This window comes from Ruminococcus flavefaciens ND2009, assembly GCF_000621785.1.
GTDB lineage: Bacteria > Bacillota > Clostridia > Oscillospirales > Ruminococcaceae > Ruminococcus > Ruminococcus flavefaciens_C.
Genome location: NZ_JHXI01000007.1, coordinates 288358 through 345562 on the forward strand (window position 1 = coordinate 288358; position 57205 = coordinate 345562).

Annotated in this window: 58 protein-coding genes, 1 pseudogene and 1 riboswitch (2 of these 60 running past the window's edge); of the genes and pseudogenes, 25 read left to right on the plus strand and 34 right to left on the minus strand. The window is 48.4% G+C overall.

What is annotated here, in order from left to right:
* Positions 1-1326: the 3' portion of a diguanylate cyclase gene (locus tag T488_RS0101360; protein WP_028519241.1), read on the plus strand. It extends 585 nt beyond the left edge of the window; 1326 of the gene's 1911 nt are visible here — the last part of the coding sequence; the start codon falls outside the window, past its left edge; it ends in the stop codon at positions 1324-1326.
* 189 nt (positions 1327-1515) lie between these two features.
* Here the strand turns inward: T488_RS0101360 and T488_RS0101365 are convergent, their stop codons facing one another.
* The 7 genes from T488_RS0101365 to asd form a co-directional block, all read right to left on the minus strand.
* Complete coding sequence (locus tag T488_RS0101365) at positions 1516-1917, minus strand: PaaI family thioesterase (protein WP_028519242.1); 402 nt, start codon at positions 1915-1917, stop codon at positions 1516-1518.
* 5 nt (positions 1918-1922) lie between these two features.
* On the minus strand, positions 1923-2486 hold the full coding sequence (locus tag T488_RS0101370) for a GNAT family N-acetyltransferase (protein WP_028519243.1): 564 nt from the start codon (positions 2484-2486) through the stop codon (positions 1923-1925).
* Between the two features lie 117 nt (positions 2487-2603).
* Positions 2604-3092: a hypothetical protein gene (locus tag T488_RS0101375; protein ID WP_028519244.1), complete on the minus strand. Its 489-nt coding sequence runs from the start codon at positions 3090-3092 to the stop codon at positions 2604-2606.
* A gap of 83 nt (positions 3093-3175) precedes the next feature.
* Positions 3176-3925: a 4-hydroxy-tetrahydrodipicolinate reductase gene (gene dapB / locus T488_RS0101380; protein WP_028519245.1), complete on the minus strand. Its 750-nt coding sequence runs from the start codon at positions 3923-3925 to the stop codon at positions 3176-3178.
* Between the two features lie 27 nt (positions 3926-3952).
* Positions 3953-4843 (minus strand): 4-hydroxy-tetrahydrodipicolinate synthase, encoded by an 891-nt coding sequence (dapA, locus tag T488_RS0101385; RefSeq protein WP_028519246.1) that lies wholly within the window; start codon positions 4841-4843, stop codon positions 3953-3955.
* A gap of 54 nt (positions 4844-4897) precedes the next feature.
* Positions 4898-5248 (minus strand): four helix bundle protein, encoded by a 351-nt coding sequence (locus T488_RS0101390; RefSeq protein ID WP_028519247.1) that lies wholly within the window; start codon positions 5246-5248, stop codon positions 4898-4900.
* Between the two features lie 53 nt (positions 5249-5301).
* Positions 5302-6381 carry an aspartate-semialdehyde dehydrogenase gene (gene asd, locus T488_RS0101395; RefSeq protein ID WP_028519248.1) on the minus strand — a complete coding sequence of 360 codons (1080 nt, stop codon included), beginning with the start codon at positions 6379-6381 and terminating at the stop codon, positions 5302-5304.
* Positions 6382-6482: 101 nt separating this feature from the next.
* Positions 6483-6653, minus strand: a riboswitch (Lysine riboswitch).
* 82 nt (positions 6654-6735) lie between these two features.
* Here asd and T488_RS0101400 point away from each other — a divergent pair.
* From T488_RS0101400 to T488_RS20285, 11 genes are all read left to right on the plus strand, one after another.
* On the plus strand, positions 6736-7431 hold the full coding sequence (locus T488_RS0101400; RefSeq protein ID WP_037296659.1) for a DNA alkylation repair protein: 696 nt from the start codon (positions 6736-6738) through the stop codon (positions 7429-7431).
* Positions 7428-8465 carry a tRNA preQ1(34) S-adenosylmethionine ribosyltransferase-isomerase QueA gene (gene queA / locus T488_RS0101405; RefSeq protein WP_196243249.1) on the plus strand — a complete coding sequence of 346 codons (1038 nt, stop codon included), beginning with the start codon at positions 7428-7430 and terminating at the stop codon, positions 8463-8465. The genes T488_RS0101400 and queA overlap by 4 nt, the downstream gene beginning before the upstream one ends.
* A gap of 30 nt (positions 8466-8495) precedes the next feature.
* Complete coding sequence (locus T488_RS0101410; protein ID WP_028519251.1) at positions 8496-8879, plus strand: PAS domain-containing protein; 384 nt, start codon at positions 8496-8498, stop codon at positions 8877-8879.
* Positions 8880-8894: 15 nt separating this feature from the next.
* Complete coding sequence (locus tag T488_RS0101415; RefSeq protein WP_028519252.1) at positions 8895-9272, plus strand: PAS domain-containing protein; 378 nt, start codon at positions 8895-8897, stop codon at positions 9270-9272.
* A 62-nt stretch (positions 9273-9334) separates the two neighbouring features.
* Positions 9335-10465: a tRNA guanosine(34) transglycosylase Tgt gene (tgt, locus tag T488_RS0101420; protein ID WP_028519253.1), complete on the plus strand. Its 1131-nt coding sequence runs from the start codon at positions 9335-9337 to the stop codon at positions 10463-10465.
* A gap of 60 nt (positions 10466-10525) precedes the next feature.
* Positions 10526-12868, plus strand: a complete 2343-nt coding sequence (locus T488_RS0101425; RefSeq protein WP_242838277.1) for a hypothetical protein — start codon at positions 10526-10528, stop codon at positions 12866-12868.
* A gap of 54 nt (positions 12869-12922) precedes the next feature.
* Positions 12923-13231, plus strand: a complete 309-nt coding sequence (locus T488_RS16670; RefSeq protein ID WP_037296662.1) for a GIY-YIG nuclease family protein — start codon at positions 12923-12925, stop codon at positions 13229-13231.
* 12 nt (positions 13232-13243) lie between these two features.
* Entirely contained in the window at positions 13244-14491 is a 1248-nt protein-coding gene (hflX, locus tag T488_RS0101435) for a GTPase HflX (RefSeq protein WP_028519255.1), read from the plus strand.
* Positions 14492-14932: 441 nt separating this feature from the next.
* Positions 14933-16213: an aminotransferase class I/II-fold pyridoxal phosphate-dependent enzyme gene (locus T488_RS0101440; protein ID WP_028519256.1), complete on the plus strand. Its 1281-nt coding sequence runs from the start codon at positions 14933-14935 to the stop codon at positions 16211-16213.
* A gap of 33 nt (positions 16214-16246) precedes the next feature.
* A complete protein-coding gene (locus tag T488_RS0101445) occupies positions 16247-16588 on the plus strand; it encodes a phenylpyruvate tautomerase MIF-related protein (RefSeq protein ID WP_028519257.1) in 342 nt (113 codons plus the stop codon).
* A gap of 10 nt (positions 16589-16598) precedes the next feature.
* A complete protein-coding gene (locus T488_RS20285) occupies positions 16599-18407 on the plus strand; it encodes a dockerin type I repeat-containing protein (protein ID WP_028519258.1) in 1809 nt (602 codons plus the stop codon).
* 312 nt (positions 18408-18719) lie between these two features.
* On the opposite strand, the gene ispF is transcribed toward T488_RS20285, so the two are convergent.
* Positions 18720-19196, minus strand: coding sequence for a 2-C-methyl-D-erythritol 2,4-cyclodiphosphate synthase (gene ispF, locus T488_RS0101455; protein ID WP_028519259.1), 477 nt, complete (start codon positions 19194-19196; stop codon positions 18720-18722).
* Positions 19197-19220: 24 nt separating this feature from the next.
* On the minus strand, positions 19221-20429 hold the full coding sequence (locus T488_RS0101460; RefSeq protein ID WP_028519260.1) for a cation:proton antiporter: 1209 nt from the start codon (positions 20427-20429) through the stop codon (positions 19221-19223).
* A 366-nt stretch (positions 20430-20795) separates the two neighbouring features.
* Here T488_RS0101460 and T488_RS0101465 point away from each other — a divergent pair, with 366 nt between their 5' ends.
* The 4 genes from T488_RS0101465 to rpsR all read left to right on the plus strand — a co-directional run bounded on the left by T488_RS0101465 (position 20796) and on the right by rpsR (position 22808).
* A complete protein-coding gene (locus T488_RS0101465; protein ID WP_028519261.1) occupies positions 20796-21485 on the plus strand; it encodes a hypothetical protein in 690 nt (229 codons plus the stop codon).
* A gap of 196 nt (positions 21486-21681) precedes the next feature.
* Positions 21682-21978, plus strand: a complete 297-nt coding sequence (rpsF, locus tag T488_RS0101470) for a 30S ribosomal protein S6 (RefSeq protein ID WP_028519262.1) — start codon at positions 21682-21684, stop codon at positions 21976-21978.
* A 29-nt stretch (positions 21979-22007) separates the two neighbouring features.
* Entirely contained in the window at positions 22008-22526 is a 519-nt protein-coding gene (locus T488_RS0101475; RefSeq protein WP_028519263.1) for a single-stranded DNA-binding protein, read from the plus strand.
* 39 nt (positions 22527-22565) lie between these two features.
* On the plus strand, positions 22566-22808 hold the full coding sequence (rpsR, locus tag T488_RS0101480) for a 30S ribosomal protein S18 (protein ID WP_028519264.1): 243 nt from the start codon (positions 22566-22568) through the stop codon (positions 22806-22808).
* 92 nt (positions 22809-22900) lie between these two features.
* On the opposite strand, the gene T488_RS0101485 is transcribed toward rpsR, so the two are convergent.
* Positions 22901-23119, minus strand: coding sequence for a DUF378 domain-containing protein (locus T488_RS0101485; RefSeq protein ID WP_028519265.1), 219 nt, complete (start codon positions 23117-23119; stop codon positions 22901-22903).
* 122 nt (positions 23120-23241) lie between these two features.
* Here T488_RS0101485 and T488_RS0101490 point away from each other — a divergent pair, with 122 nt between their 5' ends.
* Together T488_RS0101490 and T488_RS16675 are read left to right on the plus strand one after the other, a co-directional pair.
* Entirely contained in the window at positions 23242-23889 is a 648-nt protein-coding gene (locus tag T488_RS0101490; RefSeq protein ID WP_028519266.1) for a nuclease-related domain-containing protein, read from the plus strand.
* Between the two features lie 16 nt (positions 23890-23905).
* The gene (locus T488_RS16675) at positions 23906-25513 is read left to right on the plus strand and encodes a glycosyl hydrolase 53 family protein (protein ID WP_082320398.1); all 1608 of its coding nucleotides are present in this window, start codon (positions 23906-23908) and stop codon (positions 25511-25513) included.
* Between the two features lie 239 nt (positions 25514-25752).
* On the opposite strand, the gene T488_RS0101500 is transcribed toward T488_RS16675, so the two are convergent.
* The 12 genes from T488_RS0101500 to T488_RS0101555 form a co-directional block, all read right to left on the minus strand.
* Positions 25753-26397, minus strand: a complete 645-nt coding sequence (locus T488_RS0101500) for an HAD family hydrolase (protein WP_028519267.1) — start codon at positions 26395-26397, stop codon at positions 25753-25755.
* A gap of 9 nt (positions 26398-26406) precedes the next feature.
* A complete protein-coding gene (gene hslO, locus T488_RS0101505) occupies positions 26407-27279 on the minus strand; it encodes an Hsp33 family molecular chaperone HslO (RefSeq protein WP_028519268.1) in 873 nt (290 codons plus the stop codon).
* A 13-nt stretch (positions 27280-27292) separates the two neighbouring features.
* Positions 27293-28060 carry a class I SAM-dependent DNA methyltransferase gene (locus tag T488_RS0101510; protein WP_028519269.1) on the minus strand — a complete coding sequence of 256 codons (768 nt, stop codon included), beginning with the start codon at positions 28058-28060 and terminating at the stop codon, positions 27293-27295.
* 38 nt (positions 28061-28098) lie between these two features.
* Positions 28099-29322 (minus strand): hypothetical protein, encoded by a 1224-nt coding sequence (locus tag T488_RS0101515; RefSeq protein ID WP_155267136.1) that lies wholly within the window; start codon positions 29320-29322, stop codon positions 28099-28101.
* Positions 29323-29344: 22 nt separating this feature from the next.
* A complete protein-coding gene (locus tag T488_RS0101520) occupies positions 29345-30595 on the minus strand; it encodes an XAC2610-related protein (protein WP_028519271.1) in 1251 nt (416 codons plus the stop codon).
* A gap of 100 nt (positions 30596-30695) precedes the next feature.
* Complete coding sequence (locus T488_RS0101525; protein ID WP_028519272.1) at positions 30696-31664, minus strand: XAC2610-related protein; 969 nt, start codon at positions 31662-31664, stop codon at positions 30696-30698.
* 103 nt (positions 31665-31767) lie between these two features.
* Positions 31768-34530, minus strand: coding sequence for a preprotein translocase subunit SecA (gene secA, locus T488_RS0101530; RefSeq protein ID WP_028519273.1), 2763 nt, complete (start codon positions 34528-34530; stop codon positions 31768-31770).
* 181 nt (positions 34531-34711) lie between these two features.
* A complete protein-coding gene (locus T488_RS0101535) occupies positions 34712-35662 on the minus strand; it encodes a PstS family phosphate ABC transporter substrate-binding protein (RefSeq protein ID WP_028519274.1) in 951 nt (316 codons plus the stop codon).
* A 4-nt stretch (positions 35663-35666) separates the two neighbouring features.
* Positions 35667-35804, minus strand: a complete 138-nt coding sequence (locus T488_RS19495; protein WP_155267137.1) for a hypothetical protein — start codon at positions 35802-35804, stop codon at positions 35667-35669.
* A gap of 10 nt (positions 35805-35814) precedes the next feature.
* The gene (locus T488_RS0101545; RefSeq protein WP_028519275.1) at positions 35815-36057 is read right to left on the minus strand and encodes a hypothetical protein; all 243 of its coding nucleotides are present in this window, start codon (positions 36055-36057) and stop codon (positions 35815-35817) included.
* A gap of 33 nt (positions 36058-36090) precedes the next feature.
* On the minus strand, positions 36091-36600 hold the full coding sequence (locus T488_RS0101550) for a DUF3592 domain-containing protein (protein ID WP_028519276.1): 510 nt from the start codon (positions 36598-36600) through the stop codon (positions 36091-36093).
* Positions 36601-36673: 73 nt separating this feature from the next.
* Positions 36674-36889 carry a hypothetical protein gene (locus T488_RS0101555; protein ID WP_028519277.1) on the minus strand — a complete coding sequence of 72 codons (216 nt, stop codon included), beginning with the start codon at positions 36887-36889 and terminating at the stop codon, positions 36674-36676.
* A 137-nt stretch (positions 36890-37026) separates the two neighbouring features.
* On the opposite strand from T488_RS0101555, the gene T488_RS0101560 reads away from it, so the two are divergent.
* Complete coding sequence (locus tag T488_RS0101560; protein ID WP_242838278.1) at positions 37027-37578, plus strand: 4'-phosphopantetheinyl transferase family protein; 552 nt, start codon at positions 37027-37029, stop codon at positions 37576-37578.
* Positions 37579-37783: 205 nt separating this feature from the next.
* Positions 37784-38029, plus strand: a complete 246-nt coding sequence (locus T488_RS0101565; RefSeq protein WP_028519279.1) for an IreB family regulatory phosphoprotein — start codon at positions 37784-37786, stop codon at positions 38027-38029.
* Between the two features lie 264 nt (positions 38030-38293).
* On the opposite strand, the gene T488_RS0101570 is transcribed toward T488_RS0101565, so the two are convergent.
* A complete protein-coding gene (locus T488_RS0101570; RefSeq protein WP_028519280.1) occupies positions 38294-39247 on the minus strand; it encodes a glycoside hydrolase family 25 protein in 954 nt (317 codons plus the stop codon).
* 221 nt (positions 39248-39468) lie between these two features.
* Between T488_RS0101570 and T488_RS0101575 the strand changes: the two genes are divergently transcribed.
* The 3 genes from T488_RS0101575 (at position 39469) to T488_RS0101585 (ending at position 40707) form a co-directional block, all read left to right on the plus strand.
* Positions 39469-39729: a TIGR03905 family TSCPD domain-containing protein gene (locus T488_RS0101575; protein ID WP_028519281.1), complete on the plus strand. Its 261-nt coding sequence runs from the start codon at positions 39469-39471 to the stop codon at positions 39727-39729.
* An 8-nt stretch (positions 39730-39737) separates the two neighbouring features.
* Positions 39738-40166 (plus strand): MarR family winged helix-turn-helix transcriptional regulator, encoded by a 429-nt coding sequence (locus T488_RS0101580; protein ID WP_028519282.1) that lies wholly within the window; start codon positions 39738-39740, stop codon positions 40164-40166.
* A gap of 301 nt (positions 40167-40467) precedes the next feature.
* Positions 40468-40707, plus strand: a complete 240-nt coding sequence (locus T488_RS0101585) for a hypothetical protein (protein ID WP_028519283.1) — start codon at positions 40468-40470, stop codon at positions 40705-40707.
* A 24-nt stretch (positions 40708-40731) separates the two neighbouring features.
* Here T488_RS0101585 and T488_RS0101590 read toward each other — a convergent pair whose 3' ends face one another.
* The gene (locus tag T488_RS0101590) at positions 40732-42648 is read right to left on the minus strand and encodes a fructose-bisphosphatase class III (protein ID WP_028519284.1); all 1917 of its coding nucleotides are present in this window, start codon (positions 42646-42648) and stop codon (positions 40732-40734) included.
* A 657-nt stretch (positions 42649-43305) separates the two neighbouring features.
* Between T488_RS0101590 and T488_RS0101595 the strand changes: the two genes are divergently transcribed.
* Both T488_RS0101595 and T488_RS0101600 read left to right on the plus strand, forming a co-directional pair.
* Positions 43306-43866 (plus strand): RNA polymerase sigma factor, encoded by a 561-nt coding sequence (locus T488_RS0101595; protein ID WP_028519285.1) that lies wholly within the window; start codon positions 43306-43308, stop codon positions 43864-43866.
* Positions 43859-46405, plus strand: coding sequence for a dockerin type I domain-containing protein (locus T488_RS0101600; protein WP_028519286.1), 2547 nt, complete (start codon positions 43859-43861; stop codon positions 46403-46405). Before T488_RS0101595 ends, T488_RS0101600 begins: the two co-directional genes overlap by 8 nt.
* Before the next feature lie 224 nt (positions 46406-46629).
* Here T488_RS0101600 and T488_RS0101605 read toward each other — a convergent pair whose 3' ends face one another.
* From T488_RS0101605 to T488_RS0101660, 10 genes and pseudogenes are all read right to left on the minus strand, one after another.
* A complete protein-coding gene (locus T488_RS0101605; protein WP_028519287.1) occupies positions 46630-47370 on the minus strand; it encodes an alpha/beta hydrolase in 741 nt (246 codons plus the stop codon).
* A gap of 75 nt (positions 47371-47445) precedes the next feature.
* Positions 47446-49299 (minus strand): aldo/keto reductase, encoded by a 1854-nt coding sequence (locus T488_RS20050; protein ID WP_242838279.1) that lies wholly within the window; start codon positions 49297-49299, stop codon positions 47446-47448.
* Positions 49300-49574: 275 nt separating this feature from the next.
* The gene (locus T488_RS0101620; protein WP_028519288.1) at positions 49575-49976 is read right to left on the minus strand and encodes an HIT domain-containing protein; all 402 of its coding nucleotides are present in this window, start codon (positions 49974-49976) and stop codon (positions 49575-49577) included.
* A gap of 160 nt (positions 49977-50136) precedes the next feature.
* Positions 50137-50703: pseudogene (locus T488_RS16685) on the minus strand (N-acetylmuramoyl-L-alanine amidase); the annotation flags it as partial.
* A gap of 130 nt (positions 50704-50833) precedes the next feature.
* Positions 50834-51913, minus strand: a complete 1080-nt coding sequence (locus tag T488_RS16690) for a hypothetical protein (protein WP_051536118.1) — start codon at positions 51911-51913, stop codon at positions 50834-50836.
* 123 nt (positions 51914-52036) lie between these two features.
* A complete protein-coding gene (locus T488_RS0101635) occupies positions 52037-53608 on the minus strand; it encodes a recombinase family protein (protein WP_028519289.1) in 1572 nt (523 codons plus the stop codon).
* Positions 53609-53876: 268 nt separating this feature from the next.
* Positions 53877-54809, minus strand: a complete 933-nt coding sequence (locus T488_RS0101645; RefSeq protein ID WP_196243250.1) for a hypothetical protein — start codon at positions 54807-54809, stop codon at positions 53877-53879.
* 491 nt (positions 54810-55300) lie between these two features.
* Positions 55301-56230, minus strand: a complete 930-nt coding sequence (locus tag T488_RS0101650; RefSeq protein ID WP_347496272.1) for a class II glutamine amidotransferase — start codon at positions 56228-56230, stop codon at positions 55301-55303.
* Between the two features lie 75 nt (positions 56231-56305).
* Positions 56306-56497 carry a hypothetical protein gene (locus T488_RS0101655; RefSeq protein ID WP_155267139.1) on the minus strand — a complete coding sequence of 64 codons (192 nt, stop codon included), beginning with the start codon at positions 56495-56497 and terminating at the stop codon, positions 56306-56308.
* Positions 56494-57205 carry the 3' portion of an amidoligase family protein gene (locus T488_RS0101660; protein WP_028519293.1) on the minus strand. The gene runs 389 nt beyond the window's last position, so the window shows 712 of its 1101 coding nt (coding positions 390-1101); the start codon falls outside the window, past its right edge; its stop codon occupies positions 56494-56496. The genes T488_RS0101655 and T488_RS0101660 overlap by 4 nt, the downstream gene beginning before the upstream one ends.

The window sequence follows — 57205 nt, forward strand, 5'->3', positions numbered from 1 at the left end:
GAACTCCCCGACGCATTCATCTGCGCAAATGACAGTATGGCTCTTACGGTATTGTCCTCCCTTGAAAAGCTGGGCTACAAGGTCCCCGACGACGTTATGGTCACAGGCTTCGACAATACATTCGGCGCAAGGAATTGCAGTCCCGCCATCACCTCGGTGAAGCGTCCTCTGTACAAGGCAGGATACAAGGCTGCGGAGGTGCTGCTCAACGTCATAAACGGCACAGAACAGCCCCATAGCATATCTCTGGAGGCTACTCCCATTTTCAGTGAGAGCTGCGGATGCAGAAACGAGGAACATGACGATCTCATCGCATATAAGAAAGTCACATACAGAAAAACCGAGGTGACCAACAGCAATATACTCATGCTCAACCGCCTGACAGCAGGTCTGGCTGAGACCGAGACCGCTTCCGAGTGCTTCGATGTTATCGAAAGGCTTATCGGTGAGCTTGAGTGTGAAAAATTCCAGCTCTGTCTCAGCGAGGACTGGCAGGACGCCTTCAACTCCGCTCCCATAGACTCCGAGCCCGACGCCTATAAGAGCTATATGTCCGCGCCCATAATCTGGGACAAGGGCGAGCGCAGAAGTGTAGGCTATTATCCCAGCAGCAATATGTTCCCCGAGGGCTTCGAGGAGAGAAGCTGCGTGAACTACTTCCTCCCCCTCCATTTCGGTGACCGCTGTCTGGGCTACTACATAATCACAAACGGAGATTTTCCCATATACAGTCTGCTATGTCACACCCTGACCATGACACTGAGCAACTCTATCGAGAATATCCGCAAGCTCTTCCACCTCAACAAGGCTATGGACGAGCTCAACCGCCTGTATGTCATCGACCCCCTCTGCAATATCTACAACCGCAACGGCTTCATCAATATCGCCGATGATATGTTCAAGGAGTGCGTGGCTAACAAGCAGGAAATGCTGCTCAGCTTCATAGATATGGACGGTCTGAAGTTCATCAACGACAATTACGGACACAATGAGGGCGATTTCGCTATACAGCGCCTTGCCAACATCATCAGCAACTGCTGCGGAAGGGGCAGTATCTGCGCAAGATTCGGCGGCGACGAGTTCGTTATCTTCAGCACCAACGCTTCACAGGGAGCTGTAGAGGCACTGGAGCACAGGTTCAACACCGAGCTTGAAAATATCAACAAGCTGGTGAAAAAGCCCTACGTTATTTCCGCAAGTATCGGAAGTATCATAACTACCGCCGGCGACAGCGATACGCTTTACAGCATCATCAAAATGGCTGACGAGAAGATGTATGAGATAAAGAAGCAGAAAAAGCGGGCAAGAAAGTCCGAAAAGGTCTGAATAAACAATAAAGCCATAGTATTTCCGATAAGAAAGTACTATGGCTATTTTTATTGACAATGCCGATTTGAGTAAGTAGTAAGTAGAAAGTAGTGAGTAGAAGCCGCTACACTGAATAATACTACTCTCTACTTGCTACTCTCTACTCACTCAGAATTTAACGGCAAAGCCGTTAAATTCTGAGAGTTATCAGCTCTTACGGAAGCCTACACACTGGACAGCGGCAACAGAATTGCCCAGCTCGTCCCTTATGTCAACATTGTAACAGCATATGGTCCTGCCGTCCTTGATGAGCTTTGCCTCGGCGATTATGCGCTCCGTCTTTGGTACTCCTATGAACGAGGCGTCGCAGTTGAGCCCCACTACTCCTGCCTGCTGCCAGTTAGAGGCGACTGCAAAGGCAAAATCCGCAAGGGTGAAGTAAACTCCGCCCATGATACCGCCAACGGCGTTCCTGTGGTGCTCGTTGAGGACAAGGCTGCACTTTGAATAATGGTCACCTAACTCGTCTATAACTGCTCCCATTTCCGTGGCGAAACGGTCTCCGCGGAAGGTCTCCCGTACTCTTTCAAGTGTTTCGTTATCGTTCATTTTTATTACCTCCTGTTTTCGTACTCCTCGCGCAGTATGGAGAAGTAGTGCCTGCCCACATATTCACCGTCCATGTAAAAATAGTCCCTGAGAGTGCCCTCGAATGTGAGCCCGCACTTCTCTATGACCTTTCTGGAAGGAGCGTTTATGGTCTTGCAGCATATCTGCACCTTGTGCAGGTTCATTCTGTCAAAACCGAAGGCTATTACAGCCTTTGCTGCTTCGGTGGCATAGCCCCTTCGCTGGAACTGCGAGCCTATGCAGTACTCTATCTCAGCGAAGTGGTTCTTGCTGTCAACGAGGAAATAGGCTATCTGTCCGATGCACTCGCCGCACTCTTTTTCGATGACCGCCCAGCGGTAATAGTCCTCACGGGCATAGCCGCCGATGTACTTGTCCAGAAGCCCCTTTACCGCCTCCTTGGTGGAGTAAACGGGCTCTGAATACAAGGACTGCACCTTTTCGTCAGCGACCCAGTACTTCAGCATAGCCTCGTCGTCAGAATATTCAAACCGCCTGAGGATAAGTCTCTCGGTTTCTATTGTCTGTGTACCGATATGTGTAAGCATATTTATCTCCCCTTTATCAGGTGTATCGTTGAAGTTGAAAGATATGGTGTCGCCTTCGGCGATGTTATTTAAATAATGCGAGCGAATACATTAACTCTCAGCTCTCACTACCGACGCTCAACTGTCGGATCTGCCGCGTATCTTATCATTGAGTTTGTTCAGTTCGTCTGTGTTTTCAAGAACATATTGTTTATTGTTCTCTCTGTCCATAACGTATGTACTCAGATCGGTGCCGAAGCCGGTCTTTGTTCCGTCATCCATGATAAAGCTATAGTCCTCGATACCGTCATTTACCAGGAACATATCCTCTTTATCTGTGATTACCTTCTTTATCCTGACTGCTCTGAATGCTTCGATATACTCGTTTATCATCTCTGCGTCAGTAGTTGAAAACTGCTCATAGCCGCCCTCTCCGCCAACACCGAACTTTATCTCGACAGGAGTAAGCTCGCCTTCCATCACGCTGCTGAATGTTTCGTCCGATACTGCTTCTTCGATCTCGTATTTGTGTTTTGTGATACTTTCGTCCTTTTTATCATTACAGCCTGCAAGAAGAAGTGTGCAGCCAATTATGGGAACGAATAATAACTGAAACCTTTTTTTCATCTTTTTTCTCCTTACTTAAATGATCTGTTTTCACCCGCGATGTAAAAAGCTTCCCCCTCTTTCTTCAAGAGGGGGATCACGTCTTATACTAAAAATGACATATCATAAAGTCCCGCAGGCTGATCCTTGAGGAATACCGCTGCATTTACAGCTCCCGCCGCGAAAACAGCCTTTGAAGCTGCCGAGTGGGAAAGGGTTATGACCTCATCATGGCCTGCAAAGATAACGTCGTGCTCACCTACGATAGTGCCGCCGCGAATCGAGTGCATTCCTATCTCGGACTTCTCACGCTTCTGACGGCGTGAGTGGCGGTCGTAAACGTAATGCTTTGAATTGTCAAGTGTCTCATTTATTGCGTCTGCCAGCATTATTGCGGTTCCGCTGGGAGCATCTATCTTCTGGTTGTGGTGCTTCTCAACTATCTCGATGTCAAAGCTGTCCCCCAGTACCTCAGCTGCCTTCTTTGCCAGCTGTACCAGCAGGTTTATGCCCAGTGACATATTGAATGTAAAGAATACGGGTATCTGCTGTGCAGCTGCCTTTATCTTCGCTGTCTGCTCCTCGGAGTAGCCTGTAGCGCCGATAACTATGGGAGTTCCCGTAGACTGACAGTAGTCAAGAAGTCCGTCCAGTGAAGCAGGATTTGAGAAATCAATGATAACATCGGGCTTGACGGGGAGCTGTGCGGGAGTTTCCACAATGGGGAAATCCGCATACTGCTTGGTATAGAGGTCGATGCCTGCAACTACTGTGCAGTCCTCTCTCTCGTCGGCACAATTGAAGATATTGTGTCCCATTCTGCCGTTAGCGCCGCAGATAGCTATATTAGTCATGTTTTACACTTCCTTTTCGGTGGGTGATTACTTGATGAGTCCGTGCTTTGCAAGGGTAGCTCTCAGCTTAGCCTTATGCTCGTCTGTCATCTCGCACAGGGGCAGACGACATGGACCTGCGTTCCAGCCCAGCATATTCATTGCTTCCTTTACGGGAATGGGGTTGACCTCTAAGAACAGGTCATTGCAGATGTCCAGGTTCTCGATCTGGAGCTTCATAGCCTCTGCGAAATTGTTATCGAGGCAGAGCTGAACCATATCGTGCATCTCCTTGGGAATAACGTGTGAAGCTACTGAGATAACGCCCTTTCCGCCCAGTGACATAACGGGGACTACCATATCGTCGTTTCCGCTGTATACGTCTATATCGTCGCCGCACTCAGCAATTACCTTTGCAACATAGCTTATGCTGCCGCTTGCTTCCTTGATAGCAGCGATGTTTCTGTGCTTTGAGAGCTCCTTTACTGTAGCCACGTCAAAGCCGCAGCCTGTTCTGCTGGGAACATTGTAAAGGATAATGGGGATATTCACGGCATCGGCGATAGCTGTGAAGTGAGCAACGAGACCTCTCTGTGTAGCCTTATTATAATAAGGTGTAACGTGGAGGAGAGCATCTGCGCCTGCTGCCTCAGCCTCCTTTGAGAGCTCTACGGCATAGCGTGTATCGTTGCTGCCCGCACCTGCGATAACAGGAACTCTGCCTGCAACGTGCTTTACTGCGAACTTGATGCAGTCGCGGTGCTCGTCGTCTGTCATAGTTGCGGACTCACCTGTGGTGCCGCAGATAACTACGGCGTCGGTGCCTCTTTCGATCTGGTCGTCGATAATGCGTCCCAGCTCGTCATAGTTTATAGAACCGTCGGCGTTCATGGGCGTGATGATAGCCACAGCAGCGCCGGTGAAAATAGTGTTCTTCATTACACTCAACCTTTCGTTCAATTCATAATTCATAATGCATAATGCATAATTAAATTACGAATCTATAGTTTTACATATTGATGTAAGAATTTTTATCAATTCCTGACATTCCGGATAAATACTTCGGAAATGCTTTTCTTCAATATAATCACTTTCATTAAGAAGCTCTAACCAATACTCAGTTTCACTCGCTTCTTTTAATGCAATACTCATTTTAGCATAAAAATCAGCTTTACTCTGTCCGCGTATCGCTTCTTTTACATTTGCGCCAATACTCGTACCGCATCTGAGTATCTGTTTTGACAGTATATACTCTTTCTTTTCAGAAGTCAGATATTTATACATTTTTATTATTCTGAGAGCAAAAGCTTTACTTTTACTAACAATAACATTTTCGCCAGCCATATAATTATGCATTATGAATTATGCATTATGCATTAATCCGGGGGCTCTACGCATCAGTCAAAGTATCCTTTTGCAGCAAGGAGTTCAGCAAGGAGGACACCGCCGCCTGCTGCACCTCTCAGTGTATTGTGTGAGAGGCATACGAACTTGTAATCATACTGTGTATCCTCTCTGAGACGTCCTGTTGATACAGCCATACCGCCCTCAAGGTTTCTGTCAAGCTTTGCCTGGGGACGATCGTCCTCCTCGAAGTAGTGTATGAACTGCTTGGGAGCGCTGGGGAGCTCAAGCTCCTGAGGAACGCCCTTGAAGTCCTTCCAGAGCTGGAGGATCTCCTCCTTGGAGGGCTTGTTCTCAAAGCTTACGAATACAGCGGCTGTGTGTCCGTCAGATACGGGAACGCGAAGACACTGTGTTGTGATGTTGGGAGCTGTTGCCTTTACGATCTCATTACCCTTGATCTCGCCCCATACCTTCAGAGGCTCCTGCTCGGACTTCTCCTCCTCGCCGCCGATGTAGGGAATGAGGTTATCCACCATCTCGGGCCATGTCTCGAAGTTCTTGCCTGCGCCTGAGATAGCCTGATAAGTACAAGCCAGAACGTTCTTGAGACCGAACTTTCTCAGGGGGTGGAGTGCGGGAACATAGCTCTGGATAGAGCAGTTGGACTTGACTGCGATGAAGCCTCTCTTTGTACCGAGACGCTCTCTCTGAGCCTTGATGATCTCGATGTGGTCGGGATTTATCTCCGGAACTACCATGGGAACGTCGGGAGTAAATCTGTGTGCGGAGTTATTGGAAACGATGGGGCATTCTGCCTTGGCATAAGCCTCCTCCAGAGCCTTTATCTCGTCCTTCTTCATATCAACTGCGCAGAAGCAGAAATCCACCATGCCTGCGATCTTCTCGATGTCGGATGTAGCGTCCATGAGGACCATATCCTTCATTGCTGCGGGCATGGGCACTGCCATCTTCCAGCGGCTGCCTGCTGCCTGCTCATAAGTCTGACCTGCGCTTCTGGGTGAAGCTGCAAGCACCTTCACATTGAACCAGGGGTGGTTCTCCAGCAGTGTTGCGAAACGCTGTCCTACCATACCCGTTGCGCCTATAATACCTACGTTGTACTGTTTCATATTGACCTCTCCTTGATAAAAATTTACAAAAAATAATAAAAACCGGTTGCAAACCGGCTCATCATGCGTTATAATAGAAATGTTGACATATTAAATGAACATATGCCGATAGCTCTCCATCACACACGATGACAGCTGCATACCTGTTTGACATACAGCCAGAGCTGAATTTACCAAAGACAGCTCTTCGGCGGCATTGCCTTTCGCTGTCCACCATCGGACGGGTCGTCCCGTGAACAGGTACTTTTCGCAGCCGCGCCTCTACCTTGTTTACATAATAGCACTTTAAAGATACGTTGTCAACAGTTTTTCGTGATTTTACAAAAAATTATTTTTCACAGAAAGAGGTGTCATATGAGCATTTTTACCCATATTGAAGCTTCACTTTCGGGTCTGAGGGACGAAAAATACGCTTTATCCCAGAAAAAGATCATTCCCGAGCCGGAAGCAAGCCGCTTTCTGGGAGTCCGCACCCCCGACCTGCGCAGGCTGGCTAAGGAGCTGCGTAAACGTGAGGATACAGGCGATTTTCTGTCGGCTCTGCCCCATAGCAGCTTCGAGGAGAACCAGCTCCACGCCTTCATGATCGCCGATGAAAAGGACTTTTCAAAATGCCTGGCGCAGACCGAGGCTTTCCTGCCGTACATCGACAACTGGGCGACCTGTGACCAGTTCTCACCCAAGGTGTTCGCAAAGCACCGTGATGAGCTGCTGCCCTGCATACGCCGCTGGATAGCTTCCGACCGCACATATACGGTCAGATTCGGCATCTGTATGCTCATGAAGCACTTCCTTGGGGACAGCTTCAAAAAGGAATACGCTGATATGGCAGCAGAGCTGCGCTCCGGAGAATACTACATAAATATGGTGAGAGCCTGGTACTTCGCCACTGCCCTCGCCTCCAACTATACCGATGTACTTCCCTATATCGAGGAAAAGCGCCTTGATGTATGGACTCACAATAAAACGATACAGAAGGCTGTGGAGAGCTTCCGCATAACCGGGGAGCAGAAGCAGTACCTCCGTACTCTGAGAATAAAAGGAGAATGAAATTGGAACTTCTCAAATCCGACTTCTATTATGAGCTTCCCGAGGAGCTCATCGCACAGACTCCCATTGAGCCGCGAAACGCCTCACGCATGATGTGCGTTGACCGCGCTACGGGAGCCATTACCCACGACCACTTCTATAATCTATGCGACCACCTGAAGGAAGGTGACCTGCTGGTCATGAACGACTCCCGTGTTATCCCCGCAAGGCTCTACGGCGAGAAGATAACCAACGGGACCTTCATCGAATTCCTGCTTCTGGAGCAGAAGGGGGACAAGCTCTGGGAGATAATCTGCCGTCCCGGCAAGAAAGCCAAGGTGGGAACGGAGTTCTCATTCGGCGGCGGAAGACTCACCGCAAAGGTAGTTGAGGTAAAGGACGACGGCAACCGTATCGTGCAGTTCCGGTGCGATGGCAACTTCTTCACCGCCCTTGAGGACGTGGGACAGATGCCCCTTCCTCCTTATATAAAGGAGAAGCTGGAGAACCGCGAGCGCTATCAGACGGTCTACTCAAAGGAGCTGGGCTCCGCTGCGGCTCCCACGGCAGGTCTGCACTTCACTCCCGAAATGCTGGACGATCTGCGGTCAAGGGGTATAAAGACCGCCTTCGTCACCCTTCATGTGGGACTGGGTACCTTCCGTCCCGTAAAGGAGGACAACGTCCTCGATCACAAAATGCACAGCGAACATTACTTCCTGCCGCAGGAGACTGCCGATCTCATCAACGAGACCAAGCGCAGCGGCGGCAGAGTCATCGCAGTGGGCACCACCACCTGCCGCACACTGGAAAGTGTGGCGACCTTCTATAAGGATATTTCCGAGCATGAGGGGTACACGGATATATTCATCTATCCTTCCTATGAATTCAAGTGCATAGACGGACTTATCACAAACTTTCATCTTCCCGAAAGCACACTGATAATGCTTGTCTCTGCCTTCATGGGATACGATAATACCATGAATGCCTACAGGACCGCAGTCAGGGAGCGCTACCGCTTCTTCAGCTTCGGCGACAGTATGTGCATTCTCTGAGCAAGCATCATATAGGAACGAGGGGAACAAATGAATACTGATATTTCCGATTTTTTCGTCAGCTACGCAGAGACAGAGGATTTTCCGCTGGTAATGTGCGATCTTGACTACAGGATCGTATATGTGAACCCTGCCGCAGCCAGCGAATATGACAGCTACGGCGGCAGCTGCCTTGTGGGGAGATCTCTCATCGCCTTTATGGATGAGGAGGCTAAGAGCAAGGTGGATATGGTCATAGAGTGGTTCAAGGAGGACAGAGAGCATAACTGCCTTCTTGCAGTTCAGGACAACCGCTCCGATAAGGACATATATATGTGCGCACTGAGAGACAAAAACGGAGAGCTTATAGGCTTTTGCAGCAAACACAGATCCCGCATATTGGACACCGCAGAGCCCTATACAACTATTGACTGACTAAGGAGAAAAACAATGACAGAATTTGATCTTACTGACTTTTTTAAGGGGATCGTCGATTCGGAGGAGGGACCGATCGTCATCTGCAACATTGATTACAGGATAATCTACCTCAACCCTGCCGCTATGGATTACTACAAATCGGGACATGAAATGCAGGGCAAGCTACTTGAGACCTTCATGAACGAAGAACTCATGAGCATGGTGTGTATGTCCGTGGAATGGTTCAAGGAGAGCAAGAACAACAACCGCGTCTTTGCTTTCCATGACAACAAAAAGAACCTGGATATGTATATACTCGCCATAAGGAACAGCAGCGGAGACCTCATCGGCTTCTACGGCCGTGAGGAGAGCAGGACTCCCGACCAGAGCCGTCCCTTCGACCTTGACTGACAAGGGAGCGCCGGTGAAGGCGCCGAAAGACAGACGGGCAATAAAAATATAAAGGAGAAGCTATGTTCAAACTTCTTAAAACCGATAACAAGGCGCGCCGCGGTACCTTTGAGACCGTTCACGGCACCTTCCAGACCCCCTGCTTCATGAATGTGGGCACTGCCGCCGCCATAAAGGGCGGTATCTCATCAGTTGACCTGAAGGGGCTCAAGACCCAGGTGGAGCTGTGCAATACCTACCACCTGCACCTCCGTCCGGGAGACCATGTGGTGAAGCAGATGGGCGGACTCCACAAGTTCATGAACTGGGATAAGCCCATACTCACAGACAGCGGCGGATTTCAGGTGTTCTCGCTGGCTCAGCTGAGAAAGATAAAGGAGGAGGGCGTATATTTCGCCTCCCACATCGACGGTCACCGCATCTTCATGGGTCCCGAGGAGAGTATGCAGATACAGTCAAATCTGGGCTCTACCATTGCCATGGCGTTTGACGAATGTATCGAAAATCCCTCGCCCTACAAATACGTGGCTGCTTCTATCGAGCGCACCACACGCTGGCTCATACGCTGCAAGGAGGAGATGACAAGGCTCAACAGCCTTCCCGAAACCATAAACAAACAGCAGCTCCTTTTCGGCATAAATCAGGGCTCTACCTTCGATGACCTCCGCATAAAGCACATGGAGGACATCGCAAAGCTGGACCTTGACGGCTATGCTATCGGCGGTCTCGCAGTTGGCGAGGCTACAGAGGAGATGTACCGCATAATCGACGTTGTTGAGCCCTATATGCCGGTGGAGAAGCCCCGCTACCTCATGGGCGTGGGAACTCCCTCAAATATTATCGAAGCCGTGGCAAGAGGCGTGGATATGTTCGACTGCGTAATGCCCAGCCGAAACGCCCGTCACGCTACCGTGTTCACCTGGAGCGGCATCATGCACCTGAACAACAAGTGCTATGAGACCGACCCCCGCCCCGTGGACGAGCAGTGCGACTGCCCCACCTGCAAAAACTTCACCAGAGCCTATATCCGCCACCTTTTCAAGGCGAATGAGCAGCTGGCAGGCAGGCTTGCGGTGCAGCACAACCTCTATTTCTACAATACCCTTACAGAAAAAATAAGAGAAGCCATCGACGAGGACCGCTTTGAGCAGTTCCGCGGCAAATATTCGCAGCTTCTTGCGACAAGAATATGATTTTACGGAGTTTTTATGAGTACTTTTCTGTTTGTTCTAATGTTTGCGGCATCGGTTTCTGTGACCGCAGTTTCACTTCATGAGATAAAAAGCGACCTTGCCGGAAAGGAGCACAGCGACAAAAAGCTGAAAAATATCCGCGCCCTTTCAAGGGGAGCCGCTGTTCTTCTGGCATTCATCGCCGCCGCTGAAGCCCTGGGAATAATACGTCCCCGGGTGTATCAGGGAGCATTCATGCTCCTGGGCGCTGCGGCAGGGCTCTCCATGCTGGTCTGTACCGTCAACAAGAAGCGCAGATACCATTCTGCCGCCGCTCTTGTAAAGGCTCTGCTCATTGCGGCAGTTCTTGAGGTCACTGTATTCAATATCCCCACATACCGCCTCTTTTTCGGAAGCTACGGTCAGATGGACTTCTCCCCTGCGGAGTGTGCCCGGAACAGCGACGTCCGCCTGGACGATGACGGCACCACCATCACCGTAAGGGGCGACCGCTCCGCTATATTCTCCTTTGAGGGCATAGACGAGGAAGTGGCTGATGTTTACGTGGATATCGGCTTCGACAACGATGCCAAGGCTGCGGACGTCATCATTGACGCCATGGACGAGACAACGCCCCATGACTACAGATATGCCGTGGCGGAAAATACTCTCGTAAAGAACAGGGAGCACACCCATTTCACTCAGCTCCACCTTTCGGGCAGCCTCAGCGATCTCAGGCTCACCCTTACTCCCCAGGACGGCAAAACCGTTTACATCTACGGTATCAGCTTCAACAGGCAGATAGCCATGGACATCTCATGGATAAGAGTAGTCCTCCTGGTATTCGGCATGACCTTCTGGCACCTTATGCTCCACAGCAAGGCAATGCAGCAGGGCTATTCCAAGAAGAAGAATATGTGCCGCACGGCTGCTATCATCATCACCGACCTCGCCTGTCTGGCAGCTATACTCGTTACCTTCACCAAGCTGGACAACTACTCCATCACCGATATAATGAAGTGCCGTGAGGGCAATCAGATGACACAGGAGCTGGTGGACGCCTTTGAAAACGGCAGCACAAGCCTCCTTGATGTGCCCAATGACAAGCTCAATAACGCTCCCAACCCCTATGTCACCGATACTCTCAACAGGGACGAGATAGAATACAGCTGGGACCACGTTTACTTTGACGGTCACTACTACAGCTACTACGGTATCGCGCCCGTTGTGCTGGTATTCCTCCCCTATCACCTGCTGACAGGCTATTACTTCCCCGACTCAATGGCGGTAATGCTCTTCGCACTCATAGGAATACTGGGTCTCACCAAGCTCTATATGGAGTTCATAAAGAAGTTCTTCCCCAAGGCTCCCGCAGGCTTCGTGATCTCGGGACTTATCATCATACAGGTCATAAGCGGTATCTGGTTCAGTATCGGAAGGCCCATGTTCTATGAGATAGCGCTCTCCGCAGGCTTTGCGGTGCTGACCTGGGCGGTGTACTTCTTCCTCTCCGCAAACATAATCGGCGACAAGAAGATCTCTCTCCCCAGAACTGCCATCGCTTCCACCCTTTTCGCAGTTGCCGTGCTCAGCAGACCTACTCTGGTTCTGTACTGCATAGCTGCGGCGGTCTTCCTGCTCATGGCTCTTCCCAGAGCAGCTTCGGAAAGCACAAAGAAGGGCGGCAGCAAGGTGCTCAACGCCGCAGGTATAAGATACCTGCTCTGCGCTCTGCTTCCCATGGTCTGCATAGGACTTGTCCAGATGTGGTACAACTACGACCGCTTCGGAAATCCCTTTGAGTTCGGAATACAGTACTCACTCACCATCAACGACTTCACAAAGACACAGTTCCATCCCCGTCTGTCACTGGTGGCGATATACAACTACTTCTTCAATCCGCCCATATTCATTCCCGGCTATCCCGGCGTAAGGACGGAATTCCAGTACCTCAACAGCGGCGGCTACTTCTACGCCGATGTGATCTGCACATACAATACCTCGGGAATATTCTTCCTGGCACTGCCCATGTTCGCTTACCTCCTCTCGGGCAGGGCTCTCAGACAGATAAAGGGCAGAAAGAACAAGCTCAGGACCGCTGTCTATGTGGGAGTTCCCTGTGTGCTCATACCCTTTGTGATAGTGGCTTCCGTCTGGGAAAGCGGCTATGCGGCAAGATATATGACCGATATAGCCTGGCAGTCCCTTCTCGGCGCACTTGCCATATTCTTCTTCCTCTACAGCAGGCTTACCGACCCCACAAAGAAAAAGCTGGCACAGGGCTTTATGTGGTTCGCAGTCATGTGGGCTCTCGTTGTGGCAGGAACTCAGGAATTCAACGCTATGTTCAGATACGACGAGTTCGGAAGGGAGTTCCCCGAGTGGGCTTCCGAGATACAGCGTCTCTTCGCCTTCTGGACATGATGACCTTACGCCTCAGCCTCTGGTCTGTGCAGGGGCTGACGGTCCATTAAAAATATGTATTATATCTATATCTTAAAATGCGAGGGAGACCTGCTTTACACGGGCATCACCACCGATGTCAGCCGACGTATGGACGAGCATTTCGGCAGGACCGAAAAATGTGCCCGTTTCACCCGTTCACACAAAGCAGTCGCCCTCGAAGCTTTATGGAGCTGCGAAAACCGCAGCACAGCCTCAAAGCTGGAATACAGGATAAAACAGCTGTCAAAGCCTCAGAAGCTGGCGCTCATCGCGGACAACAGCATTTTTCCGAAGCTTTTCGGCAGCGATATGGCGGAGCTCTACCGCCGTGAGTCTATCTGATAAGGAGTCACTATGTACGAAAACAAAACGGAAGACCTTCCCGTAAAAGCCGTCCTCGCCTGCGTGGACACGGGAGAATTCGACGCGGAGGTCTCTATAAACGAGCTGGCGGAGCTGGCTGATACGGCAAACGCCGAAGTGGTGGGAACTATCATACAAAAGCGTCCCGCCTATGACCCTGCCACCTGCATGGGCGCAGGCAGGCTTGAGGAGCTGAAGGAGCAGCTGGAAGCCCTTGAGGCTGAGCTGGTCATCTTCGACCACGAGCTGACAGGCGTTCAGGTGCGAAATATCGAGCAGATACTGGACGTCCGCGTCATCGACAGGACCACACTGATACTTGACATCTTCGCTCAGCGCGCAAGGACAAAGGAGGGCAAGCTACAGGTCGAGCTGGCTCAGCAGAAATACCGTCTCCCCCGCCTTACGGGCATGGGCACGGCTCTGTCACGACTGGGCGGCGGTATCGGCACAAGAGGTCCCGGCGAGACCAAGCTGGAGACCGATAAGAGACATATCCGCAAGCGTATAAGCTACCTCGAAGCGGAGCTGGAGGAGCTGAAAAAGCACAGAAGCTTCTCACGCTCACGCCGCAAAAAGGACGGCGTCCTCTGCGCGGCTATCGTGGGCTACACAAACGTGGGCAAGTCCACACTCCTCAACGCCCTCACTGACGCAGGTGTACTTGCGGAAAACAAGCTCTTTGCCACGCTGGATATAACCTCCCGCGCCATCGAGCTCCCCGACGGAAGGTGCGTCATGCTGGTGGACACAGTCGGTCTTATAAGGCGGCTCCCCCACAATCTGGTAGAGGCGTTCAAGTCCACACTGGAGGAGGCTGCGGCGGCAGATCTTATCCTCAACGTGCAGGACCTCTCCTCCCCCGAGATAAAGGAGCAGGCGGAGGTCACAGACAAGCTGCTGACGGAGCTGGGCTGTGAGGGTATCCCCCGTATCTATGTCATGAACAAGGCGGACGCCGCGCCCTTTACGGATACGGTCTTCGAGGACGACAACACTGTTATGATAAGCGCAAAGGAGCGCACAGGCTTCGACAGGCTGCTGGAATGTATAGTCAAAAACCTGCCCGAGACTGCCAGACGCATGAAGCTCCTCGTTCCATACGACAAGGGAGCATTCATCGGCAGGATACGTCAGGAGGGCAAGATATTCTCCGAGGAGTACGCCGAGAACGGCACTCTGCTGGACGCCCTTGTGGACATCAAGCTGGTCAAAGAGGCAGAGAATTACTCCGTCTGAGCCGGTTTCAGCGAAAATGCGTTGACATCGGCTTTTAAAAGCGATATAATCTAAGTAAGCATACAAATCATAATTTATCGTAATACCTTGCGGCAACTATGAATGGGATTCCAAAGGGACTGTGTTCCTTTGGCAGAGTCCAGAGGCAGCGCCTCTGGCGGGGGTCAAGGGGCAGAGCCCCTTATTACGTCAGGCGCCTCGCAAGGGGTGAATCCAAAAACAGTCCGGTGGACTGTTTTTGGAGAGGGGACGCCTTGTAAGAGAAGGCGTCCCCTGGTTGAGCGGATGATAGTCGCCACTATAATACGAATTTTGTGGGACGTCGAGTGACTCCCTACGGTGTAGGGAGATGTCAGCAAAGCTGACAGAGGGTACGTGCAGCTGTTAGCTGCGCCGTCCCCTACATAATGCTAAATTTTGATTTACAAGAAAGGATAACCAATGAACAGTAAGATAAATGAATTATACGGATTCAATGAAAAGCTCTCGGAGCTTGCCGCTCAGGCTGAGAAAAACTGCGCGGAAGCCTTCGCAAAAATAGACGCAAACGCCGAATACTGCGGCGCTAAGGTTCTCAAAGCCTTCTCCGACAACAAGGTCAGCGAGCCCTGCTTCTACGGCTCAACAGGCTACGGCTACGGAGATATGGGACGTGAGGTCATCGACAAGGTCTTCGCTCAGGCTCTCGGCGCTGAGGACGCTCTGGTGCGTTTCAACTTCGTTTCGGGCACCCACGCCCTGTCTGTCGCCCTTTTCGGAGTCCTCAGAACAGGCGACAAGATAGTTTCTATCACAGGCAAACCCTATGACACCCTTGAGGAGGTCATAGGCATAAGCGGCGAAAAAGGAAACGGCTCACTTATGGACTACGGCGTGGAATACGGTCAGGTAGACCTCAACCCGGACGGCACCCCCGACCTCGATGGCATCACCGAAGCTGTAAAGGGCGCAAAGGTGGCTTATATCCAGCGCTCCAGAGGCTATTCCCTCCGCGGAGCCTTCACCATCGCCGATATTGAGAAGATGATAAAGGCTGCCAAAAAGGGCAACCCTGACGTTATTATCATGGTGGACAACTGCTACGGCGAGTTCGTTGAGGACAGAGAACCTACTGCTGTAGGCGCCGACGTCATCATCGGCTCACTCATCAAGAACGCAGGCGGCGGCATCGCCCGAACAGGAGGATATATCGCAGGCAGAGTCGACCTGGTGGAGCTTTGTTCCTATCGTCTCACCTGCGTGGGCATGGGCAAGGAAGTAGGCTGCACTCTCGGTATGAACCGCGAGATGCTCCTGGGCATATTCTTCGCTCCCGACGTAGTTGCCAACGCCATCAGGACCTGCACCTTTGCCAGCGAGCTGTTCACACTCCTGGGCTTTGAGTGTTCTCCGCGCAAGGACGAGCCCAGAGGCGACATCATCACCGCCGTAAAGCTGGGCGACGAGGAGCACCTCTGCGCTTTCTGCCGCGGCATTCAGAAGGGTGCTCCCGTGGACTCCTTCGTAACTCCCGAGCCCTGGGATATGCCGGGCTATTCAAGCCAGGTCATCATGGCTGCAGGTGCCTTCACCAACGGTGCATCTATTGAGCTCTCCGCAGACGCTCCACTCCGCGAACCCTATGCTGTATGGATGCAGGGCGGCATTACCTACACCAGCGGCAAACTGGGCGTGATGCTGGCGGCACAGGAAATGCTCTCGGAAGGACTCATAAATATATAAAAACATAAAAATTACAATGAGGAGGTAATCACTATGCCATTCATCAACGTCAAGACCAATGTTTCTGTTTCAAACGAGCAGAAAACAAGTATCAAATCCGCTCTGGGCAGAGCTATCACCGCTATCCCCGGAAAGTCCGAGGGCTGGCTCATGGTGGGCATCGAGCCCGAGTACGACCTGTGGTTCAAGGGAGAAGATACTCCCGCCGCTATGGTGGAGGTTTCCATCTTCGGAAGCGCTTCTTCAAACGCGCTGACCACTCTCACAAGCCACATAACAGGCATTATTACCGACAACATAGGCGTTCCGTCCGACCGTATCTACATCAAGTACACGGGTACCAACGACTGGGGCTGGAACGGCTCGAATTTCTGAGGTGACGATCATGAAACTGAGTAAATTTTTCGGAGCCCTCACTGCGGCAGCTCTTTGCGTCTCCGCAAGTGCTCCCGTAATGACAGGCATCAGCGACACCGTCATGACTGCTTCTGCGGAGGAATGGTGCTTTGCAGGAACTACCTGTGACCCCCTCCATGACCCTTCACGGAACGTTCAGGCTGAGGGAGTGGGAAATCCCCTGAACTTCGGCGAAAGGAACACTCCCGCAGACGCATCGGCTGAGGAGATACGCGCTATCAACCACAAAATGACCGTTCAGGAGGTAAAGTACGCTCTCTACAAGGAGATAGACGAGCACTGGGACCTTATCTCAACCCGTCTCGGACAGCCCGAGCGTGAGAAGATGTATGCGCTTTTCCTGGGTCTCGGCTCAAGAGAGTCCACGTTGGGTGAGGGCAAGATAGGCTCAGACCACGAGACTGCATACGAGGACGGCTGGGGCGTAAACTCCGCCCATGCCTACGGCACATTGCAGACCGCAGTTACCGCCTTTGCAGACTGCGACCCCAAGTTCATGCCCGAGGACAACGTCCCCGAGATGTTCCAGTATTCCTTTACCCCGCAGAACTTCTATGACTGTATCATCTCCAACCACATGGGTATCAGAAAGATACTCCACTTTGCGGAGATATGTATGAACGAGCAGGGTATGACCGACTATCAGGTCGTAAGGAACAGCCTCAAGGGCTTCAACACAGGCTGGTGCAATATGGCTGAGGATGACGGCGCCTATGCCACATACGCCGACGAGATCTGCGCAATGGCTCAGTTCTATTACAATGAGGGACACCTCTATGATAACGTTTTCACCTGGACTTCCGCAAACGGCGAGGCTATCAACAAGTACCGCACTCCCGACCGCTGGAAGTGGTGGGGCGATACCAAGCCCAGCATGGCTCCCATAACAGAGAGACCTGTCATCACAGGGACAACAACCACCACTACCACAACTACCACCGCTCCCGAGGTAACAACTACCACGACCTCCGTAAATGAGCCCCCCACACCTATCACAACCACTGTCCCCGGACAGACTCCCATCATCATCTGTGACAAGCTGGATCTGAAGATAGGCGAATCTACCGACATTTCAGTGAAGAACTGCTCAAGCTTCTCAATTGAGGTGGCTAAAAACCCTGACTACGATCTGGAGCTTGATACCGGAGCTTTTGAGACTGTAAAGAACGCCGACGGCTCAGTTACCGTAACGGCAAATCATGAAGGTGCCATCGTATTCGACATAAATGCCGGCGGTATCTATAAGAAGGCGATAATCACAGCGACTCCCGAAGACGCAGAAAACTATGATATTATCAGAAACGTCCGAGTTGAACAAGCCGACGGTAAGTATTACAAGCTGGAAGGACAGGCTATGTATGATTCTACAGCAGATACCTTTTTCTTGTTAAATACAGAAGGTCTTTACTCCAGAACTGATCTCTCTAAAGCTTTTGCAGACGGTTCGACTGTCTCAGGTCTCATAAAGCATAGCAATAGTTCCGTCTACAATACCATAATATGGGCTGCGCTTACGTCCTCCGAGGGCGAGCTCTGTGAGCTGAAGCTGGGCGATACCAACTGTGACGGCAATATCGAGCTGGCAGACGCCATTCTCATCATGCAGAGCCTTGCAAATCCCGATAAATACGGCACAGCAGGCTCCACCGACAAGCACCTTACCGAGCAGGGCAAGGAAAACGGCGACGTGGATAAGTCCACACAGGGACTCACCTCCAATGACGCACTTCTCATTCAGAGATACCTGCTCAAGGAAAGAGTTTCTTTTGACTGCTGATAAAAAATCCCCGAAGCTTAAGGGCTATGCTTATATAGAAGTTTACGCGTAATTATGGGGGTAAAACCTTTCTGAGGAAAGGTTCTTTCCCCCATACCCCCTTTTCCAAAGACTTTTGGCTGGTTTTTATCAGGACAGGGCGCCTTAAATATAATAAAAAGGCATATATTATCAAGCGCCCTGTCCTGATAAAAACGAAACAGAGTCCTCAGAAAAAGAATAAAGGGAAGCACTTCTCTCAAAGAGCTTCCCTCAATATCACCCGTAAACCTTCTGTACGAGCGTCGCCTTTATCACTTCGGGGATATTTTTTTACACTTTCTGCATGAGGGCTACTGCGTGGGCGGACATTCCCAGCTTTTCGCCTGTGAAGCCGAGGTGCTCCTCGGTAGTAGCCTTGACGCTTATCTGCGACACATCACAGCCGCATACCGCTGCGATATTCTCCCTCATTTTCATTATATGGGGAGCAAGCTTCGGTGCCTGAGCGATGACAGTTGCGTCGATGTTGCCTATCTCCCAGCCCTCGGCTCTTATCCTGCGGCATACCTCAGCCATGAGCTTCATGCTGTCGGCGCCCTTGAAGCTGTCATCGTTGTCGGGGAAAAGGTGACCGATGTCCCCCATTGCCAGGGCTCCAAGCATGGCGTCCATTATGGCGTGAGCCAGCACATCTGCGTCGGAATGTCCAAGAAGACCTGTCTCGTGGGGAATGTCAACTCCGCCGAGAATGAGCTTTCTGCCCTCCACCAGCTTGTGTACGTCGTAACCGTGACCTATTCTGAACATATTATTCTCCTTTCGGGGATATTGCTATTTCTTCGCCGTGGCAAGAGCCGCTTCTTTAGTGCCCTTGTCGGACTTTCCGAAAAGCAGCTTCAGCACTACCGGCGTTACTATGCTTGAAACTATGATGAGAAGTATTACTGCGGTAAAGTAGGAGGAGTCGATTATGCCCAGACCCAGTCCCTTGTTGGTTATGATGAGGGCGACCTCTCCTCTGGTCATCATGCCGGCACCTATCTTGAGACAGTCTATCCAGCTGTACTTAAAGCATCTGGCCACCAGTCCGCAGCCGATGACCTTGCTGAGCATTGCCACGATAACAAAGCCTATTGAGAACACTATCATGCTTGAGTCAACATTGCTGAAATCCGTTTTCAGTCCGATGCTGACAAAGAATACAGGCGCAAAGAACATATAGCCGTTTATGCTTATGCGGCGGTCTATGTACTCGGCGTCGCGGACGTTGCAGAGGATTATTCCCGCGATATAAGCTCCCGTTATGTCGGCAATGCCGAAGTATTTCTCAGCAACGAATGCCATGATGAAGCAGAGCGTGATTGCGATTATGGGGATACGCCTTGTGTGAACGTGTCTGTCATCGTAGAACTTGAACGCCTTGTAGATGATTATTCCCAGTACCAGCGAAAGCACCAGGAAAAGCAGTATCTTTCCTGTTACCAGAAGGGTGTTGCTGTCGGGGTCCTTGAATCCCAGGACGAAGGTCAGCACGATGATACCGATAACGTCGTCGATGATAGCGGCGCTGAGTATGGTCTGTCCCACGCGGGTCTTGAGCTTGCCCATCTCCTTGAGCACCTCAACGGTGATACCTACTGAGGTAGCCGTCATGATACTGCCGATGAACACAGCCTTGAAAAACTCATCGGTGCCAAAGGCTGAGAAGCCGTAAATGCACATATACAGCAGACTTCCTCCGACCAGCGGCACAAGCACTCCCACACAGGCTATGAGAAACGCCGCAAAGCCGGATTTTTTCAGCTCCTGCAGATTAGTCTCAAGTCCAGCGGAAAACATGATGAGTATAACGCCTATCTCCGCCATCTGCGCCACGAAATCGTTTGGCGTTACCCAGTTCAGGAGACAGGGACCGATGATAAGACCTGCGATTATCTCACCCACTACCATGGGAGCCCTGCACTTTCTGGCAAGAAGTCCCGCACCCTTGGCGCATATGAAGATAATGGCAAGGTCTCTGAGAATACTATAGGTTTCCATTCATATACATATCCTTTCGCAAATAAAGGGAGCATCATTGCTCCCGTATATACTTATTATACTATGTAGCTTGTCAGTTGTCAACTTTTATACAGATAATACTGCGATTTTTCATCATCAAGGAAAAACAGCTTGCTGACAGCGAGAATATTCTTGACAATCCTGCCTCTGAGTGATATAATTATATATAATTTCGCAAAAAGAATTACATAAAATATCAAAAAGGAATTGACACATAAGCCATGGTTTGTCAGAAGTTCAACAGAAAGGGCAAAGTTGTGTAAACTCGCAGAATAATGGTAAGCAAGGCACATTATTCTTTTAAGAGCATAGTGTGCCTTTTGTTTTTTTAAGGAGGATATGTAAATGAAAAAGAGTGTATTTTTACTATGTATTGCAGCTATTATGCTTACGGGCTGTGGTGGAAACAAGGATAACGCCGCAAAAAAAGAAAGCAATACAGGAAGCACAGAGACTACTGCTGCAAATATTACCGAAGCTGTTGAGGAGAACTCCAATGTGATCGAAGAACTATACATTGGAATGCCAAAATCAGAAGCAGAAGAAGTTGTAAAAAAATATTCATTTGACTTCTACGATGATTCCGAAGATTCTTCAACTGAGTACGGGTATGTTGCGTATATCTCTAAATCAGATTCCCCTGAATCGATAGGATTAACAGACAAGTTCTATGATGAAGAGGACAGAGGACACGTTCTGTTTATGTCTTTTAACAACGATGAGCTTCTATGTGAATATACACTCAACGTTGATACAACCCCCCCGGACGGAACAGAGAACAGAGATGATGAGGGCATGAAAAGTGTATTCCGCGAATGGGGAAATATCCTTGATAAAGTATATGGTCCCGGCGAGGAAATAGACTCTCCATCAGGATTTGGCGTATTTCTTGAAAAAGACTGGAAAGATAAAAATGATGAAATTGTCATTAAACTTTCATGCGGCTTTCAAACTTCTTCTATGAACACTTCGAGGATAAAAGTAGGAAGTAATAAAACAGATCAGCCTCTTATGGAAATTGAACGTATTAAGTGATCAAAAAATAAGAGAAAGCACCTGTCTCGTAAGGCAGGTGCTCTTTTTATAAAAAGGCGGAAGAGATTTTTGCCAAAACGCTTGACAAGCCCTTTTTGAAATGGTATAATATTTGAGTATCGTGTGTAAACCGATACTATTATTATCCTTGCCCGCAGTAAGTTGCCGGGCATGATCCCAGAAGGAGGTGTGCTAAATGGCAAAGGTATCCGCTAAGTATGAAGTAATGGTTGTTTTCAGCCTCAAGAACGGCGAGGAGCCTATGAAGGCTCTCGTAGAGAAGTTCAAGGAGAGAATCGAGCGTCACGCCGAAGCTGTTGAAGTCAACGAGGATTGGGGTAAGCGCAAGCTTGCATATCCTATCGAGGACGAGACAGAGGGCTACTATGTGATCTACACATTCCAGTCACAGCCCGATTATCCCGCTGATCTTTCAAGACGTCTCAACATCACAGACGGCGTTCTTCGTTCACTCGTTACAGTTGTTGAATAATTCTACTTCATTTATCAGGAGGCGGTCAGATGAATAAGGTTATTTTAGTCGGCAGACTTACTGCTGATCCCGAGCTGAGACAGACTCAGAGCGGTGTTGCTTCATGCAGATTTACTGTTGCTGTAGACAGGCGCTTCGCCGATAAGACTACAGGCGAGAGACAGGCTGATTTCATCAGCTGCACAGCATGGAGACAGACAGCCGAGTTCGTGTCACGTTATTTCAATAAGGGCAAGCTCATCGCTATTGAGGGCTCTCTCAGAAATAACAACTATCAGGACAGGAATCACCCCGATGTTACTCACTACACCATGGACGTGCAGGTGGATAACGTTGAATTCGTGGGCGGCAAGGGCGATAACGGCGGCAATGGCGGCGGTTATCAGAACGGCGGAGGCTACGGCGCTCCCCAGAACAATTACAATAACAATTATTCCGCTCCTCCTCAGCAGGCAGCTCCTCAGCAGCCCGCTGCAAATGACAGTATGTCTTACGGCAACCTCAGCGATTTTGAGGAGATTCTCAGCGACGGCGACGTTCCGTTCTGAGATCGTTAACTTTACTTTATTACGATAGGAGGAAAAGTCATGGAAAAGGAAAGAAATTCCCGTCCCTCGAAGAAGCCCCGCAAGAAGGTTTGTATGTTCTGTGCTGACAGAATCGAGAAGATCGACTATAAGGATCTCGCTAAGCTCAGAAAGTGCATGACCGAGAGAGCTAAGATTCTTCCGAGACGTGTAACAGGCACTTGCGCTTACCATCAGCGTGAGCTCACAGTTGCTATCAAGAGAGCAAGACACATCGCTCTGCTTCCTTATATCAGCGACTAATTCATAAAACTCAAGGGAGGCATTATGCCTCCCTTTTTGCATATCCGTATGTAGCGCTCCTTACGGCATCGTTGAAGGAGCGTGAAAAGGAACTATCTGTCGATATTCTGCACTGCAAGCTCCTCGTCTTTGCGGAAGAGAAGCGATATGCACCAGACTGCCGAAATGGCTACGAGTATATACACCGCACGGCTGATGACGCTGTCTGCGCCTCCGAAGAGCCATGCCACCATGTCAAACTCGAATATACCGACAAGTCCCCAGTTTATTCCTCCGATTATCAGAAGAATAAGAGCTATTTTGTCCCACATATTGAGAACACCTCTTTATTCGGGATTTGTAAGACCGCTGACGACGGATATGCCGCGCTTCAACGGTACATGACTATTATCACCGCAAATATTATGATTATTCATTTTTTAAGGAGAAAATTATGGTACCTGTTATTTCTGCTTCGTTCATATTTGATAAAAAAACATGGATACTCATCGCTGTCATAGCGGTGGCTGTACTTCTGCTCATACTCTATATTTCCGTCCACTTCAGCAAGGGCAAGCGCAAGGGCAGGGCTGCCGAGCGAAAGGTCGCAAAACAGCTGAAGAAAATGGGCAAGGGCGACCATATCCGCATAATCAACAACGCCTACCTCCCCCTCTACAACAAGGCCTGTGAGGTTGACCACCTGGTATTCGGACGCTTCGGCGTTCTCGTAGTCGAGACCAAGGGTATCTCCGGTAAGGTAACAGGCAGCGGCAAGAACCTGACCCACAATATCGGAAGCAAGACCCATAAGTTATATAATCCCCAGCTACAGAACAAGACCCACATCGACAATGTTATCCACCATCTCAAAAAGGGCGGCTTCGATACAACTCCCGTAAACGGAGCAGTTGTATTCACCGCCAAGGATGTGGAGTTCCCCTCGGAGATAGGCATGGACATGAAGGGTCTGGAAAAGTTCTACAAGTCTCTCCCCGATGCAGGCTGCAATCAGGATGTGCTCTACCATTACTTCTCTGATATGCAGGTGAAGAACCCCCTAAAGAAGATGTGGATAAGAACAAGGAAGAAAAACGACTGATAAAAAGGAGGTCATTATGAAATTCAGGAGATTTCTCGCAGCGGCTCTCGCCGCAGCTATCGCATTCCCTGCTGCCGTCAGCGGCGGAGCTCCCGTCACTGTCACCGACGCAGCGAGCATACCTGCCGTTACATTCACCAACTTCGACAGCCGTATCAATGGCGGAGAACCTATCCGCGGCGTGGATATCTCCTCCGTGATCTCCCTGGAGGAAGCGGGCATGAAGTTCTATGACGACAACGGCAATGAGGCTGACATTTTCAAGGTCCTTGCCGACCACGGCGTCAATTATATCCGCGTAAGGATATGGAACGAGCCCCACGATGACAACGGCAACAGCTACGGCGGCGGTCACTCAGACCTGGAAACTGCCGCCAAGATAGGCAAACGGGCTGCGGACAACGGCATGAAGCTCCTTGCGGATATACAGTACTCCGATTTCTGGGCGGACCCCGCCAAGCAGACCCGTCCCAAGTACTGGCAGCCCCACTCCCACGAAAAGCTAAAGAGCGAAATATACAACTGGACCTCCTGGGTGGTGAAGTACCTCACCGAAAACGGCAGCGACATCGGCATGGTGCAGGTGGGCAACGAGACCGAGTGCTTCTTCTGCGGTGAAAAGGATATGTACAAGATATGCGACCTTTTCTCCAGCGGCGAGAAGGCGGTCCGAGACTTCGACAGGAATATCCTCATCGCCCACCACTTCGCTAATCCCGGCAGCGGTCACTTCGCCTGGTACGCCAAGGTCATGAATGAGTGCAAGCTGGACTACGATGTGTTCGCCACCTCCTACTACTCCTACTGGCACGGCTCCACCGAGAACCTGACCAAGGTGCTGACGGACATCGGCAATACCTACAACAAGTATGTCATGGTGGCTGAGACCGCCTACCCCTACACCGATATGGACGGCGACCATTTCGGCAACAGTGTCACCTCCAACCACGAGGGCTGCGATATGCGCTATCCCGTCTCCGTGGACGGTCAGGTAAAAGCCGTCACCGACGTTTTTCAGGCAGTTGCCAACTGCAACGGTCACGGCATAGGCGTTTTCTACTGGGAGCCTGCATGGCTGGGCATTCCCGATCTCTCCTGGAACGAACAGAAAAACAACTGGGAGAAGCACGGCACAGGCTGGGCTACGGACTACGCCAAAGGCTATGACAAGGACGTTGACGGCACAGGTGGCTCCTCCTTTGACAATCAGGCGCTTTTCGACTTTCACGGCAAGCCTCTGGAGTCCCTTGACCTATTCCTGAACATCTTCCCTCAGCAGCCAAAGGAGACCACAACAACAACAACAACAACTACTACTACTACCACTACATCTACTACCACAACTACCGTTCCCATGGTGGCTGATGAGACCGTTATTGGTGATCTTAACCACGATGATGTTATTGATATTTTCGATGTTGCCGCACTGAGGAAGCTGCTTCTGACGGGAAACAACACTCCCACTCCCGACAGCAGGATAGACCTCAACCTCGACGGATACCTGAACGTTGCCGACCTTGTGAAGCTCCAGCGCTATGTTCTGGGCTATTCCGACAGTTCCCTTACAAAGGTGTTCTTCGTAAGGGGGCAAGATCATCAAGAAAAGACTATCAGACAGAATTAAAGTATAAAGCTCCCCGAGGCAATCGCTTCGGGGAGCTTTTTCTGAGTGTTTATTCAGACACTGAGATAAATCAGAATTTAACACCTGCGGTGTTAAATTCTGAGTGAGTAGAGAGTAGTAAGTAGAGAGTAGTATTATTCAGTGTATCGGCTTCTACTCACTACTTTCTACTTACTACTTACTCAAATCATAATTTTGCTCCGCAAAATTATGATTTATACTATTTCAAGAGAGCGTTTTTATCCGAGTATTATATCCGCAATATCGGAGGGCTTCTCAGCTATGAAATCCGCACCTGCCGCTTCCAGCTCGGCGCGTCCGCGGAAGCCCCAGGCACAGCCTATGCTCTCTATGCAGGCATTCTTCGCGGTCTGAATATCAACATTGCTGTCACCTATCATGAACACGCGGTTCTCCTCATCGGGGAGAGCTGCGAATATCTCCACGAGTATGGCAGTATCAGGCTTTGCAGGTCTCTCGTCATTGCCGCCCAGTATACGGACAAAATCAAACTCGGGCAGCAACTCCATAACTACCTCAACAGCCACCTTCTCGGGCTTGTTGGTAGCTACCGCAAGGGTAACACCGCTGTCACGGAGCCTTGCAAGAGTATCCCTTATGCCGTCATAGAGGTCTGTCTTGTCCAGATAGTGGGCGCCGTAGTACTCGCTGAACAGCCCGTGGAGCTCCTCCAGCCTGTCCTTGCTGTCCTCGGGAAGCGCTCTGTAACACAGCTTCCTTGCGCCGTTTCCCACCATCTGCTTATAAGCAGCATAGTCATGGGTGGGAAATCCCAGCTTTTCCAGTCCGTAGTTCACAGCGTCACCAAGGTCGGCTATGGTATCGGCAAGTGTGCCGTCAAGATCAAAAATTGCTGTTATCATTGCTCCTCCTCATTCACCCATGAGCTTTCTTATCTCGTCGGGAGTAAAAACGTACTCCTTGCCGCAGAAATGGCAGCTCACCGCTGTGTCCTTGCCCTCATCGGCTATGGACTTCAGCTCGTCCTTTCCTATGCTTATGAGGACTCTCTCTGTACGCTCGCGGCTGCAATCGCACTTGTATACGGGAGCAGCTGTGTCCAGCACATTTGGCTCCAGACCGTCAAGGAGCATATTCGCTATCTCCTCGGGAGTTATGCCCTCGTCCAGCATTGCCGAAACGGGACGTATCTTCGCCACATTCTTCTCGATAATGTCTATGCACTTCTCGTCCGCAAAGGGAAGGAGCTGCACAAGGAAGCCTCCTGCGGACTTCACCGTAAGGTCGGGATTTACAAGGACGCCGAGACTGCACACCGTGGGTATCTGCTCACTGGTGGCATAGTAGCTTGCGATGTCCTCGGCTATCTCTCCCGAAACGAGAGGGATAACGCCCACATAGGGCTCCTTCAGTCCCATGTCCTTCACAACGGAGAGTGTGCCGTCGGTGCCCACTGCGCCGCCTACGTCAAGCTTGCCCTGTGCATTGAGCGGTATCTCAACCACAGGATTGTTGACGCAGCTCTTTACGTTTCCGCGGCTGTCGGCAACTGCCACAAGCTGTCCTGCGGGACCGCCGCCGTCAACTCTCAGCGTGATGCTGTCCTCATCGCCCTTGAGCATATAGCCCATAAGGGAGGCGGCAATGCTGAGCCTTCCCAGTCCTGCCGTGATAACGGCTGAGGTCTTGTGAATTCGCTCTATCTCCGAAACAATGTCCTTTGCGTCAAGAACCTCTGCAAACGCGGAGCCGTCCGCAGATATAGCTCTGTATAAATTTCCCATACTATTTATCCTTTCAATATTTCTGACCGCTCCTGATACATCTTGCGGCATAGACTATCCGCTGTGAGTCCGCCTTCGGGGGCTCAAGAGTATCGTCGCCGTACTTTCCCAGCACCTCAAAGCCGCATTCCCTCAGCAGTCTCTCTATGTCCTCCTCGCTGTAAGCCTTTTCCGAAAAGCTGTCGGAGCTTCGGGAATAAAGCCCGTTCTCCTCACGCTCGAAGAACTCCAGCGCCATTCTGACCTCCAGGGTGTCGGGGTCAAGAGTGTTCTCCCAGACGCAGTACACGTTCTCGGTCTCGTAGGTGAAGGTATTGTTGGCGAGGACCTCCCTGTGCTTGTAGGGAGTGTTCACATCAAAGATGAACAGTCCCTCCTGCTCGGAGAAGAATGCCACGTTCTCGAAAACCTTCCTGACATCGTCAATTGAGGCGAGGTGGTTTATGCTGTCAAGGGCGCAGACGGTGATGTCCACCGTGCCGAACATATCCAGCTTTCGCATATCCTGACAGAGGTACTGTATATCAAGTCCGCTGTCGAACTTCTTATCGAGGGCTATGCCCAGCATCTCGTCGGAGTTGTCCACGCCGATAACGTCGTATCCAAGCCCTGCCATGACCTCAGAGATACTTCCCGTACCGCAGGCAAGGTCAAGGAGGATATTCTCCTTTGTGGTCTTGAAGCGCTGAATGATACTGTGGAAGTACTCCCCACGCTTTTTGTAGTCTATATTTGCAGTGAGCTCGTCATAATAACGTGCAAACGCGCTGTATCCGCTCATAATAATATCTCCCGAATAGTAGTTATAGCTCCGAAGCCTCAGTATGAGCCCGTAGGCAGCGAGACGTCCTTAACGTAGCTCTCATTGCCCTGGGCATCATACTCATAAAGCTCATACATTCCCTTCTTCTTTATACGATGCCTTCTCTGGGTGAGCTTCAGGCTTCCGTCAGCCCAGACAAGTATGTACTGGTCACTCTCTCCATTCTCAGATGAGGAATAGTCAAAGTAAGTGATCTCCTTTGTGTCCTCTATGGTAAAGAGCTGGTATCCGCTGAATCTGTTCAGCTCCTCCCATGGCGTATAGCTGCCGCTTGCGGTATCGTAGCGGTAATAGAGCACGTTCAGACCGCTTCCGTCTCTCGATGTATCGGTATATATGGCAAGGTCGCTGTGGCCGTCAAAGTCGAAGTCGTACTCAGAGAAAAGTAAGCTCTCAGGAACAGGCGCAGGACAGCCGTTGTTTATCGTATAGCTTGCCTGATACTCGCCTGAAAGTATCTTTCCGCACATTTCGGGCAGTCCGCTTACCTCTATGCTCTGGAGCAGCTCTGCCCCCTTCATATAGTCAACGGAGCTGTCAGTCACGCGGAAATACTCAATATCCTTTTCCGTTTTTTTCAATTCACCTGTCTGACCGTTAAGAAGCTGCCTTTCGGTAAGTACCTTCCGCAATTCATCGTCAAATTCATAGTTGTACACGAAGGGACCGTCATCAAAGGTGTAATAGCTTATGCTCATACTTATGGGAACAAGCTTGTCTTCCTGCCATCTGAATACGGTACTGCCTTCGTTTGAATCGCTTATCTGTACCACAGTGACTGCATTTTCACTGCTGTCCGTTTCGCAGGTGACGCTGCAGCCCCTGTTTTTATCAAAAGCAAAGGCAATGGGAAGGTCTTCCCCTGCACTGACGAATTTCTCAGACTCATGGTCGTATACCCAGCAATCAGCCCTGAAGCAGTCCAGACAGACAAAAATATCCTCATAGCCGTCAGAATTAATATCTGCAAACAGTACCTGTTCACTCTCACTGAGAGGAGTATCGAACTTCATACTGCCTGCGGACTTTCCGTTGACGAGCATAGTGGCGCCGTTTTTGTCCGCCGAGAGCTTATAGTCCTCTGCGCTCACCTCAGCGGCAGTGGTTTCAACAGCCTCTGTGGCAGGCTCCGTAACACTCACAGACGAGTCATTGTTATCTGAACAGCCTGCAAGCAGCAGCCCGCCTGCAAGCAGCAATAATAGCTTTTCCGATCTCATAGCAAAACCTTTCTTATGTTTATCAGCAGTCATCCTTTATGTATTTGCCTGTACGGACATAATGCTCATTTCCGTCCTCGTCATATTCGTATATATCGCAGTCATTGCCGACACCGTGATAAAATTGCCGCTCTTTCAGACGAAGCCTGCCCTTGTCCCATATGAAGATATAGCAGTTGTGGTCCTCATCAAGTGAATGCTTCTCATAATACCGGATAGTCTGTGCCTCGGGATTGGCGCCGATATAACAGCCAAAGGCATTGAGCTCCTGCCACTCCGTATACCTGTCCTTTTCGGCGTCATAGCGGTAATAAACATATTTATCACTGCCCCCTGCAAGCACAGAATCCGTCTGTATCTGCAAGTCGTTATAGCCGTCGAAATCATAGTCATCTTCGATGAGGAGCACATCTGCGCTGTCATCGAAGTTGAGAGAACTGTACGGAAGAAAGTCAGCCTTTCCGTTCTGCTTTATCCGCTCATAGAGCTGCGGAAGCCCCGACACATCAATGGACTGTATCAGCTCCCGTCCCTTCATGTAGTCCACGGAGTTTTCAGCGGCGCGGAGGTAAGGCGGATCGGTCTCAGTTTTGAAGCAGGCATCTGTCTCAGGGTTGATGTACTTTCTCTCGACAAGGACTTTCCTGCCGTTTTCGTCAGATTCATAGCAGTCTTTCAGCTTCTTCTCTGTACGGGAGCGATCATAGTATTCCACTGTCAGCTCCAGAGGCGAAAGCTTATCGTCCTGCCACTTATAGCGGTATTCCAATGTCTGCCAGCTTCCACGAACTGTCGCAGACAGCGTCTTGGAAGTACTTGCAGGAGTCATATGGTACGTCTTTCCATCGAAAAGCGCAAAGGCATCGGACTTTGTGAATTCCTTGTTCTCGGGGTCATACAGCCAGTAGGTGCCTGTTTCAAGGCTGTCATACACGAAAATATCCTCATAGCCGTCGAAGTTCACGTCCTCGGTCACAACATCATCTGTTCCGTATTCGAGAGGTGCGTCCAGCTGGATAGTTCCAACCTTGCTTCCTCCGCGGAGCACGGTCAGCGTAGTGCCCGAAAGCCCCACGGTGAACTTCACCTTCTTCTCCTTATTTCTCGGAGGAGTATAAATCGTGACTATGGGCTTTGTTGTGTCAGGCTCAGTGATGGTAGTCTCGGCAGCGGTGGTTTCTTCGGCAGGAGCACTGCTGAGAGATGTCCTGCTCTCCGAGCAGCCCATAAGCAGTGCGGCAGTCAATATTGGTACGATGTAACAGTTCTTCATAATGAGTCTGTTCCCTTCACGCTGCTGTAACAAGGGGCTGCACCGTTTTCGGCACAGCCCCCTTGGTTTATCTGCTGAGTAATAAGCAGCCGCTGTTATATCAGTCTTCCTGGGGCTGCTCTGTGGTATCCTCGCCTACGAGGTTGCCCTGACTGTCTCTTGTCTCCTGAGAAACTATCTCATAGCCGTTCTCGGCGTAAACGATGGTGTCGATAAGCTCGCCGTCGTTGTACTGCTTGACAACTCTTCTGAGCACAAGAAGTCCGTTATCTCCCCATTCAAAGGTCTTTGCCTCATAGTTAAGGGTATCCTTCTTATCGTAGAAGGTAAGGGAATTCTCTGTGGAGTTCACCATTACCTCAAACCTCTGGGTATTGAGCTCTTCCCACTTGGTATATGTGCCCTTTGTGGGATCATAGCGGTAGTACTTTCCTGTCTTGTTGAGATCGTCCTGCCTCTCGATGATGAAGAGGTCGGGATAGCCGTCAAAGTCAAAGTCATTCTGCCTTACGATGAAGTCATTTATGGTCTTTGAAGAGTCATTGGCTAAAGCGTTCCTGATCTCAGACAGATCCAGGTCCTTCAGCACCTGGAAAGCGTGAGGATCGCCGTTTCTTGAAACGTCTATCTCGTTTGAGCTCTCATTGAATGCAAATGAGATAGAGCTGTAGTCCTTGGGGTCGAATGTAGGTGCCTGTGTTGTGGGCTGTACTGTAGTTGTGGTAGTCCTCTGAGCTGTGGGAACATGTCTGGTAGTACCGTGGTTACCGCCGCTGCTGGTTCTGCCGCCTCCCGAAGCTCTTGTTGCAGGCTGTATTGAAGAGTTTTTAGATTTTGTGGTAGTTGTTCCCGATACCTTATCTCCTGCGGTCTTGGTGGTAGTTGTGCCGCTCTTTGAATTGAGCTTGTCAGTAGTCACCTCAGTCTCGGTAGTAGTGCGGTCACGGGTGGTGCCCTCAACAGTTCCCGAAACGATATTTATGCGGCTCTCCATGCCCGAAGCATCGCTTACCTTACCGCAGCCTGAAAGAAGTGCCAGAAGGATAACGGGAAGAATACACTTTTTCATATTGTCACCTCATAAAACCTTTCTTTTTCTCTATAAAAGAAGCTTTGCACAGCCGCCCACTGCGGCAATGCTTAAAGGGGCGGAGGTCCGCCCCCTGTGCATATTACTTGTTAGCCATATCCTTTGCCTTGCAGCATTTTTTGTACTTCTTGCCGCTTCCGCAGGGACAGGGATCGTTATCGCCGATCTTCTTTGCGCGTACAGGCTCGTCTGAGAAGCTGCCGTCGCCTGCTCCTGCATTGGGAGCATCGGGCTGAGCTACCTGCTCACGCTCGGGAGCCTCGTTCTTCTGGAGCTTTACGGTAAGGAGCATACGGATAGTATCCTCACGGATAGACTCTACCATAGCGTCGAACATCTCGAAGCCCTCGTAACGATACTCGATAACGGGGTTCTTCTGACCGTAGGAGCGGAGTCCGATACCCTTCTTCAGCTCCTCCATATCGTCGATATGAGCCATCCACTTGGTATCAACTACCTTCAGCAGGATAACTCTCTCGAGCTCACGCATAACATCCGAACCGTACTCAGCTTCCTTTGCCTCGAATATCTCTCCTGCCTTGGTGCTGAGAGTATTTACAATGTCCTCCTTGGAAACGTCGCCCAGATCGTCCTCATCGTAGTCAAGGTCATCGGGACCGATGAGCCAGCCCATGAAGTGCTCTCTGAGACCCACAAGGTTCCAGTCGTCCTTGACCTCATCGTCAACGAGATAGCTGTCAACTGTAGACTGGATAAGATCCTCTGACATCTTGAGGATGCTCTCGTGGAGGTCCTCGCCGTCCAGCACCTGAGATCTCTGCTTGTAGATGATCTCACGCTGTGTATTCATAACGTCGTCGTAGTTGAGGACGTTCTTTCTTATGCTGAAGTTCTGACCCTCGACCTTCTTCTGTGAAGACTCGATGATCTTTGTGAGCATCTTGCTCTCGATAGGTGTATTCTCGTCAACATTGAGGGTCTTCATAAGGTTCTCGAGACGGTCACCTGCGAAGATACGCATGAGGTTATCCTCGACCGAGAGGAAGAAGCAGCTCTCGCCCTCGTCACCCTGACGTCCGGAACGTCCGCGGAGCTGGTTGTCGATACGGCGTGACTCATGACGCTCTGTACCGAGGATATAGAGACCGCCTGCCTCCTTAACGGCAACAGCCTTCTCCTTTACCTCTGCATTGAACTTGTCGTAGAGCTCGCGGTAGAGCTTTCTTGCTGCCAGGATCTCCTCGTCATCTGTATCAGCGAAGCCGATAGCCTCGGTGATGATCTCCTCGGGGATCTCGCGCTTTCTCAGCTCGGCTCTTGCCAGGAACTCGGCGTTACCGCCCAGCATGATGTCGGTACCACGTCCTGCCATGTTGGTAGCGATGGTAACGGCGCCGTACTTACCTGCCTGAGCAACGATCTCGGCTTCCTTAGCGTGGTGCTTAGCGTTGAGCACCTCATGCTTGATGCCCTTTCTCTTGAGCATAGCGGAAAGGAGCTCTGACTTCTCGATGGAAACTGTACCAACGAGGATAGGCTGTCCTTTCTCGTGGCACTCTATGATCTTATCGATGATAGCAGCGTACTTGCCCTTTTCTGTAGTATAGACCTGATCGTTGTGGTCTATACGGATAACGGGCTTGTTTGTGGGAACTGCGATAACATCGAGTTTGTAGATCTCCTTGAACTCGTCTTCCTCTGTCATAGCAGTACCTGTCATACCTGACAGCTTTGTGTAGAGACGGAAGAAGTTCTGGAAGGTGATGGTAGCGAGGGTCTTTGACTCGCTCTTGATCTTAACGCCTTCCTTAGCCTCGATAGCCTGGTGGAGACCGTCATTGAAACGACGTCCCATCATGAGACGGCCTGTGAATTCGTCAACGATGATGATCTCGCCGTCCTTGACAACGTAGTCAATATCGTTCTTCATTACGCCGTTAGCCTTGATAGCCTGATTTATGTGGTGGAGCAGTGTCATGTTCTCGGAGTCCATAAGGTTCTCGACTCTGAATGCCTGCTCAGCCTTCTTGACACCGCGCTGTGTGATAGTAGCGGTCTTAGCCTTTTCGTCGATGATGTAGTCAGCGTCCTCGTTGAGAGCGTCCTGATCCTGCTTGTCGTCCATTTCAACTACTGTTGTGGCAGTAAGTGTCTTGGCGAAGCGGTCAACGATAGCGTACAGGTCTGTGGACTTGTCGCCGCGTCCCGAAATAATAAGAGGAGTACGAGCCTCATCGATGAGGATGGAGTCCACCTCGTCCACGATAGCGAAGTTGGGGGCACGCTGAACGCGCTCTTCCTTATGAGTTACCATGTTGTCACGGAGGTAATCGAAGCCCAGCTCGTTGTTTGTAGCGTAGGTTACGTCGCAGTTATAAGCTGCACGGCGCTGGTCGTTGTTGAGACCGTGGAGGATACATCCAACGGTAAGCCCCAGCCAGCGGAGCACCTTGCCCATTTCCTCAGCCTGAGTCTTTGCAAGGTAATCATTAACGGTAACGACGTGAACGCCAAGACCTGAAAGTGCATTGAGGTATGAAGCTACGCAGGCAACGAGAGTTTTACCTTCACCGGTCTTCATCTCGGCGATACGTCCCTGGTGAAGAACGATAGCACCGATTATCTGAACGGGATAGGGCTTTTTCTCAAGGACACGCCAGGCTGCTTCCCTTACGGTAGCAAGAGCCTCGGGGAGAATATCGTCGAGGGTCTCGCCGTCCTCCAGTCTCTCCTTGAATTCAGCGGTCTTAGCCTTCAGCTCTGCGTCTGAGAGCTCGCTGTATTCCTCGTCCAGTTCAAGTACTTTATTCTTAATAGGCTCTATGCGCTTCAGCTCGCGGTTCGAGTAAGCGTTAGGACCGAAAATGTTTTTGAATAAACCCATTTTGTTTTCCGCCTTTACATTATAATAGTGTAGGTCTGATACATTGTATAAATACACATAATATATTGTACATCAAACGACATAGTTTGTCAATACCCATAATGAGAAATAGCGGACAAAGTCCGCTGTTTCGTCAATAATGTCATTTTTAAGCACACTGCGGTGCAGGTTTGTTGATTATTCAGCCAATGGGCACATATCCCGCCTGCTCCACAAGAGACTGCCCCTCATCGGACAGGAGCCAGTCAATGAGCACAGGCACCTGCTCATTGTCGTTGTCTTTGCGGTATACCGCGTAAAAGCTGCTTGCCAGCGGGTAGGAACCGTCAGCGATATGCTCTCTGTCGGGATATGCTCCGTCCAGCGCCAGGAGCTTCACGCCGCTGTCCGTCATGTTCTCGGCGTAATATCTGAAGGAATAGCCTATGGACCTGCCGAATACGCCGAGAGGGCTCTGCTTCTGCTTCCGTCCTGCCATGAATTTGTCCATGGTGGTCTGACTGCCGCTGCCCTTATTCCGGGAAAGCGCCTCTATAGGCAGATGCTCGCCGCCCACCTCCGACCAGCTCTTTATCTCGCCCGAGAATATATCCCTGACCTGCTCCGAGGTGAGACCGTCCACGGGGTTGCGCTCATTTACGATAAAAACGAATGCCTCCCTGCCTATGGGCACCATTTCCAGCTCCGCGCCCTTTTCTTCGGCATAGGCAAGCTGTTCGTCGCTTGGCTTTGCACAGAATATCACGTCCGCGTCGCCGTCCGCCACAGCCTTGTAGGCGCCTATGGTGTTGGTGTAGTGGAGGGCGCTGTCCGCGGTGAACTCACCGTTCTCGAAATGAACGCAGTCCTCGGGATAGACCGAGTTCACCACTCCCGAGAAAACGGGATATAGAGCCGCCGCACCGTCCAGCACGGGAAGGTCTCCCGAGAGCCTCAGCTCCGTGTCCGCCTTTACCGCCTCAGAGCCCTCCTCAAAGGGCATATAGCGGTGAAGCTCCACGGAATAGCGCTTCATCTCCTCGCTGGAGGTGTCAATACAGCGCTTTGTGAAGAAACCGTATATCCCCAGGTCAAAGCCTGCGAAAGCGCCTATAAGCAGAGCTATCGCGCCTATTTTCTTAGCTGTACCCACGGTCTCACCTCCCGTTTGCCACATAGGAGACTATGGAGCAGACACCGTGAAGGTGAACGGTATACCACATAAGTCCTCCCGTCACGAGAATGCCCAGAGCTGTTATGACTGCGATGATACGCCCAAATGTCTTGTCACTCATGCCCGTCACCTCACATATGGTTCAGCGACGAAGTCAGCAGCACCATGAAGCCTATTATCAGCGTTATGAGCAGTCCCAGCAGCACCGCCGAAATGATAAAAGCGGTCTTTCTGCCTCTGTACTTCGGGTGATCTTTCGGTGTCCTGCAAAAGTTCACAAGAGAGACGATAAAAAATATGAGCAGTCCGACAGGTATGCCGATAACGAGCAGAATTGCGATAAGTTCACTTATAATATAATCCATGTCATTCATTATATTCTCTCCTTTCACAGTCGGTTTGCGGTTCTATTCAAACTGCTCCAGAATAATGAGCAGCATGAGTAATCCCAGTATAATACCGCCTGACCATATCACTAACTTCAACTTTAACCAAGAGTTCACCACGGAGCCGCGCTCGCTTCTGTAAGCTGCCATTGCCCTCGGGTTCGGTCCGGAGGAGTAAAACTCCCTCAGCAGACAGAACTTTCCGGGATCGTCGGGGTCTACCACCACATCTACCTCTTCATTTGCTTCGACTATGGCATTTATATCCGCCTCGCTTATGGTGAAGCCGCGGTCCAGAACGCCGCAGACCTCCCTGCCGTCGATGGTATATTTCAGCGTGAGACCGATACCGCCCTCGGCGTAATGCCAGACCTCGGGATCCCTGCCCACTCGTCTGTGTCCGCGGTTTTTGTATTTGTTTACGTCAGAATACGTCTGTGTTACCTTGGCAGTGCCCTTTGTCGTCCTGAAAATGAATTGTACCGCCAAAACGAAAATCACTGCGCCAAAAATCAGAGCTACTATTTCCATGACCGACCTCCCTTTTGTAATATGCCTATATTATAGCACCCCAAGCTGCACAAATCAAGAGATAACGATAAATTCAGCCCATTCTGCCTGTTCCGGTACAGCAGGAACCTATCTTGTTCAAAAATTCCCATTTTATAAGTATCCAGACAATAATGCACATACCTGCCATGCCAATGAAAGCCCATATTTTATTCCGGAATGAAGACGGTATTTCAAAACGCTCGCTGATATATGCAAGTATTATCCAGAGCAGTACTATAGCTGCGGTAATTATCAGACTTATCAGCATATACATCGCCTCCGTATCATGTTTACAGCTTTATAATAACACTATCATGCCGCAAAATGAAGATGTATTCTGTCACTTTCGCGGTGACATTTGTCATTTCCTGTTGCAAAGGGGCTCCGACTTGTGCTATACTGTAAATGGTGATGAATATGCTTATGATCTCCATTAAGGACATGGACAAAAAGGAGCTCCACACCCACGCTCACAGGCTCCTCAGGGAGTGCCTGAGACCTCTGGGTATAGACTACGGCGAGGACACTCCTGTGATAAAAGGAAAAATGGGCAAGCCCTCTCTTGCGGACCGCCCAGATATACACTATAATCTCTCCCACGCAGACGGTATCGCCGCCTGTCTGGTGTCGGTGAGGGAATGCGGCATAGACTGCGAGAAAGTCAGGGAGCACCGTCCCAACGTCATGAGACGTGCCTTCTCGGAAAGTGAGCGGCAGCTGGTAGAGAGCGCTCCTCCGGAGGAACGGGACCTGATGTTCTTCCGCCTGTGGACTCTCAAGGAAGCCTACGTCAAGGCTATCGGCATAGGTATTTCCTATCCCCTGAACGAGGCGGAGTTCTCCTTCCGCGGCGGAGAGATAGTCACAGAGCTGAAGGACTGCCGTTTCAGACAGTACATAATAGGCGGCAGAAAATATGTTGTATCGGTCTGTGAGCTGCTGAAAGAAGCACAATAGGGGAAGTTTATATATATCCTTCCTTTCTGTTGAAAACGCACTCTATCAACGGCTTTTGCTGTGCAATATCCATAAAATCAGCAATGAAATTCGGTCAAATCGGGAAAATTTCTCGTTTCCCCTTGCGTAGCCGCTGATTTTAGAGTATAATATAATGTACAAGCTTCTTCCACCAGAAGTATTCCAACAGCGGGAGGCTGATAATATGTTCGATAAAACAATGACGTTCTCCGTCAACGAGGACAGAGAGGCGGAGCTTAAGAAAAATCTCACGATAATCTACGACGCTCTCACTCAGAAGGGATACAACCCCGTCAATCAGATAGTAGGCTACATCCTCTCGGAGGATCCTACATACATCACAACATACAACAATGCAAGAAACCTTATCCGTCACATTGACCGTGACGAGCTTTTACAGGTGCTTGTAAGGAGTTATCTCAACGCATAAAAATTATGCCCCCGGTGCTGTAAACACTCGGGGGCATTGTGTTTTATTCGGGCGTAGGATAAATCATAATTTTGCGGAGCAAAATTATGATTTGAGTAAGTAGTAAGTAGAAAGTAGTGAGTAGAAGCCGATACACTGAATAATACTACTCTCTACTTACTACTCGCTACTCACTCAGAATTTAACACCTGCGGTGTTAAATTCTGATTTATCACAGCAGATGAATGAAAAAACAGGCTCTTGCATTGCAAAAGCCTGTTTTGTTTATTCCTTTTCGGGTCTGAACCAGATGTTCAGATCAACGTCTCCCTCAATTCCGGGAACGTGTCCTGCGTTTGTGTACTGCCATATCTTGAAATCATAGTAGTAGGACGGACTGTCGCTGTATTCAGCCAGCCAGAAGTCATAGTCCTTGATACGGGGCAGGTCAAGCTTGTGCATTGCCGTGCCTGTGTTCTGATAGACCATGGGTGTGTAGCCCGAGTCCTTTACCCTCTCGCAGAAAGCCACACAGCAGTCCGCCAGAGCCTCAACACTTACGTTGTCTGTACGGGCGCTGTCGGTATGTACTATCTCCCAGTCGTACACGACAGGAAGGCTTATATCGTAAGGCGCAAGAGCATCTATCATGGCGTCGGCTTCCTCAACAGCCTCATCGGCGCTGGTAGCCTGCGAGTAGAAATACGCGCCCACATTTATGCCTGCCTTCTGTGCGCCCTCGATATTGCGCTGGAACTGATTATCATAAGTGATTATGCCGTCGCCGTATGTTCGGTAGCCCACACGGATAAATGCAAAGTCAATATCAGCCTGCTTTACCTGCTCCCAGTCTATCTCGCCCTGGAACTCCGAAACGTCAACGCCTGTGGTGGAGATAACATTGCCGCCCTCCTCATAGTAGGCGTAGCCGTTCCTCATTTTAAGACCGCTGAGGTCGAGGTCGCTTGCAGGAACATCACCGTAAATGGGAACGAATATCTCTCCGTATGTACTGTCATTCATCAGAAGCTTCTTGCCGTCAAGCTGATAGAATGACTCCTCTTTTTCGATGACTGCCCTTCTGCGGACCTGGGGCTTGTTGGAAGCATTTGCGGGTACTGCGTCCTTCCTGCCCTTTATGAAGCCCACCCAGATGAGTCCGAGAGCAAGAAAAAGTATGATGATAGCTTCAAGTATAGCTATACTTTTAAAACGTATGCGTTTTCTGTTGTCTGCCATTATTTCCTCCATTGGTAGTATTTTTTATCTGTAAGTATATAATACCACATAATTCGCTCTTTGTAAACATTATTTTCGCATAAGATAATAACACTTCCGTCACTTTGGCAGAGTTTTCACAGAATTTTCAGATAAAGGTATTGACAAGCACGATAAAATAGTGTAAAATTAAATTGAACTCAATCAATAAACCCTTTTGCTTTAAAGAAACGGAGGATATTATGGATTACACTTACAAGACAAGCATGGTATGTTCACAGGAAATAAGCTTTCATATCGAGGGCAATGTTATCACCAACATCTCCTTCTACGGAGGCTGCAACGGCAACCTCAAGGCTATCTCTAAGATACTTGACGGCTGGACCGTTGAACAGATAGAAGCCAAGCTCAAAGGCAATACCTGCGGCAGAAGACCTACATCCTGCGCAGACCAGCTCTGCCTGGCTGTACGCGAAGCCTACGAAAAAACAAAGACCGCATGAGGTGAAAAATGGACAAGTACGACTGCCTTAAGCTGGAAAATCAGCTCTGCTTCCCGCTCTATGCCTGCTCAAGGGAGATAATCAAGAAGTACAATCCCCTGCTGAAGTCCATTGACCTTACCTATACCCAGTATATCGCCATGATGGTGTTCTGGGAGCACAAAAAGCTCAGCGTCAAGGAAATAGGTCAGAAGCTTTTCCTGGATTCGGGCACCCTTACCCCCGTACTGAAAAGCCTGGAAGCCAAAGGGCTTGTTCACAGGTCAAGAAGTACCGAGGACGAGCGTGTGCTGCTGGTTGAGATAACCGAAAAGGGCGACAAGCTCAGGGAAAAGGCTGCGGAGGTACCTCCACAGGTGGGCAGCTGCGTGAACCTCTCTCCCGATGAAGCTATGGAGCTTTACCGCCTGCTCTACAAGATACTTGGAGCAGAATAATAACAGGAATAAGAGCGCACCTAAGTGAGGTGCTGATAGAGAAGTTTTATGCCATAGTATTTCCGGTCCAGAATCAGAAGTACTATGGCTTTTCTGTTGACAATGCAGCAAAACTTTGCAATACTCTTATAAATCATAATTTTGTGGAGCAAAATTATGATTTGAGTTTAGAGTTGAGAGTTTAGAGTTGAAAGTTGTGGAGTCGCCTGCGGCGACAATATTTAAATATTGTGAGCGAAGCGAACACATTAACTCTCAACTCTCAACTTTCAACTATCAACTTAGCGCATCGGCGTCCCACATGATTGGTATTGTAGGGGCGGCGGAGGTTCAGACCGTTGTTTACGGCTTGTTCTTGGCAAGGTGCATGGATAAGACACAGCTCAGCTTCAATGTGAAAGAAGCGATCGCCTGCATTCCGAACACCAGCCCGTTCCTGAAAAGGCTCATGGAGGAATGCTTGAGCGAGAGCAGCAAGCATTACAAGAAGATCATCGCCGCTGTACCCAGCCTCTTTCAGAGTCCCCTTTTGCTTATATGAAATTACCGGAAACCGTGGTTTTATTCACTTGATCGCGCCTGCCTTGTAAGCTTCAAGAAGCTGACGCAGATCATTGATCTTGTCTATTATCTCCTCGCCTTTGTCGGTATCGGAGATGTTCGCACGGTGCTCAAGCTTTTCCACAAGCCTGATAGTCGGAGTATTGCCGCTCTCTCCTGCCTTAAACGGCTTGTGCTCGGCAAGATTGAGACTGTGGGAATCATATATCAGCGTATATCCTGCGATACCTGTAGTAGACTGATATGCCTTTGAGATACCGCCGTCTATGACGAAAAGCTTTCCGTCAGCCTTTACAGGGCTCTCTCCGTTCTTGATCTTAACGGGAACATGACCGTTTATGATATGTCCCTTTTCAGAGTCAAGCCCGAACATATCAAGGAGCGACATACAGACCTCAGCTTTTTCCGAGAATGAATAGTAAGCGTTGTAATTTTCGGTATGGAGCGATCTATCCGCAAGGAGCCCGCGCTCGAAGAACGCCATTTTGTCCTTGCCGTATAGCGGCGACTTAGGTCCGCACCATAGATACCACATAAAATCGTTTGCGTACTCTTTTTCTTCTCCGCTGCTGAAATATGCCTGATTTACCAACTCTCCAAGCTTGTCAAGAAGCGCCTTTCCCGAGTACTTTTGACCGCATATCTTCACACTTTGCAGTTCACCGTTGCTGTCCATAGGTATACAGCCATGAAAAAGGAGATTATTGTTGCAGGTCTTATACATAGCTCCCTTTGCATATATAAAGCGAATATGCCTTTGCAGCTTTTCACTGTGTCGGAATGTGGCATTGAGCACCTTCATAAGCTCCGCTTCAGCCTCGGATAAAGTCAGCGGCGACTCAGGATCAACTGTGGGAAAGCTCTTGTCAAGAAGCTCATGCTCCCTGCCGTCTATAGTCACAGTACCTTTCCTGAAATCAGTCCTGCCAAAAAGGTCACGTTCCGACATTTCCCACTCAGGGTGCTTGGATATAAGCTGGCCCTCCAGCTTCATCTGTATAACAGTGATAGCTTTGTGCATTTTAGCCGCGAGCCTGAGGTCAACGGGATCATAGATATTGGTATCAAGGGCGTTTGGCATATAGAGCCTGCAATCGTCGTTTTCATAAGTCTCCGCAGCAAAGACCGCAAGTGCACGGAGATTGAGTCCGTAGCCGTCTTCAAGGACATCGAAATTATTGTATCTCATAGCAATGCGGATAACATTTGCAATGAGAGCATTGTTCCCTGCGACAGCACCCATCCACGATATATCGTGGTTGCCCCACTGTATATCAACATCGTGTATTTTCATGAGCTCGTCTATTATCACGTCCGCGCGGGGACCTCTGTCATAGATATCACCTATGATATGGAGCCTGTCAATGCTTACAGACTGTATCAGCTTGCACAGTGAGATGATAAAGGTCTCCGCAATGCCAGTACTGATTATTGCGCTGATTATCTCGTCATAATAGTAGTCCTTGTTTACATCATCGGTAACGTTAAGAAGCTCGTCAAGTATATACACCATATCCTCGGGGACCCTCTTCCGGATACGCGAACGTGTATACTTTGCGGAAACTATCTCGCACACAAGTATCAGGCGGTATATAGTAAGCCGCTTCCACTCATCGGAAAGCTCGCCGCTGTTTGTAAGACGGGCTATCTCCTTTTCGGGATAGTATATGAGCTCCGCAAGCTTTTCACGGTCAGCAGCGGAAACGGTTTTACCGAGAACAAGATCTATCTTTATTTTTATCATGCCCGAAGCACTTCTCAGCATATGCAGAAAAGCTTCATATTCTCCGTGAATATCACTGAAAAAATATTCGGTGCCCTTTGGGAGGCTGCGTATAGCCGAAAGATTGATTATCTCACTTGCGGCACTCTCTATAGTCGGATACTCCTTTGCAAGAAGTCTCAGGTATTTTATATCCATATCATCACTCCGTACTGAAACTGTATCTCAATTATTGAATATATCGGCATTTATATATAAAATCATATTTTCCTTAATTAATGTCTGTTTTTCCCTTACGGGCAATAGCCGTCTGACAGCGGTCATTGAAGACACATTAATTATAGTATAAAAGCGAAGCGTTATGCTATAATTGCCCGATTGCAGGGAGCAGATCTATGATCTGCGTATCCGCAAGGGCTTTTTGATAGTTTATAATGAATGCTTTGCATTCATTATAGCATAAATACTCGGAAATAGCAATGATCGTGATGAAAAACTATATAGTAAAAGAATTATGAAGCCAAAAGAGCAGTGATAGTCAGTGGGCGTTTTACTATGCAAATGTATTTAATGACATTACGGATATATACGCCGTTTTTGTTTGTAAAAGGCAAAAATACGGTCGCCTATTGTTTGACAGCCGTTTGCTTGTATGCTATAATTATCCCCAAAAGGGGCGGCACAGTTACTTTGCGGGAAAGAACGCCGATGAACTTATGTGCGCAATACCGCCCCATTACAGACGATACTTCCTTTTTCTTTTTCATTTCATATTTGTTTTTGGAAAAAAATGAAATATTATGTTACGAATGTTGTCTTTATATACAGAGGACCTCGGGAAAGGAGGCTGACCTTTTGAATGATGCATCAATTATCAAATTGCTTTTTGAAAGAAACGAAAAAGCTGTTGAAGAACTGAAACAGAGTTATGAAAAACTGTGTTTTTATATCGCGGGAAATATTCTTTCTCAGAAAGAAGACCAGGAAGAATGCGTGAATTCTGCCTACATGGAGGTATGGACCTCTATCCCTCCCAATAAGCCCGATAATCTGAAGACCTATCTTTGCAGGCTGGTGAAAAACTGCGCTCTGAACCGCTGGAAATACAATACTGCTGCAAAAAGAAATCAGAATTTTTCTGTATCTCTTGATGAGCTTTCGGAATGTATACCTGACGGAAAATGTCTCGAAGAAACAGTATCTGAAGATCAGCTGGGCGTGGCGATAAGCGAATTCCTTATGTCTCAGCCCGAAAAGTACCGAAAGGTATTCGTCAGACGTTACTGGTACTCAGATACACTGGAGGATATAGCTGCGATCTATGACATGGATCCCAGGACCGTCGCTACGTATCTTTTCAGAGTAAGAAAAAAACTAAAAGCATTTTTAAAGAAAGAAGGTTACATAGATGAGTGATCTGAAATTATACAACAGCATCAATAAGATCAACGATGCTCTCATCGAAGAAGCCGCCTGTACAGAAAAACCTGTGATACACCATTGCTATGGTATTGCAGCCTCTGCTGCCGCAGTATTTATAGCTGTCGGAGCTTTAGGACTATTTCATGCGTCCGGTTCTCTCAGAAAAACTGATCTTTCTACAAATACTCCTGTTATCGGACAAAATACCACCGAGACTGTAACTGCAACTACAACGCCTGCAATATCTGACGAGGCGATACAGACTTCTTCTGTGGAAACTGTACCTTTGACCACTCAGGTCCCGATGACTTCAGCTCAGGCTTCCGTTTCTTATTCTAAAACAAGCACGATACCTCAGAACAGCCAGAACCAAACATCAGCTTTTTCTGCCCTTGCTGTTACGCAGACAGCCTCCACGGGCAAAGAAACAGGAAAAGCAGCTGAAAGCACAATAACTACAGCTGTTTCCGCATATGACTATGAATACGAAGGGAGCATTATTATGAAAAAACATGCCGCAGCATTGGCTGCACTTATCGCCGCATCCGGTACAACAAATGCAATTCCTGCACAGGCACAGACTCAGGCATATAAGGTCGAAGTATCTCCGACTGCTTCAAGTGTAAAAAACTTCATAGATGGATACGATCCCGATCTGGACCTTAACAGCGACGGAAAATTTGATATATTCGATATATACGCCATGTTCCGCTGCGACTGGACTCCTATAGAGAATGTGCCGGATCACATAAGAGAAAAATATGAGGGTCTGACCAGAAAAAAGAAGGATGACAATGGCGAAACAGTCAATATAGGCGGATTTGATTTTTATCAGGATCCGTTCTGCCTTAACTGGCATGATCTTGCGGAATATTACTTTACATATTGCAGCATAAAGCCTGAATACTTCGATCCGAATTACTATATAGACAACTGCCCCGATACATATACCGATCGTGTGCCGCTGGATATCGTAAAGCAGAATATCGGAAATATCCGGATATGGGATGATGAAAAATTTGCAACAACCGGCTGCTATGTAAAAAACGGTGACGGATCTTTCAGACCTTTCTCAGAAGAGGATATCCACGATGCTTTTTACTATAATGAAGAGACAGGAAGGTACGAATCTGATTCTCTATTCTTTTTCAATAATATCGAATCCCCGGAAATTTATCAATTTATCTCCGAATGCAAGGATCTGGCAATGCCCGAGCTGTATCAGACCAATGCTTTACTGCTGGATATTCTGAACAGGGGATATGCTGATACGGATATAGATTCAGACGGCGTTTACGATTTCGATGATATAGTTCTTCTGGCATATTACGCAAATACATATGAAAACGATGGATCAGAAAGCGCCGATCCGCTATATTATGCTTTTAGCTCTCATCAGACCGGAAGCTATCCTGCTGAATTAAAGGGATCTTCCGATGCTCCCATCACCGAGGAGGAATGGAACAAGGCTGATGATTTCTTTGATATAGCAAGATATTACTATGAGTCAGATCGTAATACCATCAGATTCCTTGCAGAGGATTACCTGCTGAAAAACGAAGTGGATACAAAGTATTTTGATCCGGTATATTATGAAAAGCAGAACTTTGCTCACTATGAATATGATGACAACTTCCTCTATACAGTGGATCCCTATGATGAAATATTATTCGATCAGCTTGGCTTATTTGAGAGCTTTGCATTAATGTACGGTCCCGGCTCTGAAGAAAACGTGTACCCGACCGAAAACGAGGAAGAGACCGAGACCTTATATGAAGATGCCTTTAACGCAGCATTCCCCGTATACTATAAAAATGTGAAGACAGGCGTTATCCCCGGACCTGATATAGACCTTGACGGAACGATAAGCATTTCCGATTACATCATACTTGATACTATCGGTCTGTACTATGTAGGTATAGATGAGACGGACTCTTTTGCTCCGTTTATCAGACGCCATCCGGAGGTAAGAGCAGACATCAATCTTTCTCAGGAAGCGATCGATAATTACAAAAACAACTTTGACTTCAATAATAACGGCATAAGCTGTGATTATCTTGAAAGCGACTGCATGAGAATGTATATCTTCAATGAGCTCATAAAGCAGTACAGCGATGAAGACGCTTTATATGATGCAATAAATGATTACAGCGATGAACACCCCGAATTAACGTATAGCAGAATATCATATGAAAAAATGGAAGAGTTCATAAAGAAAAATGATGTTGGCTTTACTAAAGCATCAAGAGGCGTTACCGAGGACAACAGCAGCGATAATCAGGTGTATTCCGCACCCGAGAGCACAGACGGCATCAAGGGCGACACAAATGTTGACGGAAAAGTAAGTACCTCAGATGTTTTACTGATAATGCAGTCCCTTGCTAATCCTTCTAAATACGGATTAGACGGCAGTGATGAAAACCATATCACCCCCAGGGGTCACCTTCTTGCAGACGTTGACGGCAACGGCATTACAAATAACGACGCTCTGACAATACAGGAATACTTACTCGGATCAGGCAGCATTGAATAAATAATATCTGCGGTTGATCAAAAAGCGGCACGGGAATGGGTGCTGCTCTTAGCGGAACTATCGAATAACCGAGCCGAACAGGAAGAAAGCCGATATTTACAAGAAAACAGTAAATATCGGCTTTTTACTTTTATTCACTAAATACCCTGTCCTCATATCATAAACTATATCGAAAACGATATTTCCTTTAAAGGCTCAAGATTACTACAAATGAAAACCGGGATTTAACTCATGCCTGACCTGAAAAAACCTTTTATCGAATCAGCAAGTTCATCAAGATGTCCGGCAAAGCAGTGATCCGCGCCGTGTATCGGAACAAGTTCAGCATTACTGTAAAGCTCCGCAGCTTTCTCAGCATAGGAGTAAGGGACCGTCGGATCTTCATCGCCGTGAACTATAAGCACCTTACCTCTGAACCTTGAAATAGCATCTTCAACATGGATAGTCTGAGCTGTACGGATATAATCTCCCGACAGCTCCCAGCTGTCACTGACAAGCTTTTCGGGTATATGCTCAGGATCAAAGCTGTTTCCGAGCACTATTCCTTCCCTTGCATTATCGGGTATCATCCATGCAGGGGATAGCGGAAGTATAGCCCTGAAGTCATCAGCGCACATACCTCCTATGAGCATAGTGAGAAGCCCACCCTGAGAATGACCGCACAGGTAAAGATCCGTTACAAGATCCAGTCCTTTTGCGTATGCAACTACTGCAAGGGCATTGGTCACCCATTTGTAGAGAGTGTGGTCTTTGAATTCGCCGCCGCTTTTCCCGTGGCCGTACATCTCGGCGCGAAGGACCGAAATACCTGCTTCATTCATAGCTTTCTGAGCGGTAATGATATGATCCTCCTCCATATGTCCCGTGAAACCGTGTATCAGTATACAAAGCGGACCTTTTTCGGCGGCACGGTCAAGCTTGGCATGAAGGCGTATGCCGTCATTATTTATATAGAATTCTTCCATTTTTCCCTCCTCCTGCGAAACATTATCCACAAACTATAATATCAGGCTCATAACCGATCATTACGGGGGTCCTGCCTATACTTTATCGGGATGCTCTCCGGACCAGCCCTTTTCGGGCAAACAGGACAAGTACGACATATCATCCTCAGAGATCCTGAAGCCGAAAATATCGAGGTTTTCTTTCATTCTCTCCTTTGACGCAGATTTCGGGATAACGGGGATCCCCCGCTGATTGAGGTATCTGAGCAGCAATGCGGCGTTGGTGCAGCCGTATTTAGCAGCTATTCCCGATACAGCTTCGTCATTCAGCAGTTTTGCCCTGCCGAGAGGGCTCCATGCCTGGGGAAGTATCCCCTCTTTTCTGAGGTAGGAAAGTGCATACTCCTGCATATAGCCCGCGTGCAGCTCAAGCTGATCCACCATAGGACGGATACGGGCTGCCTCCAGAAGCGGTCTTATATGGTGGGGGAGGAAATTGGACAGACCTATGACTTTTACCCTTCCCTGTTCATATAATTCTTCCATTGCCTCCCATGACTGTCTGACCTTTTCAAACCATTCCTCATCATCGGCATCGCTCTTAGGCCAGTGTATAAGATACATATCAAGGTATTCGGTTTTCAGCTTGCGGCAGGACTCTTCAAACGATCTAAGTGTTTTTTCCCTGCCGAGATCTGTAAACCAGACCTTGCTGCAAAGGAATATCTCCTCTCGTCTGATACCCGATCTTTCTATTGCTTCGCCTATCTGTTCCTCATTGCCGTAAAATGACGCTGTATCTATGTAACGGTATCCGCAGTCAAGAGCATCTATGATGGTCTGAACTCCGCCTTTTTCCGTTGAAAGATATGAACCGTAGCCTACTGCGGGGATCACGGCTCCGTTAGGAAGAATGAACTCCTTTTTTGAGTCATTATATCCGACGGCGTCAAGTATACTGTCGAGGACGCGCATATTTCTGACGGAAAACTCCTCTGTGATATGGGGGACTTCATTCCCGATAATGCAACGGTTCATCTGCTCCATCTCCATACTGTAATTAGAGGCGGCAATGACCCTTTCTGTCCGTGTCACTCTTTCGCCGTCTTCGCCCTTGACAGTGACCTCAAAGGTGATCTCGCCTTCACCGTTATACTCCGCATCGGAACGGATATACCCGCAGGAACCGTGTATGAAAAGTCTGTCATATCTGTCTGAGGAATCGGTGCCGAGTATCATGCCTGCATTGAATGAAGCCCTTGTGCCGTCCTCAAAGCCAATAAGGACAGAAGCCATGTGATCCACTCCCGTACTGTCAAGCTCGGCATCAGCTTTGATATACTTAACGGGTGACTCAATAAGTGTAAGTATCATTGATGTACAGTAGCAGCCTACATCGTATATCCCGCCGCCGCCCTGTTCCTTGTGAAGTCTTATATCATCAGAATAATCCTGCGTGAGGAAAGCCGTGTCGATGTAATCTACCTTTCCTATCTCGCCGGAGGAAATTATCTCCTTCAGCCTGCTGATATACGGACTGTGGAGATATGCAAAAGCCTCCATAAGTATCACTCCGTTTTCCCTTGCAGCAGCAAACATACGGCGCAGCTCGCCTTCGTTCATAGCAGCAGGCTTCTCACATAATACGTGCTTATGCGCGTTTAAAGCCTTTATTACCCATTCGCAGTGGAGGTCATTGGGAAGCGGTATATATACAGCTTCGACCTCAGGATCGTTCAGCAGGGCGTCATAGCCCTGATACGCCTTTTCAAATCCGAAACGCTCCTTATATGCTTGTGCCTTTTCGAGACTTCTTCCGGCTATCGCATAAAGCTCACAGCCCTTTGCTTTCTGCATACCGGGGATAGTTCCCCATGACGCGATACCTGCTGTACCCATAACGCCCCATTTTACAGTTCCTGAGCTTAAAGCTCTTTTTTCTTCAGACATACGTTTTTCTCCTATAGTTTTCGTCTTCCTGACCTTATGCAGCCAAAAGCGTACATTGTTTAGAACATTATAACATAAGGAACTTTTCATGGCAATATTTGTATAACTAATATGTCAAATTGCACACAAACCGCGTGTTCTCTTTTAACAATGTGCATTAAGGAAAAACAGGCGGCTTTATGACGGATACTCATATAGAAGTTTTGCCCCTGAGTGTTACAAAGCACTCAGGGGCATTGTGAATATTTATGTTGCTAAGCTAAATCAGAATTTATCTACATCTTAACTTTCTCGAATACAATTTGAATATCTTGCTTTGCCCCTTCAAATCCAGGCCAAGCATCTATTCCATCATTTCTTTTTCTCGGAATGATATGAATATGTAAATGAGGTACTGACTGTCCAGCACTCTCATCACTCGCATTAAGCAAATTAACGCCTTCGTATCCGCAATGCTCTGTCAGATGTTTTGATACAGCTTTTACTGCTTTTATAACGGCACATAGTGTTTTTTCGTCACAATCCAAAACATTCTTGAAATGTATCTTTGGAATGACTAAAATGTGTCCGTCCACATCTTTTGCTGTATCCATAAACGCAAGGGTCTGATCATCTTCGTATACTTTCATGCAGGTGATTTCTCCTGATGCAATCTTACAAAAAACGCAATCATTCATATTATTCACACGTCCTTAAATTCCGATTTTTGTCAGTAACAATTATAGCACATCATCTCTGTACTGTCAATAGAAACGCCATAGTACTTCTGACCTTACATCAAAAATACTATGGCGTAAAACTTCTTTATGCGTACCGTACTTAAGTGCGCTCTTTTGTTCACTTCTTACGGTTTACGAAATCATTTATGCCCGAAAACAATGTGAATGCCACCTTGCCGCGGTACTCCTCCGTGTTAAGCTGCGCCGCCTCCTCGGGATTGGACATGAAGCCGCACTCCGCCATGACCGTGGGATTTTCGCTGTAATAGCAGAGGAAAAGCTCCTTGCCGCAGAGCTTTATCTCGCGGTCGTTATCGGGCTGGAGCAGCTCCCTGAACCTGCTTTGCAGCGCCCTTGCAAGGGCTTCGCTGGTGCTGTTGCTGCCGGAATAGAACATCTGGGCGCCCTTGTATTTCGGGTCGGTGAACTGGTTCTGGTGAATGGACAGGCAGACCGCGTTTCCGCTCTCGTTGAACATGGCGAGCCTGTTGTCCATATCAGAGCTCTTCTGCGCGGCAATGCCCTCCACTCCCTCGTCATGTATGGATCTGTCGGAGTCCCTTGTTACCCTGACCTCATAGCCGTTTATCTCAAGAATGTCCCTGAGCCTGAGAAGTATGTCAAGGTTTATGCCCTTTTCGGGGACTCCCTCCGCAGAGGTGCAGCCGCCGTCGATACCGCCGTGTGGCGCGTCAACTTAAACTAAGTCGTGTTTATGGCTTAAAATAGCCATTTGTACATATATTATATCACGTATTTTTTATTTGTCAAGAGTAAAAAAGATCCATAGAGCGAAAACTCTATGGATCACATTCTCAGATATGGTTTGCGAGATAATCATAGGTATCTCTGATATAATTCATGATAGGATCAAGCTTTACAAGCAATATTGTTCCCGGTATTCTGACTCCCGCTGAAGCGGCACCGATTGCTTCAATTATCTTTTCACGTTTTGGAAGATTGGCTTTCAGAATCGTTCTACATACATCATTAGCAAGGAAGTTGTCTGTGAAGATATTTCCTTTTTCGACATCTATCCTCGGCACACCTGTTGCAATAAGTCCGAGATTATAATCAAAATACGGAGCAAGCCCGATAATCTCACCTGTGGTGCTGTTCCTCAGAACTCCTGCGTTCTGATTATGACGGTCGTCATTATGGAGCAGAGCGTCATAGAATATCATCATAACATAAGGCGTTATCAGCTTTTCATCAAGTCTCGGAATTATATATTCAGGCTCGTCATGATCGCTGAAATAATTACAAAAGGGCTCGAAATCCACCTTTGCATTATCAGTAAAATCTTTTGATACAATAAAATCAGAAGTAATACCTGTTTCCTCAGAAGTATAGGACATTCGCTCATACTCAGCAACATTTACGCCCATAGCCTTGAGGAAAAGATAAGCATAGTATTCGCTGATAAGTTCTTGTGTATTTCCCTGTTTGAACATATACCAAGCATCATCGATATATCGCCATGCCTTTTCATAGCTGCCTACTGTACCAAGCTCTCTGTAGCCCGAAGTATCTCCGCTGTTTGAAGCAGAAGCACCATAAAGTGCTATATCAGCAAGCTCCTCATTATACTTTTTCAGCGAACGATAGTCCAATGTTTCATCAGACCGCTGTATCCACCAGTTATCGGTAATAGAGATTCCGTGTCCGATATCTATTACCTGACCTAAATCATCAGGAGTACGCAGCCTCAGAGCCTTGAACAGCTTTCTCGAATGGGAGCGGTGAATATCAACTATTCTGTTATCGAGCCATATCTCAAGAGGCATTCCTGCTGCAAAACACGCAGGACAAAGCGCTTTATCTATTATTTCCGTTATGCCGTTTTCATCTGCAAGGGCGATTACTTTATCCCTGTGCATTATCTTATAGCCCATTATTTCACGCTCCTCTACATTAATTATTTTATATTATACCACAAAATGCGGCTGTTGTAAATGATTATTAAACATAATATGTATAGCAATAATAATAGCGGTACGTCCTTTCCAGACATACCGCTACAGCTTCCAGTGTATATGTATTTCTCGTTCACCGTTCTCGAAGGTCTCCCCTATCTCGATATAGTCGATGAACTCGTCAGCGATACTGCGGTCAAGTTTGTCGAAATGGGTATACTGCTCAACAAGCGCCTTCTGCCCCTTGGCATTTTCCTGACGCTTTCGGCAGACAGTTATCTGCTTATTTACATCTGCTATCTGCTCCGCGATATTATTCTCCTCATCGCTGAGGCTCTGGCGGAACATTGCGTAGTCCTCGTCTGACAGCACTCCGTCGAGCTTGTCCTTGTACATCTTCAAAAGGCGCTCCTTAGCAGCTTTATGCCGTTCTTCAAGTGTACTGAGCCTGCGTTCAAGCTCCCTGAGCTGTTCGGAGTGAATGTCTGCAAGCTGTATCTCATCAGCCTTGCAGAACTGCTCCACGATCAAGTTAAGCTCGTTGAGGATATGCCTTTCGAGTATAAGACCGCTGATGCTTGATTTGTTGGGACAGTTCATTGCACCTGTCTTATATGTGGCACATTGCAGACCATAGTACTTTATGGTCTTAGCCTTGTTGTAATAGACATTACGCTTCATGGGACGACCGCAGCAAGCACATCTCACCTTGCCTGACAGCGGCGAAAGCTCCTGTGAGCGTTTCCCCACTCTGCCATGGCTGTTAAGACGTTCCTGTGTACGTGACCATGTTTCAGCGTCGATTATCTGCTCATGAGCATTCGGTATTCGTACCCATTCCGCCTGCTCCACCTGCTTACGCTTCTTATTTTTGTAGCTGATGTGGTGAGACTTCCCCTGCACAAGCGTCCCAGTGTACACCTCGTTATGTAAAATCCTTGCAACAGTTGACTGCGTCCAAAGCCCATGTGCATTGCTTGTATCAGCATTAGTATTAACGTACTTTGAACCCTTCTGACGCTTATACTCAGTTGGACTTACGATGCCGTCAGCATTCAGCTTCTGAACTATCCTGCGGTAGCCCTCGCCGCTGACATACATATCAAATATTTTCCGTACAACAGGTGCGGTCTCCTCGTCGATGACGAGGTGGTGCTTGTCCTCGGAATCAATTTGATAACCGTATGGCGCAAAAGAGGCTATAAACTGCCCCTGCTCACGCTTATAGGCAAGAGTACGGCGAATCTTCGCTGAAATGTCCTTAACGTACATCTCGTTGTAAGCGCTGGCGAAAAGCCTCATAGTGCTGTAGCTTTCGCTGTCTGTATCGGCATTGTCAGCAACTCCGATAAAGCGTATGCCCCATTCGAGAAACTTATCATTGATAAGCTGCTCTATCACCACGGTATCGCGCGAAAAACGAGACTGGTCTTTACACAGAACGATGTCTATATGCCCAGCCTCGCAATCCCGCAGCATACGGTTGAATTCGGGACGGCTGCGGTCAATGCCGCTGTACCCATCATCAACATAAATGTCGTATATCTCCCAGTCGCGCTCATGACAGTAGTCGCGGAGCATGGCTTTCTGGTTTTGTATACTTGCACTTGCATCGTTCTCCGCCTTGTCCTTGTCTTCTATGGATAAACGACAGTATATAGCTACCTTCGGCATTGGCCTCACCTCCTTGTTTCAATAGTTTTGGGTTCAGTTTGTTCTCTTCACCTGACGGTTTAAGAGTTTCTCTATCTTCTCTGTGACAGTTTTTTTTAAACGCTCGATATCAGCCGTTTTGAAACTGCTTTTTGTATGTATTTTATCATTCATTTTTATCACCTGCCTTTCAATTGTATTCGGAATAAGCATAATATATGCTTATTTTACTTGACCTGCTCCGATTAATATAATTAATGTGCAGGCAGCGTCCAAAGGGCGCTTGCCTTTAATAACAACCATAAAGCTCCTTGAACTTCTCATAGAGAGGCGTCTCTACGAAGTTGACGACTCTGCCATTAAGCGTAAGAGCCTCGTTCTCACCTGTCTCCTTGTTATATGCGTCGAGTTCAAGTATAGTGTCACCCGCTTTGAACTTGTTGAAGCCAGCGTCTATTGCATCACGATACCCAAGTTTCTGAGCAACGTGATCCTCAGACTTGCCGGGACGGCAAAAGCTTTTTATATTTGCTTGCTTCATTGTATCAAGACTGGAGCTTCCTTGATTATAATAGTCTTGAGTCGCGCCTATAAGAGCAGTATGAAATTTGCGTCCCTGCTTAACGATGGTTTGAAGCGGTGAACCCGTGCTGAAGTCCTGGTCGACGAGTTCATCTATCACGATAGAAAGAAATCCGGAGTCGTGATTCATCTGCCAATTGAACAGGCTTCCAACAAGCATATCGAGCAACTGGTGTGTGCTGTCACCAACCTCGTTTCCGAGGCCGATAATGATTATCTTACGTCCCTGCAAGAACAGGTCTTCCCATGTCTGTTCATCGTATCCTACCTCTCTGATATCAGCAAGGACAGACTCGATACGATCTGCTATCTCAGCACCGAAAGCACCAGCCTGCTCCAACTCAGAGCAAAGATCATTAAGGTCAATGGAGAAATCCTTATCCTTAAGATAATCTGATAAAAATCCCTTCAGCTTTCGCGAGGTACTCTTGTCGATAGCGCCTGTAGCAGCACGCAGAACACTATAGATAGCCCGCTTCTTGTCCGGAAGGCTTTCGCAGCCTCTAAGTGAGCCGAGATCAACTGGTACAGGATCTTTTCCTACACCGATGTTGATGAACTTGAAGAGCTTTTCAACTACCTCGGCAGGCAGCATCTTAAGTAGCTTTTCCTTCGTATAACTGCCACTGACATCAAACACAACAACGATTTGACCGAGCATAAAAAGCATTACGATTATCTGTGCTATAGCCCAGCTTTTGCCACTTCCAATCCTGCCAGTGCCGAAGTAGACATTGTTTTCCTCATCGGCGTAGCGGAGCATCTTTCCGGCAAACCTTCCGTCGATGGTCCTAACCAGCGGAAGTAAGCCTTCGGGTATCTCATCATATTTGAAAAGAAACGCATCTTTGTCGATGAGCTCGAAGCGCTGACGATTCTCCTGCGTAAGTAAGGTGTATTTGATAGCGTGAACGTACAGCGGATACGGAACTCCGTCGGAGGTTATCGCTGCAATCCTGATACTCTTCTCATTTTTAGCGTTATGAGGAAGATATCCACAGCTATAAAGAGCAGTTGTTACTGTACTGTTCCAAAAGCTGGTGATGACATTTGGAACGTCTCAAAAGTCAGAATACCTCCTTTTGAAACTGATTTTCAGCTGTTTTTCGGCTGTGTCGTAATGTATACTTTTCAGAACGCTCCACAGTACTCCTCATATAAGCTTTCACCGGCCATATACTTTACATCTCTAACAGCCTCCTGGAACGTACCAGTATCCATTAAAAGATCAGCCACCTCGTCTGCGCTATAGCCGAAATCGAGGAGCAGGATAACGTCATCTTCATCTACACCAAAGCAGTGAGCCATCTCTACCAGTGTCTCCTCGTAAGTACTGTAATAGTCCTCACAATCTCCATACCACCACTTACACCTTGAATAGTGTGTATAGCTTGGAGCAGGTTGAAACTGGGAGCGAGTGATATTGCCGTTCTTATCAATACGGATTATATCGCCCTCATCGGCTTCAATACGCTCATAAGCGAACTTATGTAATCCCACGCGTTTCAGCGCATTCTTCATAATGCTTTCGGTGCTTGCATAGGCGAAAAGTCCGAGAGAATCGAAATGGAGCAAACATAACGGGTTAGAGCCTTTAACGAGATACAATGAGTTATTCTCATCAAGCAAACTGAATGTGAAGCTTCCTTGTACCTGCTCCGCCATGTATCTCAAGCTTTCAAAGTCCAGCTTGTGTTGGGACTCTATCAGCTGCACCGCAACGTAGGAATCAGTCTCTATACTTGTGGCAGGGAGCTGCTTCACCTTCCTAAGCTCTCTGTCATTATAAAGGATACCGTTGTGAGCTAAACTCCACGAAATATCGCCTGTTGCTCCGAGAAACGGGTGGTTATTGTAGTTGAATTTCTCATTGCCCTGAGTAGTCATACGGGTATGCCCCATAACAGCTCTTGTTCCTTCCGGAGGATTGAAATGAAGTTTATGCGCCGCCTTCGGTCTCTTGTATATGACAATCTGACCGTCTCTGACATAGCTTATCCCAGAGGCATCCATGCCTCTCTCCTCGGCGGCATTGGCAAGTGCCTGCGTCAGCTTTCTCAATACTTTATGTGGTATAAGCCCCTGATAATCAAGATAGCCAAACAAACTACACACATATATCCTCTCCCTTCTTATTTAATATACTTGAGCACATCGTCGGGGGTGATCAAGCTTGTCGATGTTCTTTATGATCTTATTTACCTTGCTTGCGAGATGAGTTGCCGCCAAAATCGTGATAAGTCGTAGTAGCACCTGTGCGTCGCTGTGCCTTAGTTCACCTATAGGCAGCTTTGGAATCTTCTCAAATATTTCTGTTGGTTTCATCATACTTCCTCCTGAGTTTCAATATTTTCGTTAATGTATAAACGCCGTTCCTTAAGGTAAACTATGAGCTCCGGCGCTTCTATAGTGCTAACGAAATCGGACCATGATAGCTTCTCAATCTCGTCCTCCGTCATGTTCATTGCAATATCGCATATTATATTAACGAGTTCAAGCGAAGCAATGAGTGTATTGTATTTTAGCGTTCCTCTGAAGAGCCTAAACTCGATAGTGCTATAATTCATAAGATTCACCGCAGCATATCGCCCCAAATTGCCTTTCTTAGCTTTTTCAAGTATGTCCCGGCCGTTCTTTTCATAACCGTACCTGGCCGCCCAGCGGTTCATCGAATACTCACTCCGACGGCTAAACCTCAGGAGCTCGTTCCAATTTTTCTCAACAAAATACAGAATATGGCTGATTACATGCTCCTGTTCATCCTGTGTGTCTCCAAGGCAAGAACGGTTCAAATGAACGTGTAAACCGCAGGTACTCGTTTGATGTGAGCGGTAGCCCATGCTGATTGCCTTACTCATAATCTCTTGCCAGCAAAAGTCTTTATGGTAACTTAATGTCATCGGATGAGTGACTATCTCCAAGCCATCATCAAGTGAGCCGTCGCCCTTCACATAGATATGTTCGTGTTCTTTGTTTGCAATTGCCAACAGTTCATCAGCATTCTCTGAATCCTTACCCGCACCATCAATTTCAAGT

What these genes read in the sequence shown, in the direction of transcription:
- T488_RS0101365 (WP_028519242.1), bottom strand. Translation starts at nt 1,917, where the DNA reads ATGAACGATAACGAAACACTTGAAAGAGTACGGGAGACCTTCCGCGGA.
- T488_RS0101370 (WP_028519243.1), bottom strand. Translation starts at nt 2,486, where the DNA reads ATGCTTACACATATCGGTACACAGACAATAGAAACCGAGAGACTTATC.
- T488_RS0101375 (WP_028519244.1), bottom strand. Translation starts at nt 3,092, where the DNA reads ATGAAAAAAAGGTTTCAGTTATTATTCGTTCCCATAATTGGCTGCACA.
- dapB (WP_028519245.1), bottom strand. Translation starts at nt 3,925, where the DNA reads ATGACTAATATAGCTATCTGCGGCGCTAACGGCAGAATGGGACACAAT.
- dapA (WP_028519246.1), bottom strand. Translation starts at nt 4,843, where the DNA reads ATGAAGAACACTATTTTCACCGGCGCTGCTGTGGCTATCATCACGCCC.
- T488_RS0101390 (WP_028519247.1), bottom strand. Translation starts at nt 5,248, where the DNA reads ATGGCTGGCGAAAATGTTATTGTTAGTAAAAGTAAAGCTTTTGCTCTC.
- asd (WP_028519248.1), bottom strand. Translation starts at nt 6,381, where the DNA reads ATGAAACAGTACAACGTAGGTATTATAGGCGCAACGGGTATGGTAGGA.
- T488_RS0101400 (WP_037296659.1), top strand. Translation starts at nt 6,736, where the DNA reads ATGAGCATTTTTACCCATATTGAAGCTTCACTTTCGGGTCTGAGGGAC.
- queA (WP_196243249.1), top strand. Translation starts at nt 7,428, where the DNA reads ATGAAATTGGAACTTCTCAAATCCGACTTCTATTATGAGCTTCCCGAG.
- T488_RS0101410 (WP_028519251.1), top strand. Translation starts at nt 8,496, where the DNA reads ATGAATACTGATATTTCCGATTTTTTCGTCAGCTACGCAGAGACAGAG.
- T488_RS0101415 (WP_028519252.1), top strand. Translation starts at nt 8,895, where the DNA reads ATGACAGAATTTGATCTTACTGACTTTTTTAAGGGGATCGTCGATTCG.
- tgt (WP_028519253.1), top strand. Translation starts at nt 9,335, where the DNA reads ATGTTCAAACTTCTTAAAACCGATAACAAGGCGCGCCGCGGTACCTTT.
- T488_RS16670 (WP_037296662.1), top strand. Translation starts at nt 12,923, where the DNA reads ATGTATTATATCTATATCTTAAAATGCGAGGGAGACCTGCTTTACACG.
- hflX (WP_028519255.1), top strand. Translation starts at nt 13,244, where the DNA reads ATGTACGAAAACAAAACGGAAGACCTTCCCGTAAAAGCCGTCCTCGCC.
- T488_RS0101440 (WP_028519256.1), top strand. Translation starts at nt 14,933, where the DNA reads ATGAACAGTAAGATAAATGAATTATACGGATTCAATGAAAAGCTCTCG.
- T488_RS0101445 (WP_028519257.1), top strand. Translation starts at nt 16,247, where the DNA reads ATGCCATTCATCAACGTCAAGACCAATGTTTCTGTTTCAAACGAGCAG.
- T488_RS20285 (WP_028519258.1), top strand. Translation starts at nt 16,599, where the DNA reads ATGAAACTGAGTAAATTTTTCGGAGCCCTCACTGCGGCAGCTCTTTGC.
- ispF (WP_028519259.1), bottom strand. Translation starts at nt 19,196, where the DNA reads ATGTTCAGAATAGGTCACGGTTACGACGTACACAAGCTGGTGGAGGGC.
- T488_RS0101460 (WP_028519260.1), bottom strand. Translation starts at nt 20,429, where the DNA reads ATGGAAACCTATAGTATTCTCAGAGACCTTGCCATTATCTTCATATGC.
- T488_RS0101465 (WP_028519261.1), top strand. Translation starts at nt 20,796, where the DNA reads ATGAAAAAGAGTGTATTTTTACTATGTATTGCAGCTATTATGCTTACG.
- rpsF (WP_028519262.1), top strand. Translation starts at nt 21,682, where the DNA reads ATGGCAAAGGTATCCGCTAAGTATGAAGTAATGGTTGTTTTCAGCCTC.
- T488_RS0101475 (WP_028519263.1), top strand. Translation starts at nt 22,008, where the DNA reads ATGAATAAGGTTATTTTAGTCGGCAGACTTACTGCTGATCCCGAGCTG.
- rpsR (WP_028519264.1), top strand. Translation starts at nt 22,566, where the DNA reads ATGGAAAAGGAAAGAAATTCCCGTCCCTCGAAGAAGCCCCGCAAGAAG.
- T488_RS0101485 (WP_028519265.1), bottom strand. Translation starts at nt 23,119, where the DNA reads ATGTGGGACAAAATAGCTCTTATTCTTCTGATAATCGGAGGAATAAAC.
- T488_RS0101490 (WP_028519266.1), top strand. Translation starts at nt 23,242, where the DNA reads ATGGTACCTGTTATTTCTGCTTCGTTCATATTTGATAAAAAAACATGG.
- T488_RS16675 (WP_082320398.1), top strand. Translation starts at nt 23,906, where the DNA reads ATGAAATTCAGGAGATTTCTCGCAGCGGCTCTCGCCGCAGCTATCGCA.
- T488_RS0101500 (WP_028519267.1), bottom strand. Translation starts at nt 26,397, where the DNA reads ATGATAACAGCAATTTTTGATCTTGACGGCACACTTGCCGATACCATA.
- hslO (WP_028519268.1), bottom strand. Translation starts at nt 27,279, where the DNA reads ATGGGAAATTTATACAGAGCTATATCTGCGGACGGCTCCGCGTTTGCA.
- T488_RS0101510 (WP_028519269.1), bottom strand. Translation starts at nt 28,060, where the DNA reads ATGAGCGGATACAGCGCGTTTGCACGTTATTATGACGAGCTCACTGCA.
- T488_RS0101515 (WP_155267136.1), bottom strand. Translation starts at nt 29,322, where the DNA reads ATGAGATCGGAAAAGCTATTATTGCTGCTTGCAGGCGGGCTGCTGCTT.
- T488_RS0101520 (WP_028519271.1), bottom strand. Translation starts at nt 30,595, where the DNA reads ATGAAGAACTGTTACATCGTACCAATATTGACTGCCGCACTGCTTATG.
- T488_RS0101525 (WP_028519272.1), bottom strand. Translation starts at nt 31,664, where the DNA reads ATGAAAAAGTGTATTCTTCCCGTTATCCTTCTGGCACTTCTTTCAGGC.
- secA (WP_028519273.1), bottom strand. Translation starts at nt 34,530, where the DNA reads ATGGGTTTATTCAAAAACATTTTCGGTCCTAACGCTTACTCGAACCGC.
- T488_RS19495 (WP_155267137.1), bottom strand. Translation starts at nt 35,804, where the DNA reads ATGAGTGACAAGACATTTGGGCGTATCATCGCAGTCATAACAGCTCTG.
- T488_RS0101545 (WP_028519275.1), bottom strand. Translation starts at nt 36,057, where the DNA reads ATGAATGACATGGATTATATTATAAGTGAACTTATCGCAATTCTGCTC.
- T488_RS0101550 (WP_028519276.1), bottom strand. Translation starts at nt 36,600, where the DNA reads ATGGAAATAGTAGCTCTGATTTTTGGCGCAGTGATTTTCGTTTTGGCG.
- T488_RS0101555 (WP_028519277.1), bottom strand. Translation starts at nt 36,889, where the DNA reads ATGCTGATAAGTCTGATAATTACCGCAGCTATAGTACTGCTCTGGATA.
- T488_RS0101560 (WP_242838278.1), top strand. Translation starts at nt 37,027, where the DNA reads ATGGTGATGAATATGCTTATGATCTCCATTAAGGACATGGACAAAAAG.
- T488_RS0101565 (WP_028519279.1), top strand. Translation starts at nt 37,784, where the DNA reads ATGTTCGATAAAACAATGACGTTCTCCGTCAACGAGGACAGAGAGGCG.
- T488_RS0101570 (WP_028519280.1), bottom strand. Translation starts at nt 39,247, where the DNA reads ATGGCAGACAACAGAAAACGCATACGTTTTAAAAGTATAGCTATACTT.
- T488_RS0101575 (WP_028519281.1), top strand. Translation starts at nt 39,469, where the DNA reads ATGGATTACACTTACAAGACAAGCATGGTATGTTCACAGGAAATAAGC.
- T488_RS0101580 (WP_028519282.1), top strand. Translation starts at nt 39,738, where the DNA reads ATGGACAAGTACGACTGCCTTAAGCTGGAAAATCAGCTCTGCTTCCCG.
- T488_RS0101585 (WP_028519283.1), top strand. Translation starts at nt 40,468, where the DNA reads ATGATTGGTATTGTAGGGGCGGCGGAGGTTCAGACCGTTGTTTACGGC.
- T488_RS0101590 (WP_028519284.1), bottom strand. Translation starts at nt 42,648, where the DNA reads ATGGATATAAAATACCTGAGACTTCTTGCAAAGGAGTATCCGACTATA.
- T488_RS0101600 (WP_028519286.1), top strand. Translation starts at nt 43,859, where the DNA reads ATGAGTGATCTGAAATTATACAACAGCATCAATAAGATCAACGATGCT.
- T488_RS0101605 (WP_028519287.1), bottom strand. Translation starts at nt 47,370, where the DNA reads ATGGAAGAATTCTATATAAATAATGACGGCATACGCCTTCATGCCAAG.
- T488_RS20050 (WP_242838279.1), bottom strand. Translation starts at nt 49,299, where the DNA reads ATGTCTGAAGAAAAAAGAGCTTTAAGCTCAGGAACTGTAAAATGGGGC.
- T488_RS0101620 (WP_028519288.1), bottom strand. Translation starts at nt 49,976, where the DNA reads ATGAATGATTGCGTTTTTTGTAAGATTGCATCAGGAGAAATCACCTGC.
- T488_RS16690 (WP_051536118.1), bottom strand. Translation starts at nt 51,913, where the DNA reads ATGGGCTATAAGATAATGCACAGGGATAAAGTAATCGCCCTTGCAGAT.
- T488_RS0101635 (WP_028519289.1), bottom strand. Translation starts at nt 53,608, where the DNA reads ATGCCGAAGGTAGCTATATACTGTCGTTTATCCATAGAAGACAAGGAC.
- T488_RS0101655 (WP_155267139.1), bottom strand. Translation starts at nt 56,497, where the DNA reads ATGATGAAACCAACAGAAATATTTGAGAAGATTCCAAAGCTGCCTATA.